This is a genomic window from Saccharothrix obliqua (assembly GCF_019375475.1).
Classification (GTDB): Bacteria; Actinomycetota; Actinomycetes; order Mycobacteriales; family Pseudonocardiaceae; genus Actinosynnema; species Actinosynnema obliqua.
The window spans coordinates 1-56,681 of sequence record NZ_JAHXGQ010000001.1 but is presented as its reverse complement, the minus strand read 5'-3'; the positions used below and the strand labels follow the sequence as shown (position 1 = coordinate 56,681).

Annotated in this window: 55 protein-coding genes (1 of these 55 running past the window's edge); 31 read left to right on the top strand and 24 right to left on the bottom strand. The window is 71.7% G+C overall.

Features of this window, described 5'->3' with window-relative positions; translation table 11 throughout:
• Nucleotides 1-401 carry the 3' portion of an SIMPL domain-containing protein gene (locus KZQ38_RS00275; RefSeq protein WP_219437182.1) on the top strand. The gene continues 220 nt to the left of window position 1, outside the view, so 401 of the gene's 621 nt are visible here — the last part of the coding sequence; its start codon lies off the left edge, out of view; it ends in the stop codon at nt 399-401.
• Here KZQ38_RS00275 and KZQ38_RS00270 read toward each other — a convergent pair.
• Nucleotides 398-949, bottom strand: coding sequence for a hypothetical protein (locus KZQ38_RS00270; RefSeq protein ID WP_219437180.1), 552 nt, complete (start codon nt 947-949; stop codon nt 398-400). The two genes, KZQ38_RS00275 and KZQ38_RS00270, sit on opposite strands and share 4 nt — an antisense overlap.
• A 256-nt stretch (nt 950-1,205) precedes the next feature.
• On the opposite strand from KZQ38_RS00270, the gene KZQ38_RS00265 reads away from it, so the two are divergent.
• A complete protein-coding gene (locus KZQ38_RS00265) occupies nt 1,206-2,516 on the top strand; it encodes a 3-oxoacyl-ACP reductase (RefSeq protein WP_219437178.1) in 1,311 nt (436 codons plus the stop codon).
• Between the two features lies 1 nt (nt 2,517).
• On the opposite strand, the gene KZQ38_RS00260 is transcribed toward KZQ38_RS00265, so the two are convergent.
• Entirely contained in the window at nt 2,518-3,192 is a 675-nt protein-coding gene (locus KZQ38_RS00260) for a TetR/AcrR family transcriptional regulator (protein ID WP_219437176.1), read from the bottom strand.
• A 107-nt stretch (nt 3,193-3,299) separates the two neighbouring features.
• Here KZQ38_RS00260 and KZQ38_RS00255 point away from each other — a divergent pair, with 107 nt between their 5' ends.
• Complete coding sequence (locus KZQ38_RS00255; RefSeq protein ID WP_219437174.1) at nt 3,300-4,511, top strand: acyl-CoA dehydrogenase family protein; 1,212 nt, start codon at nt 3,300-3,302, stop codon at nt 4,509-4,511.
• 359 nt (nt 4,512-4,870) lie between these two features.
• On the opposite strand, the gene KZQ38_RS00250 is transcribed toward KZQ38_RS00255, so the two are convergent.
• A complete protein-coding gene (locus KZQ38_RS00250; RefSeq protein ID WP_219437172.1) occupies nt 4,871-5,329 on the bottom strand; it encodes a hypothetical protein in 459 nt (152 codons plus the stop codon).
• A 647-nt stretch (nt 5,330-5,976) separates the two neighbouring features.
• On the opposite strand from KZQ38_RS00250, the gene KZQ38_RS00245 reads away from it, so the two are divergent.
• Nucleotides 5,977-6,345: a VOC family protein gene (locus tag KZQ38_RS00245; protein WP_219437170.1), complete on the top strand. Its 369-nt coding sequence runs from the start codon at nt 5,977-5,979 to the stop codon at nt 6,343-6,345.
• Here the strand turns inward: KZQ38_RS00245 and KZQ38_RS00240 are convergent.
• The 4 genes from KZQ38_RS00240 to pdhA form a co-directional block, all read right to left on the bottom strand.
• The gene (locus tag KZQ38_RS00240; RefSeq protein WP_219437168.1) at nt 6,342-7,247 is read right to left on the bottom strand and encodes a helix-turn-helix domain-containing protein; all 906 of its coding nucleotides are present in this window, start codon (nt 7,245-7,247) and stop codon (nt 6,342-6,344) included. The genes KZQ38_RS00245 and KZQ38_RS00240 overlap by 4 nt on opposite strands.
• Before the next feature lie 105 nt (nt 7,248-7,352).
• Nucleotides 7,353-8,681 carry a dihydrolipoamide acetyltransferase family protein gene (locus tag KZQ38_RS00235; protein ID WP_219437166.1) on the bottom strand — a complete coding sequence of 443 codons (1,329 nt, stop codon included), beginning with the start codon at nt 8,679-8,681 and terminating at the stop codon, nt 7,353-7,355.
• Nucleotides 8,682-8,695: 14 nt separating this feature from the next.
• The gene (locus KZQ38_RS00230; RefSeq protein ID WP_219437165.1) at nt 8,696-9,718 is read right to left on the bottom strand and encodes an alpha-ketoacid dehydrogenase subunit beta; all 1,023 of its coding nucleotides are present in this window, start codon (nt 9,716-9,718) and stop codon (nt 8,696-8,698) included.
• Nucleotides 9,718-10,911, bottom strand: coding sequence for a pyruvate dehydrogenase (acetyl-transferring) E1 component subunit alpha (gene pdhA / locus KZQ38_RS00225; RefSeq protein ID WP_219437163.1), 1,194 nt, complete (start codon nt 10,909-10,911; stop codon nt 9,718-9,720). Before pdhA ends, KZQ38_RS00230 begins: the two co-directional genes overlap by 1 nt.
• A 453-nt stretch (nt 10,912-11,364) precedes the next feature.
• Between pdhA and KZQ38_RS00220 the strand changes: the two genes are divergently transcribed.
• From KZQ38_RS00220 to KZQ38_RS00185, 8 genes are all read left to right on the top strand, one after another.
• On the top strand, nt 11,365-12,780 hold the full coding sequence (locus tag KZQ38_RS00220; protein WP_219437161.1) for a M20/M25/M40 family metallo-hydrolase: 1,416 nt from the start codon (nt 11,365-11,367) through the stop codon (nt 12,778-12,780).
• 116 nt (nt 12,781-12,896) lie between these two features.
• The gene (locus KZQ38_RS00215; protein ID WP_308258173.1) at nt 12,897-15,566 is read left to right on the top strand and encodes an MGH1-like glycoside hydrolase domain-containing protein; all 2,670 of its coding nucleotides are present in this window, start codon (nt 12,897-12,899) and stop codon (nt 15,564-15,566) included.
• 156 nt (nt 15,567-15,722) lie between these two features.
• On the top strand, nt 15,723-16,535 hold the full coding sequence (locus KZQ38_RS00210) for an ABC transporter substrate-binding protein (RefSeq protein ID WP_219437157.1): 813 nt from the start codon (nt 15,723-15,725) through the stop codon (nt 16,533-16,535).
• A gap of 76 nt (nt 16,536-16,611) precedes the next feature.
• The gene (locus KZQ38_RS00205) at nt 16,612-17,424 is read left to right on the top strand and encodes an amino acid ABC transporter permease (RefSeq protein WP_219437155.1); all 813 of its coding nucleotides are present in this window, start codon (nt 16,612-16,614) and stop codon (nt 17,422-17,424) included.
• A gap of 3 nt (nt 17,425-17,427) precedes the next feature.
• Complete coding sequence (locus tag KZQ38_RS00200; RefSeq protein WP_219437153.1) at nt 17,428-18,192, top strand: amino acid ABC transporter ATP-binding protein; 765 nt, start codon at nt 17,428-17,430, stop codon at nt 18,190-18,192.
• A 93-nt stretch (nt 18,193-18,285) separates the two neighbouring features.
• Nucleotides 18,286-20,430, top strand: a complete 2,145-nt coding sequence (locus KZQ38_RS00195; RefSeq protein WP_219437151.1) for a translocation/assembly module TamB domain-containing protein — start codon at nt 18,286-18,288, stop codon at nt 20,428-20,430.
• A gap of 124 nt (nt 20,431-20,554) precedes the next feature.
• The gene (locus KZQ38_RS00190; protein ID WP_219437149.1) at nt 20,555-21,769 is read left to right on the top strand and encodes a TolB family protein; all 1,215 of its coding nucleotides are present in this window, start codon (nt 20,555-20,557) and stop codon (nt 21,767-21,769) included.
• A gap of 265 nt (nt 21,770-22,034) precedes the next feature.
• Nucleotides 22,035-22,955: an ROK family protein gene (locus KZQ38_RS00185; RefSeq protein ID WP_219437147.1), complete on the top strand. Its 921-nt coding sequence runs from the start codon at nt 22,035-22,037 to the stop codon at nt 22,953-22,955.
• 46 nt (nt 22,956-23,001) lie between these two features.
• Here the strand turns inward: KZQ38_RS00185 and mctP are convergent, their stop codons facing one another.
• The 3 genes from mctP to KZQ38_RS00170 all read right to left on the bottom strand — a co-directional run bounded on the left by mctP (nt 23,002) and on the right by KZQ38_RS00170 (nt 25,714).
• Entirely contained in the window at nt 23,002-24,636 is a 1,635-nt protein-coding gene (gene mctP / locus KZQ38_RS00180; protein WP_219437145.1) for a monocarboxylate uptake permease MctP, read from the bottom strand.
• Complete coding sequence (locus KZQ38_RS00175; RefSeq protein WP_219437143.1) at nt 24,637-24,903, bottom strand: DUF3311 domain-containing protein; 267 nt, start codon at nt 24,901-24,903, stop codon at nt 24,637-24,639.
• Between the two features lie 118 nt (nt 24,904-25,021).
• Nucleotides 25,022-25,714, bottom strand: coding sequence for a GntR family transcriptional regulator (locus tag KZQ38_RS00170; protein ID WP_219437141.1), 693 nt, complete (start codon nt 25,712-25,714; stop codon nt 25,022-25,024).
• Nucleotides 25,715-25,833: 119 nt separating this feature from the next.
• On the opposite strand from KZQ38_RS00170, the gene KZQ38_RS00165 reads away from it, so the two are divergent.
• Together KZQ38_RS00165 and KZQ38_RS00160 are read left to right on the top strand one after the other, a co-directional pair.
• Nucleotides 25,834-27,063, top strand: a complete 1,230-nt coding sequence (locus KZQ38_RS00165) for a PA0049 C-terminal domain-containing protein (protein WP_308258172.1) — start codon at nt 25,834-25,836, stop codon at nt 27,061-27,063.
• Nucleotides 27,064-27,068: 5 nt separating this feature from the next.
• Nucleotides 27,069-27,896: a septum formation family protein gene (locus KZQ38_RS00160; protein ID WP_308258171.1), complete on the top strand. Its 828-nt coding sequence runs from the start codon at nt 27,069-27,071 to the stop codon at nt 27,894-27,896.
• 78 nt (nt 27,897-27,974) lie between these two features.
• On the opposite strand, the gene KZQ38_RS00155 is transcribed toward KZQ38_RS00160, so the two are convergent.
• The 3 genes from KZQ38_RS00155 to KZQ38_RS00145 form a co-directional block, all read right to left on the bottom strand.
• On the bottom strand, nt 27,975-28,433 hold the full coding sequence (locus KZQ38_RS00155) for a hypothetical protein (RefSeq protein WP_219437139.1): 459 nt from the start codon (nt 28,431-28,433) through the stop codon (nt 27,975-27,977).
• A gap of 99 nt (nt 28,434-28,532) precedes the next feature.
• Nucleotides 28,533-30,344 (bottom strand): phosphoenolpyruvate carboxykinase (GTP), encoded by a 1,812-nt coding sequence (locus tag KZQ38_RS00150; protein WP_219437137.1) that lies wholly within the window; start codon nt 30,342-30,344, stop codon nt 28,533-28,535.
• Between the two features lie 373 nt (nt 30,345-30,717).
• Nucleotides 30,718-30,942 carry a hypothetical protein gene (locus KZQ38_RS00145; RefSeq protein ID WP_219437135.1) on the bottom strand — a complete coding sequence of 75 codons (225 nt, stop codon included), beginning with the start codon at nt 30,940-30,942 and terminating at the stop codon, nt 30,718-30,720.
• 106 nt (nt 30,943-31,048) lie between these two features.
• On the opposite strand from KZQ38_RS00145, the gene KZQ38_RS00140 reads away from it, so the two are divergent.
• Genes KZQ38_RS00140 through KZQ38_RS00125 form a run of 4 tightly spaced genes read left to right on the top strand, consistent with a single transcriptional unit; the run spans nt 31,049 to nt 32,446 of the window.
• A complete protein-coding gene (locus KZQ38_RS00140) occupies nt 31,049-31,915 on the top strand; it encodes a helix-turn-helix domain-containing protein (protein WP_219437133.1) in 867 nt (288 codons plus the stop codon).
• Nucleotides 31,912-32,091 carry a DUF397 domain-containing protein gene (locus tag KZQ38_RS00135; RefSeq protein WP_219437131.1) on the top strand — a complete coding sequence of 60 codons (180 nt, stop codon included), beginning with the start codon at nt 31,912-31,914 and terminating at the stop codon, nt 32,089-32,091. The genes KZQ38_RS00140 and KZQ38_RS00135 overlap by 4 nt, the downstream gene beginning before the upstream one ends.
• Nucleotides 32,088-32,267 (top strand): DUF397 domain-containing protein, encoded by a 180-nt coding sequence (locus tag KZQ38_RS00130; protein WP_219437129.1) that lies wholly within the window; start codon nt 32,088-32,090, stop codon nt 32,265-32,267. The genes KZQ38_RS00135 and KZQ38_RS00130 overlap by 4 nt, the downstream gene beginning before the upstream one ends.
• A complete protein-coding gene (locus KZQ38_RS00125; protein WP_219437127.1) occupies nt 32,264-32,446 on the top strand; it encodes a DUF397 domain-containing protein in 183 nt (60 codons plus the stop codon). The genes KZQ38_RS00130 and KZQ38_RS00125 overlap by 4 nt, the downstream gene beginning before the upstream one ends.
• A gap of 48 nt (nt 32,447-32,494) precedes the next feature.
• Here the strand turns inward: KZQ38_RS00125 and KZQ38_RS00120 are convergent, their stop codons facing one another.
• The 4 genes from KZQ38_RS00120 to KZQ38_RS00105 form a co-directional block, all read right to left on the bottom strand.
• Complete coding sequence (locus KZQ38_RS00120) at nt 32,495-33,199, bottom strand: DUF6802 family protein (protein ID WP_219437125.1); 705 nt, start codon at nt 33,197-33,199, stop codon at nt 32,495-32,497.
• 127 nt (nt 33,200-33,326) lie between these two features.
• The gene (locus tag KZQ38_RS00115; RefSeq protein ID WP_219437123.1) at nt 33,327-35,141 is read right to left on the bottom strand and encodes a dynamin family protein; all 1,815 of its coding nucleotides are present in this window, start codon (nt 35,139-35,141) and stop codon (nt 33,327-33,329) included.
• Nucleotides 35,138-35,608, bottom strand: coding sequence for a nucleotide exchange factor GrpE (locus tag KZQ38_RS00110; protein ID WP_372452192.1), 471 nt, complete (start codon nt 35,606-35,608; stop codon nt 35,138-35,140). The genes KZQ38_RS00115 and KZQ38_RS00110 overlap by 4 nt, the downstream gene beginning before the upstream one ends.
• Nucleotides 35,500-37,017 (bottom strand): dynamin family protein, encoded by a 1,518-nt coding sequence (locus KZQ38_RS00105; RefSeq protein ID WP_219437119.1) that lies wholly within the window; start codon nt 37,015-37,017, stop codon nt 35,500-35,502. Before KZQ38_RS00105 ends, KZQ38_RS00110 begins: the two co-directional genes overlap by 109 nt.
• 85 nt (nt 37,018-37,102) lie before the next feature.
• On the opposite strand from KZQ38_RS00105, the gene KZQ38_RS00100 reads away from it, so the two are divergent.
• The 3 genes from KZQ38_RS00100 (at nt 37,103) to KZQ38_RS00090 (ending at nt 39,495) form a co-directional block, all read left to right on the top strand.
• Entirely contained in the window at nt 37,103-37,561 is a 459-nt protein-coding gene (locus KZQ38_RS00100) for a hypothetical protein (protein ID WP_219437117.1), read from the top strand.
• An 83-nt stretch (nt 37,562-37,644) separates the two neighbouring features.
• Nucleotides 37,645-38,829, top strand: a complete 1,185-nt coding sequence (locus KZQ38_RS00095; protein ID WP_443706230.1) for a sensor histidine kinase — start codon at nt 37,645-37,647, stop codon at nt 38,827-38,829.
• 9 nt (nt 38,830-38,838) lie between these two features.
• Nucleotides 38,839-39,495 (top strand): response regulator, encoded by a 657-nt coding sequence (locus KZQ38_RS00090; protein WP_219437115.1) that lies wholly within the window; start codon nt 38,839-38,841, stop codon nt 39,493-39,495.
• 18 nt (nt 39,496-39,513) lie between these two features.
• Here KZQ38_RS00090 and KZQ38_RS00085 read toward each other — a convergent pair whose 3' ends face one another.
• Both KZQ38_RS00085 and KZQ38_RS00080 read right to left on the bottom strand, forming a co-directional pair.
• Entirely contained in the window at nt 39,514-40,422 is a 909-nt protein-coding gene (locus KZQ38_RS00085) for an SDR family oxidoreductase (RefSeq protein ID WP_219437113.1), read from the bottom strand.
• The gene (locus KZQ38_RS00080; protein WP_219437112.1) at nt 40,423-40,992 is read right to left on the bottom strand and encodes a TetR/AcrR family transcriptional regulator; all 570 of its coding nucleotides are present in this window, start codon (nt 40,990-40,992) and stop codon (nt 40,423-40,425) included. It lies immediately after the preceding gene.
• A 49-nt stretch (nt 40,993-41,041) separates the two neighbouring features.
• Between KZQ38_RS00080 and KZQ38_RS00075 the strand changes: the two genes are divergently transcribed.
• Nucleotides 41,042-41,836 (top strand): HAD family hydrolase, encoded by a 795-nt coding sequence (locus KZQ38_RS00075; protein WP_308258170.1) that lies wholly within the window; start codon nt 41,042-41,044, stop codon nt 41,834-41,836.
• On the opposite strand, the gene KZQ38_RS00070 is transcribed toward KZQ38_RS00075, so the two are convergent.
• Nucleotides 41,837-42,271 carry a PPOX class F420-dependent oxidoreductase gene (locus tag KZQ38_RS00070; RefSeq protein ID WP_219437108.1) on the bottom strand — a complete coding sequence of 145 codons (435 nt, stop codon included), beginning with the start codon at nt 42,269-42,271 and terminating at the stop codon, nt 41,837-41,839.
• A gap of 212 nt (nt 42,272-42,483) precedes the next feature.
• Between KZQ38_RS00070 and KZQ38_RS00065 the strand changes: the two genes are divergently transcribed.
• The 3 genes from KZQ38_RS00065 to KZQ38_RS00055 all read left to right on the top strand — a co-directional run bounded on the left by KZQ38_RS00065 (nt 42,484) and on the right by KZQ38_RS00055 (nt 45,211).
• Entirely contained in the window at nt 42,484-43,398 is a 915-nt protein-coding gene (locus KZQ38_RS00065; protein WP_219437106.1) for an ABC transporter ATP-binding protein, read from the top strand.
• Nucleotide 43,399: 1 nt separating this feature from the next.
• On the top strand, nt 43,400-44,161 hold the full coding sequence (locus KZQ38_RS00060) for a hypothetical protein (RefSeq protein WP_219437104.1): 762 nt from the start codon (nt 43,400-43,402) through the stop codon (nt 44,159-44,161).
• A 144-nt stretch (nt 44,162-44,305) separates the two neighbouring features.
• A complete protein-coding gene (locus KZQ38_RS00055) occupies nt 44,306-45,211 on the top strand; it encodes an ABC transporter ATP-binding protein (protein ID WP_219437102.1) in 906 nt (301 codons plus the stop codon).
• Here the strand turns inward: KZQ38_RS00055 and KZQ38_RS00050 are convergent.
• A complete protein-coding gene (locus KZQ38_RS00050; protein ID WP_219437100.1) occupies nt 45,208-46,398 on the bottom strand; it encodes a S8 family serine peptidase in 1,191 nt (396 codons plus the stop codon). The genes KZQ38_RS00055 and KZQ38_RS00050 overlap by 4 nt on opposite strands.
• Before the next feature lie 236 nt (nt 46,399-46,634).
• On the opposite strand from KZQ38_RS00050, the gene KZQ38_RS00045 reads away from it, so the two are divergent.
• From KZQ38_RS00045 to KZQ38_RS00030, 4 genes are all read left to right on the top strand, one after another.
• Complete coding sequence (locus tag KZQ38_RS00045) at nt 46,635-47,219, top strand: hypothetical protein (RefSeq protein ID WP_219437098.1); 585 nt, start codon at nt 46,635-46,637, stop codon at nt 47,217-47,219.
• A gap of 39 nt (nt 47,220-47,258) precedes the next feature.
• Entirely contained in the window at nt 47,259-48,041 is a 783-nt protein-coding gene (trmB, locus tag KZQ38_RS00040; RefSeq protein ID WP_219439193.1) for a tRNA (guanosine(46)-N7)-methyltransferase TrmB, read from the top strand.
• A gap of 599 nt (nt 48,042-48,640) precedes the next feature.
• A complete protein-coding gene (locus tag KZQ38_RS00035; protein ID WP_219437096.1) occupies nt 48,641-49,807 on the top strand; it encodes a sensor histidine kinase in 1,167 nt (388 codons plus the stop codon).
• 24 nt (nt 49,808-49,831) lie between these two features.
• Entirely contained in the window at nt 49,832-51,133 is a 1,302-nt protein-coding gene (locus KZQ38_RS00030) for an amidohydrolase family protein (protein WP_219437094.1), read from the top strand.
• Here KZQ38_RS00030 and KZQ38_RS00025 read toward each other — a convergent pair.
• Nucleotides 51,130-51,807, bottom strand: coding sequence for an SDR family oxidoreductase (locus KZQ38_RS00025; protein WP_219437092.1), 678 nt, complete (start codon nt 51,805-51,807; stop codon nt 51,130-51,132). The two genes, KZQ38_RS00030 and KZQ38_RS00025, sit on opposite strands and share 4 nt — an antisense overlap.
• A gap of 55 nt (nt 51,808-51,862) precedes the next feature.
• On the opposite strand from KZQ38_RS00025, the gene KZQ38_RS00020 reads away from it, so the two are divergent.
• Nucleotides 51,863-52,471 (top strand): hypothetical protein, encoded by a 609-nt coding sequence (locus KZQ38_RS00020; RefSeq protein ID WP_219437090.1) that lies wholly within the window; start codon nt 51,863-51,865, stop codon nt 52,469-52,471.
• 39 nt (nt 52,472-52,510) lie between these two features.
• Here the strand turns inward: KZQ38_RS00020 and KZQ38_RS00015 are convergent, their stop codons facing one another.
• Both KZQ38_RS00015 and KZQ38_RS00010 read right to left on the bottom strand, forming a co-directional pair.
• Nucleotides 52,511-54,592, bottom strand: coding sequence for a PhoX family protein (locus KZQ38_RS00015; protein ID WP_219437088.1), 2,082 nt, complete (start codon nt 54,590-54,592; stop codon nt 52,511-52,513).
• Nucleotides 54,593-54,746: 154 nt separating this feature from the next.
• On the bottom strand, nt 54,747-55,910 hold the full coding sequence (locus tag KZQ38_RS00010; RefSeq protein ID WP_219437086.1) for an MFS transporter: 1,164 nt from the start codon (nt 55,908-55,910) through the stop codon (nt 54,747-54,749).
• A 65-nt stretch (nt 55,911-55,975) separates the two neighbouring features.
• On the opposite strand from KZQ38_RS00010, the gene KZQ38_RS00005 reads away from it, so the two are divergent.
• Nucleotides 55,976-56,617: an HAD family hydrolase gene (locus KZQ38_RS00005; protein WP_219437084.1), complete on the top strand. Its 642-nt coding sequence runs from the start codon at nt 55,976-55,978 to the stop codon at nt 56,615-56,617.
• Nucleotides 56,618-56,681: the final 64 nt, after the last annotated feature.

The following is a 56,681-nucleotide window of genomic DNA, read 5'->3' as shown; positions in this document are numbered from 1 at the left end:
CGGGCAGCCGCGCGTCCCAGCAGTACGTGCTGCGGGTGCACGACCTCGACCGGCTGGACGACCTGCTCTCCGCGCTCGTCGCGGCGGAGCCGACGTGGCTGAACGGGCCGAACTGGCAGCTCGCCACCGACACCGAGGCCGTCCGCGCGGCGCAGCGGGAGGCCGTGGCGGACGCCCGCCGACGTGCCGAGGGTTACGCGGAAGCGCTCGGCGCGCGCCTCGGCACGCTGCTGAAGCTGTCCGACGGCGACGGCGAGCCGTGGGAGCCCTCCGTCGGGCGCTCGGTCGCGGCATACGGCGGATCGGTGGGTGACGCTCCACGAATGGAGGAATTGAACCTGGAGGCACAGCAGATCGTGGTCACGGTCCGCTGCACCGCCGCCTGGTCGCTTCTCGATTAGGTGATTCCCACCGATTCCCACACGGTCACCGCGCCGTAAGTGGATTCGCCGGTCACCGCGATCACGTCGACCCGGAAGACCCGACCCGCGGGGGTCGTCCCGCACACGCGGCGCCCCGGCGCGAGACCCGTCACGTCCGACTCGCCGCGGGTCCGGGCGAGGGCGGCGCACTCGGCGCGGCCCGGCGCGGCGGCGGACGACACGGCCAGCTCGTAGCCGGCATCGCCGTGCAGGGTGGTCCGGTCGACCCGCCACACGTTGCGCCCCTGGGCGTACCGCGGCTGCGGCTGGTCCAGGTCGTAGTCGCCGAACGGCAGCGTGCCGCGGTAGCGGACCGGCGGCGCGACCCCCGTCGGCGCTTCCACGGCGGGCGTCGTCGTCGGTGCCGAGCGCTCGGACGGCACCGCCCGGTGCGCCGTCCCGACCACCGCGACCGGCGGCGCGGGCACGGGCCCGGGATCGCCCGACGCGACGTGCCCCGGTTCCGCTTTCGGGAACAGGCCGAGCACGCCGACCACCAGGCCGGCCAGTCCGACCAGGGCCGTCACCCGGTCGGGACCGCTGCGCCACCCACGCCGTTCCGAATTGATTTCACGAGTTTCCCCGGAATGGGCCGATTCACCCGTCGCCACGCGCACCCCTCCGATCGGGATTGCCGAGACCGGGAGCTTAATCGGCCATTCGAGTGGAAGCCGCGCGGGGTCTATTCGACCGCGGGAATCCGTGGAATGAGCGGACGGATTCAGCGGGCCGGCATGATGCCTACCCGTGGGTAGGCCCACTCGACAAGGGAGTGATGAGGACGTGGACCGCTACCGGTCGTTCGCCAGGTCCGGCCTCGGCCGGCGCGTCGTGGCCGGGCTCGGCCTCCCCGACCCGTACCCGCTGCGCAGGCACTCCGGCACCGGTCCCGCGCTCGACGGACCCGTGCGGCTGGGCGGTCGCGGACGGCTCGTGACGCCGGTCGGCGCGGCGCTGGGGTCCATCGGCCTCGACGTGACCGACGACAGCGACCGCTACGGGGCGCTGGTGTTCGACGCCACCGGTGTCGAGCGCACCGAGGACCTGCGCGAGCTGCACGCGTTCTTCCACCCCGTGATCCGCTCGCTCGCGCCGTGCGGCCGGGTGGTCGTGCTCGGCACGCCGCCCGCGTCCGCGCGGTCGCAGGTCGCGCAGCGCGCGCTGGAGGGCTTCACGCGCAGCGTCGGCAAGGAACTCAAGCGCGGCGGCACGGCGCAGCTCGTGCGGGTGGCCGAGGGCGCGGAGGGCAACGTCGAGTCGACGCTGCGGTTCCTGCTGTCCGGCCGGTCCGCGTACGTGTCGGGACAGGTCGTCCACATCGGCGCCGCGGCGGTCGAAGCGCCGGACGACTGGGCGAAACCGCTGATGGGCAAGACCGCTCTCGTCACGGGCGCGGCGCAGGGCATCGGTGCGGCCATCGCCGACGTGCTCAGCCGCGACGGCGCGCACGTCGTGTGCCTCGACGTGCCCGGCCAAGGCGACGCGTTGGCCGCCGTCGCGCACCGCGTGCACGGCTCGACGCTCCCGGCCGACATCACCGCTTCCCATGCACCGCAACGGATCGCGGACCACCTCGTGCGGCATCACGGCGGCGTGGACGTCGTCGTGCACAACGCGGGCATCACACGGGACCGCACGCTCGGACGCATGGACGAAGGCCGTTGGGACGCCGTGGTCGCCGTGAACCTCACCGGCCCGGAACGCCTCAACGAGGCGTTGTTCGCCGCGGATGCGTTGCGCCCCAACGGACGCATCATCGGCGTGTCGTCCATCGCCGGTATCGCGGGCAACGCCGGCCAGACCAACTACGCCACCACCAAGGCGGGCGTGATCGGCATGGTCGACGCGCTGTCCGCCCGTGTCGGGCACACGGGCACGACGGTGAACGCGGTCGCACCGGGGTTCATCGAGACGAAGATGACGGCCGCGGTGCCGTTGTTCATCCGGGAGGTCGGGCGACGCATGAACAGCCTCGCGCAGGGCGGGCTGCCGGTGGACGTGGCGGAGACCGTCGCGTGGTTCGCGCACCCGGCGTCGACGGGCGTGAACGGCAACGTGGTGCGCGTGTGCGGGCAAAGCCTGCTGGGGGCGTGAGCTACGGCGCCGCGGTGCGGCGGGACGGCGGGTGCCAGACGTTGCCCGCCACCAGGTCGCCGAAGCCCATCCAGACCAGGTTCATCAGGCGGGCGGCGACCACGCCGGCGGGTTCGTCGGGGTGGTCCAGCCACCAGTCGGCGAGCGATTCGCCCGCGCCGACCAGCGCGGCGGCCAGGGACTCGGCCTCCCGGTCGCCCGCGCGCGGCACGTTCGGGAACTCGGCGGAGTGCACCAGCAGCGCGGCCACCAGGTCGATCGCCCGGCCACGCAGGTCGACCAGCTCGCGGGCGAACGGGCCGCCCTGCGTCAACGCCTGGCGGTGCAGCACCTGCCAGCTCGCGCGGTTGCCGGCGACGAAGCCGAAGAACGCCCGCAGCCCGCTCCACAGCTGGACGTCCGGCGGCTGGTCGGCCTCCACGCCGTCCGCGATGGCCTCCATCAGGCGGTTCGCCTCACGCCGGATGCAGGTGGCGAACAGCTCCTCCTTGGAGCCGAGGTAGGCGTACAGCATGGGTTTGGAGATGCCCGCGACCTCGGAGATCTCGTCCATCGAGGCGGCGTGGAAACCCAGGCGCGAGAAGACGTCCACGGCGGCGTCCATGATCTGCCGCTCGCGCACCGCGCGCGGCAGCCGCTTGGCCCGGCCGGAGCGGACCGGTGGTTCTGCGTGCATGGCACCCCCTGGAGGTCGGGCCAAGGCTATCGCTTGCCAAGCTACCTACTCGTCAGTAGGTTCACCTGCGGAGGTGGCGCGTGACTGTTCGACACCCCGGAGGCGTGATGGGCTTTTCGCTGGAGCTGACCGAGGACCAGGCGCACCTGCGGGAGTGGGTGCACGGCTTCGCGGAGGACGTCGTCCGGCCCGCCGCGGCCGAGTGGGACGAGCGGGAGGAGACGCCGTGGCCGGTGATCCGGGAGGCCGCCAAGATCGGCTTGTACGGGTTCGAGGCGCTGGCGACGTGGTTCGCCGACCCGGTCGGGTTGTCGTTGCCGATCGCCACCGAGGAGTTGTTCTGGGGTGACGCGGGCATCGCGCTGGCGTTGATGGGCACCGGCCTGGCCGCGGCGGGCATCTTCGCGGCGGGCGAGCCGGAGCAGCTGGCCGAGTGGGTGCCCGAGTGCTTCGGCACGCCGGACGAGCCGAAGCTCGCGGCGTTCTGCGCGTCCGAACCGCAGGCGGGCTCCGACGTCGCCGGCTACCGCACCAGGGCCGTGCACGACGAGGCGACCGGTGTGTGGGTCATCACCGGGCAGAAGGCGTGGGCGACCAACGGCGGTATCGCGAACGTCCACGTGGTGACCGCCGTCGTCGACCCGGAACTCGGGGCACGCGGCCAGGCGGTCTTCGTCGTGCCGCCCGGCACGGCCGGCCTGTCGTCGCCGGGGAAGATCCGGAAGCACGGGATGCGTGCCTCGCACACGGCGGACGTGTTCCTCGACGGGGTGCGCGTGCCGGGGCGCTGCCTGCTCGGCGGGAAGGACCGGTTGGACGCCCGCCTGGCCCGCGCGCGGGAGGGCCGGGCGTCCGGCGGTCAGGCCGCGATGGCGACTTTCGAGAGCACCCGGCCCGTGGTCGGTGCGATGGCCGTCGGGGTCGCGCGGGCGGCGTACGAGTACGCGTTGGCGTACGCCAAGGAGCGCTCGGCGTTCGGCCGGAAGATCATCGAGAACCAGTCGATCGCGTTCGATCTGGCGAACGTGCGGACGGAACTGGACGCCGCCCGCCTGCTGGTCTGGCGAGCCGCCTGGATGGGCCGCAACAACGTGCCGTTCACGGCGGGTGAGGGGTCGATGTCCAAGCTCAAGGCGGGTGAGGTGGCGGTGTGGGCGACGGAGCGCGCGATCCACGTGTTGGGCGGGGCGGGGTACACCCGTGATCATCCGGTGGAGCGGATGCACCGGGACGCCAAGATCTTCACCATCTTCGAGGGGACGTCGGAGATCCAGCGGCTGGTGGTGGCACGGGCGATCTCGGGCATGCACATCCGGTGAGCTGACCGGTTCGGTCGCGGCGGGACGGTCTTCGGACGCCGGGGACCCCACTTCCGCGATTTTGCTGGTAACTCGCATTCCGCGCGCCCCTTGCCGAGCGAACGCGCTTGCCCGAGTCGAATAGCAGGTCACTGCAACGCTTTATCATGTAGTGCTCAACTGCAACCGATTCCCTCACTTCCCGGGGTAGGCATGGGGGCGTATGGCCACCTACGCCGAAGTCGTTCAGCCAGTAGGCGCACGGATGCTCAGACCCCGGCCTTCGACGACCTGCTTGCCGCGCCGACCGTGACGGTTCGGCTCGGCGCTTCGACTCGCGCGGAGCAAATGTGGGCCCGAACAGGTGCCGTGCGCTCCGATCAGCAGACGGGGACGGCGCTGTCGACATTCGTGAGATACGGTCCGTCCGGCGAATCACCGTTGAGGTACGAGTTCGCCGGGGAGTAATACTGTCGGTTCCACGGTGAACTCGCGATCAGGTACCACCAGCCGGGCTGCACACTGGGCGGCGCGTCAGGTTGGTGGAACCTGCAGACCACATCGACTCGTTGACCGGCGGGCACGTCGGGGCCGGCTCCTCTGAACGCCCTGGGGTCGCGAAACGTCTTCGCCGCACCACGACCAACATACTCGGGGAAAGTAACGTTGGACGTACAAGTCGCACAGGTGGGTAGCGGCATGTCGGTGTAGGAAGGACGAGCCGAGGATAAGGAAACCGCCGGTGACACGCCTGAGATCTTCTCGGCGAGGGAGAAACCGTCCGCGGTGAAGCTGACCAGCCCACCGAGGAAGGCCGCTATCGTCACACCCAGTGTCACCACAGCGATCTTGTTGGGCGTTGTTTGACGCGCCCACCAGCCCCGGCTTTCCCGCGACGCGGTGGCGCGACGGCGCTTCTTACGTGCCCCCTGGCTACGTCCCACAAGTTTTAGTGTGCCGGCCGGGCAGCGGGTCTGTGATTGCCCTATACGGGTGAATACAGGTCATTTGGCGTGATGCAGACCGCCGATTAGCGGCCTCGATGCGAGGGCTGCATATCCGCCCCCCGGGAGGATCGGAAAGCCCCACATCGCGGATACGCGCTACGTTGAGACCCCGCTGCGTCGGAGCCTTCACCTGACCAATCACTCCGGTCGGACTGCCGCCCCTACGGGCCGCGTCAGATCACTAGATGTGCAGGGGTCCGCCGACCAGTACGACACCGGCTCGCCAAGCCCACTCGGTGGCGGCCCTTGCGGTCTCATGAGACCGCTGTCGTGTTCCGTGCGCCGGCTAACGGGTTCCCGCACCGGTCAACGCGCGCAGGTGGTGCGACCTCTGCCTCAAGACCTCCACCACCTGCGAGCGACGTTGGAGATCCAGCGGCTGGTGGTGGCACGGGCGATCTCGGGCATGCACATCCGGTGAGGGCACCTGGTCCCCGAGCGGCGCGCGGGGTGGGGTGGGGATCGCTATCGTCGGGAGCATGATCGGGACGTTGCAGTGTGTCGTGCTGGACTGCCCGGAACCGCGGGTGCTGGCCGAGTTCTACCGGGGTGTGCTGGGTGGCGAGGTGGACCGCCCGGGCCAGGAGTGGTCGTTGGACGACGACTGGTCGACGCTCCACCACACCGCCGGTGTGCTCGCCTTCCAGCGGGTGGTGGAGTACGTCGCCCCGGAGTGGCCGGGGGCCGAGCGGCCCCAGCAGTTTCACCTCGACGTGGTGGTCGCGGACCTCGCCTTGGCCACCGACGAGGTCCTCCGGCTGGGCGCTTCGGTCCTCGACGACTCGCACGACGGGTGGACCGTTTTCGCCGACCCGGTGGGCCACCCGTTCTGCCTCGTGCGCTCCTAACGGCCGGCTTCGGCCAACCACGCGCGCTCGGCCGACGTGTCCGGCACCGCGGGCCACCCGTTGATGATCGCGATCAACGACCAGTAGCGCTCGGCCCGCGGGTCGCCGAACTCCGCCAACCACGCGGACATCTCCGGCCCGACCGGCGTGCCGATCGCCTCCGCCCACCGCTCGTTGATCTCGGCCACGACCCGCGCCCCCTCGGGCGTCCCGGGCGCGATGCCGGCGTCCAACGCCTCGCGCACGCGTGCCGTCATCTGCTTGAACGCCGCCAACTGCTCGGGCGACCCACCGCGGGACATGTCCTGCCCCTCGGCGCGCATTTCCTGGTGCCGCTCGGACATCCGCCGGATCGACGCCCGGAAGTCCTCGTCGCGCACCAGGTTCGCCAGCTCGACCCACGCCTCCAGCTGCTCGGCCGACGGGTCGTCGGGCAGCTCCACGCGCACCGACCGCATCCCGTCCCGGAACGCCGGGTCCAGGTCGAGATCCCCGAACACCTCGTCGAAGAAGTCGTCCAGGATCGCCTGGCGCTCCTCCTCGGACAGCTTCGCCAACTCGTGCACCGCTTCCACCTCCCCGTTCCGGGCCACGACGCGCAGCACCGCCCGGCGCAGCCGGAGCGTCCTCATCTGCGCGTCGATGGCCTCCACGTGAATCCGCGCCACCTCGGCGACGGACACCTCCCGTGCCAGCACGCGCTGCGCCGTGGACAGGTCCACGCCCAGGTCGCGCAACGTGCGCACGAGACGGAGACGCGCCAACCCCTCGACGTCGTAGGTGCGGAACCCGCCCGAGGTCCGGCCCGCCACGGGGACGATCCCGGAGTCCGAGTAGAACCGGATCGTCCGCGTGGACAACCCGGTCAACCGCGCCAGCTGGCCGATGGAGTAGTGCGTCACGGGGACCACCTTGGACTTTCCAGTCGCTGGAACTTCAAGTCGTTAAACAGCACGACGGGCCGGCCACCCCGCGGAGGAGGTGACCGGCCCGTCGCGTCGGAACCGTCAGTACGTCATCGCGACGGCGGGGTCGGCGAGCAGCGCGCCGACGTCCGCCAGGTACTGCGAACCCTGCTGCCCGTCGACGACGCGGTGGTCGAAGCTGAGCGCCAACTGGCACACCTTGCGCGGCACGACCTGGCCGTCGACCACCCACGGCATGTCGCGGATCGCGCCCAGCGCGAGGATCGCGGACTCACCGGGGTTGATGATCGGCGTCCCGGTGTCGACGCCGAAGACGCCGACGTTGGTGATCGTGATGGTGCCGTTGAGCATGTCCGCGGGCGTCGTCTTGCCGTCACGGGCGGTGGTGGCCAGTTCGTCCAGCGCGATGGCCAGTTCCCGCAACGACATCCGGTCCGCGTCGCGGACCTTCGGCACCACCAGGCCGCGTGGCGTGGCGGCGGCGATGCCGAGGTGCACGTACTCCTTGTAGACGATCTCGCCGGCCGCCGCGTCCCATGTCGCGTTCACGTCGGGCGTGCGGCGGGCGGCGAGGACGACGGCCTTCGCCGCGAACGCCAGCGGGGTGAGCTTGACGTCGCGGAACTCCGGCGTGTTCTTGAGCCGGGCGCGGAGTTCCATCATCGGGGTCACGTCGACCGTCAGGAACTCGGTGACGTGCGGTGCGGTGAACGCGCTGTCCACCATGGCCTGCGCGGTGGCCTTGCGGACGCCCTTGATCGGCACGCGTCGTTCCCGCGCGCCGGGCACCGGGGCGGCGGACACCGGGGCGGCGGCCGGCGCGGTCAACGCCTGTTCCACGTCCTCGCGGGTGATCACGCCACCCGGTCCGCTGCCCGCCAGGGCGCGCAGGTCCACGCCCAGGTCCTTGGCCAGCTTCCGGACCGGCGGCTTGGCCAGGGGCACGGTGGCGACCGGGGCCGTGACAACAGGGGCCGTGACGGTGACCGCGGGCGCGGCCGGCGCGGGCGCGGGACCGGCCGCCACGGGTGCCGGCGCGGGCGCGTCCCGGCGGGTGCGGCGCTTGGCCGGACCCGACTTCGGGCCGTAGCCGACGAGGTTCGCCACCCGGCCCTCGCCCTGGTCGGCGGCGGGCGCGGTGCCGTTCGTGCTCGACGTGCCCGCCGGGTCCACGTCGATGGTGATGATCGGCGTGCCGACCTCGACCGTCCGGCCCACCTCGGCCAGCAGCTCGGTCACCACCCCGTCCCACGGGCACGGCAGCTCGACCGCCGCCTTGGCGGTCTCGATCTCCACGATGATGTCGTTGACCTTGACCGCGTCACCGGGCGCGACGTGCCAGGTGAGGATCTCGGCCTCGGTCAGCCCCTCCGCCGTGTCGGGCAGGGGGAACTGCTTGTACTGCGGCATCTCCGGTGTTCCCCTTACCAGGCCAGCGAGCGGTCTACGGCGTGCAGCACCCGGTCGAGGTCGGGGAGGAACTCCTCCTCCAACTTCGACGGCGGGTACGGCGTGTCGAAACCGGTCACCCGGAGCACCGGCGCCTCCAGCGAGTAGAAGCACTCCTGCTGGACCTTGGCCGCGATCTCACCGGCGATGGACGACTCGCCGGGCGCCTCGGACACCACGACCAGGCGGCCGGTGCGGCGCACCGACTCGTAGACCGGCGCGAGGTCCAGCGGCGACAGCGCGCGCAGGTCGATGACCTCCAGCGAACGGCCTTCGTCCTCGGCCGCCGCGGCGGCGTCGAGGGACGTGCGGACCATCGGCCCGTACGCGACGACGGTGACGTCCGTGCCGGACCGCAGCACGCGCGACTGGAACAGCGGCGCGGGCGCGGCGGTGGTGTCGACCTGGCCCTTCTCGTAGTACCGGCGCTTGGGCTCGAAGAACAGCACCGGGTCGTCGGAGTCGATGGCCTGCTGGATCATCCAGTAGGCGTCGGCCGGGTTGGCGCAGGAGACGACCTTGAGGCCGGCGGTGTGCGCGAAGTACGACTCGGGCGACTCGGAGTGGTGCTCGACCGCGCCGATGCCGCCGCCGAACGGCACGCGGATCACCATCGGCAGCTTGAGCCTGCCCTGGGTGCGGTAGTGCAGCTTCGCGACCTGGCTCACCAACTGGTCGAAGCCGGGGAAGATGAAGCCCTCGAACTGGATCTCGCACACCGGCCGGTACCCGCGGATGGCGAGGCCGACGGCGGTGCCGATGATGCCGGACTCGGACAGCGGCGTGTCCAGCACGCGCTGCTCGCCGAAGTCCTTCTGGAGCCCGTCGGTGATGCGGAAGACACCGCCGAGCTTGCCGACGTCCTCGCCCATCACGAGGACCTTGGGGTTGGCCTCCATCGCGGCGCGCAGGCCGTTGTTGATCGCCTTCGCGATGGTCATCGTCTGCACGGCCGAGGGCTCGGCGGACGCGGATCGGTCCATCGTCGGAGCGGCCATCAGTGCTCACCTCCCGCGAAACCGGCGTGGTAGGCCAGGAACTCGTCGCGCTGGGCCTCCAGCACGGGGTTGCCCTCGGCGTAGACCTGGCTGAAGATCCGCCCGGCGGGCGGGGTTTCGAGGTTGACGCAGAACTCGCGCATCTCGACCGCGAGTTCCTCCGCGTCGGCCTCGACCGAGTCGAAGAACGCCTGGTCCGCCCACTGCTGCTTGACCAGGTGCACCTTGACCCGCTCGATCGGGTCCTTGAGCTTCCACATCTCCAGCTCGTCGGAGAGCCGGTAGCGGGACGGGTCGTCGGACGTCGTGTGCGCGTCCATGCGGTAGGTGAACGCCTCGATGAGGATCGGCCCGTTGCCCTGGCGGCACTCCTCCAGCGCCCAGCGGGACACGGCCAGCGTGGCGAGCACGTCGTTGCCGTCGACCCGGATGCCGGGGAAGCCGTAACCACGTGCCCGCTGGTAGAGCGGGAGGCGGGACTGGCGCTCGGTGGGCTCGGAGATGGCCCACTGGTTGTTCTGGCAGAAGAAGACGAGGGGCGCGTCGTACACGGCGGCCCAGACGAAGCCCTCGTGCACGTCGCCCTGGCTGGTCGCGCCGTCGCCGAAGAAGACCATGGTGGCCTCGCTGTCGGCGTCGCCCACCTTGCCGTCGAACTTCTGGCCCATGGCGTAGCCGGCGGCGTTGAGGACCTGGTTGCCGATGACGATCGTGTACGGGTGGAAGCGGTGCTCGACGGGGTCCCACGAACCGTTGTCGGTGCCCCGGAACATGCCCAGGATCTCCGTCGGCCGCACGCCGCGGCACCACGCCACGCCGTGCTCGCGGTAGCTGGGGAACGCCATGTCGTTGGGCTTGAGCGCGCGGCCCGCGCCGATCTGCGCGGCCTCCTGGCCGAGCAGCGGCACCCACAGGCCCAGTTCGCCCTTGCGCTGCAAGGCGTTGGCCTCGCGGTCGGCCCGGCGCACCAGGACCATGTCGCGGTAGAGGCCCCGCAGCTCCTCGCCCGAGATGTCGAGGTGGAAGTCCGGGTGCTCGACCCGCTCGCCCTCGGGGGTCAGGAGCTGCACCAGGTCGGCGCCGCCCTCGTCTGTCGCTCGCAAACCTGCGATCACCTGCTCCGCGGTCGGGGTCGCGGCGGTGGCCGGCGGGCTGTCCGGCCCCGGTTGCGTCCATTTCTCAGGGGACGACATTGCGCCTTACTCCTCGTCTACGAGGCCGCCAAGTCGCTCGTGACGACCATGCGCGGCGGCACCGCCAGTCGCCGCCGCCCCGGTGGGGGTGGCCGGTCGACCGTCGGCGCTGACGGTGTCTCTCATCCACATCCTGACACGCGTTCACCCGGGATGGTGAGACCCGTCCCACTTTGTAACCGTCCGGGCACGCGCCTGAGCAGGGACAACGGTAGGAGGGCCAATGTTCGGCAGTCCGAGTGAAGCGTTCGGGCAACGGACACGCGTGTCCCGGTTACCGTTCGTTAACGATGGGCGGTACGCCGTCGGGCACACCCGGTTGGGCGAAACGCGCGGGCCGTACCTCGCGGGTTGGCCCAACCCGCGTGCCGACCGACCGTGGACGTCCGACCATCGGGCGCTCAGCCGTTGTCCACGAACCGGTACGCGAACGCGCCGTGTAAGGATCGGGGGGTGGACCGTTCAGCGCTGACCAGTACCGTCCGAGGGCTCTGGGACGACGACATCCTCCCGAGCCTGTCCGACCTCGTCGCGGTGCCCGCGATCTCGCCCGTGTTCGACCCCGACTGGGCCGAGCACGGCCACCTGGCCGCCGCCATCGAGCACGTGCGCGCCTGGCTCGCCACGCGCGACCTGCCCGGCGTCGCCGTCGAGGTGGTCGAGCTGCCCGGCCGCACGCCCGTGCTGCTGGTCGACGTGCCCGCGGCCGGCGCGGAGTCGACCGACACCGTGCTGCTGTACGGGCACCTGGACAAGCAGCCGCCGGTGGCCAACTGGTCCGAGGGGCTGGGCCCGTGGACGCCGGTCGTGCGCGACGGCCGCCTGTACGGGCGCGGCGCGGCCGACGACGGCTACTCGGGTTACGCCGCGATCGCCGCCATCGAGGCCGTGCGCGCGGCGGGCGGGCAACACGCGCGGTGCGTCGTGCTGCTGGAGACCGGCGAGGAGTCGGGCAGCCCCGACCTGCCCGCGTACCTGGAGCACCTGCGGCCCCGCCTCGGCGACGTGTCGCTGGTGGTGTGCCTGGACTCCGGCGGCAGCGACTACGACCGCATGTGGCTGACCACCTCGCTGCGCGGGCTGGTGCAGGTCACCGCCACCGTGCGGGTGCTGGAGAGCGGGATGCACTCGGGCATGGCCAGCGGCATCGTGCCCAGCTCGTTCCGGATCGCCCGGCAGCTCCTGGACCGCCTGGAGGACTCCGCCACCGGCGAGGTGCTGGTGCGGGAGATGCACGTCGAGGTGCCCGCGAACCGGATCGCCGAGGTCGGCGACGCCGTGGCCGCCGCGCCGGGCGTGCAGGTGTCGTCGGCGCCGTGGGCGCCGGGCGTCCAGCCGGTCGCGACGGACGAGGTGGAGCTGGCCCTGAACGCCGGCTGGCGGCCCACGCTGTCGGTCATCGGCGCGGACGGCCTGCCCGCGCCCGAGGACGCGGGCAACGTGCTGCGGCCGTTCACCACCCTGGTGCTGAGCTTCCGGCTGCCGCCCACGGCCGACTCGAAGGCGTCCGTCGAGGCCGTCAAGCGGCTGCTGACCACGGACGTGCCGTACGGCGCGGTGGTGGAGCTGTCCCGGATCGAGGCGGCGGACGGCTGGAACGCGCCGGACCTCGCGCCGTGGCTGCGGGACACGCTCGACGTGGTCGGCGACGAGGTGTTCGGCGCGCCGTGGCGGACCGTGTCGCTGGGTGGCTCGATCCCGTTCATGGGCCTGCTGCACGAGGCGTACCCGCAGGCGCAGTTCCTGGTGACGGGCGCGGTCGGGCCGGACAGCAACTGCCACGTGCCGGACGAGTGGCTGCACCTGGCGCACGCGGCCCGCGTCACCGAGGCCGTGGCCGTCGTGTTGGACGCGCACACCCGGCGCTGACCCGGTCGGGTTGGCCGGGTACCGCCTCCGGGTGGGAATGGTCCGGTTACCGGCGTGTGGGGCTGCGCGAACCCGCCGGTAACCGGTCCACTGGATCGATGCCGCACACTGGCCGGGTGGACGAGCATCGACAGCAGGCGGAACGGGCGCGGTTGGCGGAGGCCGACGCGCCCACGTCGCCGTGGCGGCTGTGGGGGCCGTACCTCGCGGGACGCCAGTGGGGCACGGTGCGGGAGGACTACTCCGCGGCCGGTGACGCGTGGACGTCGTTCCCGTTCGAGCACGCGCGCTCACGGGCCTACCGGTGGGGCGAGGACGGCATCGCCGGCATCTGCGACGTGCACGGGTTCCTGAACCTCGGGCTCGCCCTGTGGAACGGCCGCGACCCGTTCCTCAAGGAGCGCTACTTCGGGCTGACCAACGACGAGGGCAACCACGGCGAGGACGTCAAAGAGCACTGGTGGGTGACCGACGGCACGCCGACGCACTCGTGGATGCGCGTGGTGTACCGGTACCCGCAGGCCGAGTTCCCGTACCGCGACCTGCGGGAGATGGCGGCGAGCGCGGGCCGCCAGGAACGCGAGCCGGAGCTGTCCGACACGGGCGTGCTGGACGACAACCGCTTCTTCGACGTCCAGGTGACCTACGCCAAGGCGTCGCCGACGGACATCTGCGTGGAGATCACGGCCACCAACCACGGCCCGGACCCGGCGCCGCTGCACCTGCTGCCGCACCTGTGGTTCCGCAACACGTGGTCGTGGGGCCGCGACGACCGCCGCCCGCGCCTCACCGCCGTCACGCGTGACGGGTGGCGGCGGATCACCGCGGACCACGGCGCGCTCGGCCGCTACACGCTGCACGTCGAGGGCACGCCGACGCTGCTGCTCACCGACAACGAGACCAACGAGGTCGAGCTGTTCGGCGCGGCGCGCAACCCGACCCGGCACACCAAGGACGGCATCGACCGGTACGTGGTCGGGCACGACTCCGGCGCGTGCCTGGTCGCCGGCCCGGACGACGAGCGCGGCCCCGGCACGAAGGCCGCCGCCTGGTACTCGTTCGACCCGGTCGAGCCGGGCGAGTCGGTGTCCGTGCGGCTGCGGCTGGTCGCGGGCGACGGCCACGTGGACGCGTTCGGCCCGACGTTCCGGACCACGCTGGACCAGCGGCTGGCGGAGGCCGACGAGTTCCACCGCACGGACCTGGACCCGGCGCGCGCCAAGGTGGTCCGCCGTGCGCTGGCCGGTCTGATGTGGACCAAGCAGCACTACCGGTTCCGCACCCGCGAGTGGCTGGACGGCGACCCGGCGCAACCCGCCGCGCCCAAGTCGCGCCGCCGCCCGCAGGCGCGCAACGCGCACTGGGGCCACTTCGACGTGGCCGACGTGATCTCCATGCCGGACGAGTGGGAGTACCCGTGGTTCGCGGCGTGGGACCTGGCGTTCCACACCGTGCCGTTCGCCCTGGTGGACCCGGCGTTCGCGAAGGAGCAGCTGCTCCTGCTGTGCCGCGAGTGGCTGATGCACCCGAACGGCCAGCTGCCCGCGTACGAGTGGGAGTTCGGCGACGTGAACCCGCCGGTGCACGCGTGGGCGGCGCTCCAGGTGTACCGCGTGGACCGGGACCGGAAGTTCCTGGCGAAGGTGTTCCACAAGCTGCTGCTGAACTTCTCGTGGTGGGTGAACCGGAAGGACGCCGACGGCAGCCACCTGTTCGAGGGCGGGTTCCTCGGCATGGACAACATCGGCCCGGTGAACCGGTCGGAGCCGATGCTCGGCCAGTGGCGGCTGGAGCAGTCCGACGCGACGTCGTGGATGGCGGCGTACAGCCTGCACCTGATGCAGATGGCGTTGGAACTGGCCCGGGACGACGACTCGTACGAGGACGTGGCCACGAAGTTCGTAGAGCACTTCCTGAGCATCGCGGAGGCGTCCACGCGGTTCGGCTCGGGCGGGCGCGGCATCTGGGACGAGGCGGACGGGTTCTGCTACGACGTGGTGTCGCGGCGGCTGCCGGACGGCGCGGTGCAGTCCCAGCCGGTGCGCGTGCGGTCGATGGTGGGCCTGATCCCGGTGCTGGCGTGCGCCGTGCTGGAGCCGTGGGTGTTCACGGAGCTGCCGGGGTTCGCGCGGCGGCTGGAGCACCTGCTGGAGCGGCGGCCGGAGCTGGCGCGGTTCCTGACCCGGCGGGACGGCCGGGTGCTGCTGTCCCTGCTGGACGAGGCGAAGCTGCGCCGCGTGCTGAGCCGGATGCTGGACGAGGGCGAGTTCCTGTCGCCGCACGGCATCCGCAGCCTGTCTGCGGCGCACCGGGAGGGCCTGGAGGTGCAGGTCGCGGACCAGGAGCACCGGATGGGCTACGAGCCGGGCGAGTCGCGGACGCCGATGTTCGGCGGCAACTCGAACTGGCGCGGACCGGTGTGGTTCCCGACGAACGCCCTGCTGGTGGCGGCCCTGCGCACGGTCGAGTCGTTCCACGGCGGGATGTTCCACGTGGAACTGCCGACCCGGTCCGGGCGGCACGTGACGGCCGGCCGGGCGGCGGACGAGCTGGTCCGGCGGCTGGCGGCGTTGTTCCTGCCGGACCACGACGGGCGGCGGCCCGCCGACGGCAAGCGGGTGGAGGCGACCGACTCGCCGTTGTGGCGGGAGCACATCACCTTCAGCGAATACTTCGACGGCGACACCGGCGAGGGCCTGGGCGCCACCCACCAGACCGGCTGGACTGCGCTGGTGGCGCACCTGCTGACCGACCGCCACCGGACCGGCCCCGGCAGTACGCCGTGATCTGCGTCCGACCGCCGGACGATTTGCGACGAGGTGACCGTTGTGACGCAAAATCGCCGCTCAGCTTCGGGCTGTAACACGCACGTGCTGTCCACCACGTCACCCAAGTGGCAGTATGCCGGGCACTCGACCGACACAGTTACGAGGAGTGACGCCGTGGCCCGTCGTACCAGGCACGCTGTGCTCGCCCTGCTGCCCGTCCTCGCGCTGGCCGCGACGGCGTGCGCGTCCAAGGTCGACACCGGATCGCAGGTCAACGGCTCCGGGATCAACCTGGTCCAGAGCGGCAAGCTCGTGACGTGCACCCACCTGTCCTACAAGCCGTTCCAGTACAGCGAGGGTGACCAGACGGTCGGTTTCGACGTCGACCTGGTCAACCTGGTCGCCAAGGAACTCGGCGTCAACCAGGAGATCTTCGACACGCCCTTCGAGACGATCACGTCGGGCGAGGTGTTCAACAGCAACAAGTGCGACCTCGCCGCCGCCGGCATGACGATCAAGCCCGAGCGCGCGGCCGTGATCGACTTCTCCGAGCCGTACTTCGACGCCGAGCAGGCGTTGCTGGTCAAGAAGGACTCGCCGGTCAAGGGCCTCGCCGACCTGCGCGGCCAGAAGGTCGGCGTGCAGCTGGAGACCACCGGCGAGATCTACGCCAACGAGAAGGCGGGCGAGTTCGGCTACACCGTCGTCCAGTTCGAGGACCTGCCGCTGATGGAGACCGCCGTGCGCACCGGCGCGGTGGCCGCGGCGATCAACGACAACGGCGTGCTCTACGACTACGTCAAGGAGTACCCGGACACCGCGGTGGCGACCGAGTTCGACACCAACGAGCAGTACGGCATCGGCCTGAAGAAGGGCAACACCGCCCTGAAGGCCAAGGTCGACGAGGTCTTCAAGAAGGCCAAGGACAGCGGCGAGTACGACAAGCTCTACGAGAAGTGGTTCGGCAAGAAGCCGGCGAAGAAGTGACCGGCTGACCCCGCGGGGCCGGTGCTGCCACGGCACCGGCCCCGTGCCTTGTCCCCACTCCCCGCGAGGAGTCCCCATGGCACTTTCCAAGCGACAACGCGCGAAGGTGTTCCGCCTCGCGCAGTACGCGCTGCTGGTCGTCGTGATCGTGGTCCTGGCGCTGGCCGCCGACTGGACCGAGGTCAAGCGCGCGTTCTTCAACCTGGACATCGCCGCGTCGATGTTCCCGAACGTCATCACCACGGCGTTGAAGAACACCATCGTCTACACGGCGCTGGGCTTCGCGTTCGGCCTCGTGCTGGGCCTGGTGCTGGCGCTGATGAAGCTGTCGTCGGTCCCGCCGTACCGGTGGATCGCGACCATCTACATCGAGTTCTTCCGCGGCATCCCGGCGCTGCTGGTGTTCATCGCGCTGGGCTTCGGCGTGCCGCTCGCGTTCGGTCTCCAGTTCGACATCTACTCCACGGTGATGCTCTCGCTGGGCATCGTCGGCGCGGCCTACATGGCGGAGACGATCCGCGCCGGCATCCAGGCGGTGCCCAAGGGCCAGATCGAGGCGGCGCGCTCGCTGGGCATGTCGCACGGCCGCACGCTGGCCACCGTCGTGATCCCCCAGGCGTTCCGGATCATCCTCCCGCCGCTGACCAACGAGCTGATCCTGCTCACCAAGGACTCGTCGCTGATCTACATCATCGGCCTGGCCCGCGAGCAGTACGAGCTGACCAAGTTCGGCCGCGAGACGCTGAGCCGGTCGCCGTCGCTGACCCCGATCCTCGTGGTCGGCCTGTGCTACCTGGTGATCACGATCCCGCTGGGCCACCTCTCGCGCCACCTGGAGCGGCGCACGGGCGGGCGGAAGATCCGCACGCCGGAATCGACGGGGGTGTAGGCGATGACCGACGACGTGGCCGTCCGGATCACCGGGCTGAAGAAGTCGTTCGGGTCGCTGGAGGTGCTCAAGGGCATCGACGCGACGGTGGGCCGGGGCGAGGTGGTGTGCGTCATCGGGCCGTCCGGCTCGGGCAAGTCGACGCTGCTGCGGTGCGTGAACCTCCTGGAGGAGCCCACCGGCGGGAAGATCGTCGTGGACGGCACCGAGCTGACCGACCCGGACGTCGACATCGACGCCGCCCGCGTCCGGATCGGCATGGTGTTCCAGGGCTTCAACCTGTTCTCCCACCTCAACGTGCTGAACAACCTGACGGTGGCGCAGCGCAAGGTGCTCAAGCGCTCGCCGCGGGAGGCGCAGGAGGTCGCGCTGCGCAACCTGGAGCGGGTCGGGTTGTCGGAGAAGGTCAACGCGATGCCCGCGGAGCTGTCCGGCGGGCAGCAGCAGCGGGTGGCGATCGCGCGGGCGCTGGCCATGGACCCGGCCGTGATGTTGTTCGACGAGCCGACCTCGGCGCTGGACCCGGAACTCGTGGGCGACGTGCTGGGCGTGATGCGGGAACTGGCCGACGAGGGCATGACGATGCTGGTCGTCACGCACGAGATGCAGTTCGCGCGCGAGGTGGCCGACCGGGTGTTGTTCATGGACGGCGGCTACGTGGTCGAGGAGGGCCCGGCGGCGCAGGTGATCGGCGAGCCGGCGCACGAGCGGACCAAGTCGTTCCTGGCGCGCGTGCTCGACCCGACGCACCAGCGACCGGCGAGCTGACCCGCTGCGTGTTCCCGAAGTGACGGCCGGTGGTCTGACCTATCGGGCGGAACCGCTTGCGGCGCGGGTGGGGCGGCGGTCATTGTCGATCACATGACGGAGCCGGGCGCGCGGGGACTGGACGTGTTCGACCCCAGTCCGCCGCGCACCCACCGGATGCCCGCCGCCGACGTGCTGCGTGGTCTGGGCGAGGCCGAGACCGGTCGGCTGCTGCCGCGGCGCAAGCCCAACGCGCCGCCGGTGATCCGGGTGGTGGACCGGTTCCTGACCGGTGTGCTCGACCTGCGCGCGGTCGAGCTGAACTACGTGCTGGAGTTCGTGCGCTGCCGGTTCGAGGAGCCGCCGGACCTGCGGCAGGGCCGGTTGGCCGGCGTCGAGTTCGCCGACTGCTGGCTGCCCGGCCTGCGGGCGCGCAACCTCAGCAGCACCAACGAGGTGTCGCTCGCGGGCAGCACGGTCGACGGCCAGGTGGACCTGACCGACGCCGACATCGCCGCGTCGTTGTCGTTGCGGGGCAGCGCTTTGCGCGTGCCGGGCGGGGTCGCCGTGCAGGCGGACCGGGTGAAGCTCGCGGGCGCGCTGCTCGCGCAGCGGGTGGCCGTGACCGGCGAGTTCCGCATGGCCAGCGCCCAGGTCGGCGGCTACTGCAACTTCACCGGCGCGTTGCTGGAGAACGCGGGCGCTTACTCGTTGCGCGGCACCAACGCGCACGTCGGCGGCAGCGTGTTGTTCAGCGCGGCGACGGTGCGGGGCACGTTGCTGCTGGCGAGCGCGCGCTTCGAGTCGGAGCTGACGTTGCGCGGTGCGACGGTGTCCGAGGGGCGGCGGGAGCAGGAGGCGGCGCTCGACCCGCACGCCGACCCGACGTCGTCGGTCGTGCTGGACCGGATCACCGTGGACGGCGACGTGCAGCTCGACCGCGGTTTCACCGGGTCCGGCACGGTGCGCATGGTGAACGCCGCGCTCGGCGGCACGTTGTCGTTGTCCGGCGGCCGGTTCGACGCGCGCACGCCGCCGGACGGCAACGACCCCACCGGCTACGGCCGGGCGCTGCACCTGGACGGCGCGCGGGTCGGCGGCGACGTGCTCGGCCGCCGTGCCCACGTGCGCGGGCAGGTGCGGATGGTGGACGTGCAGGTCAAGGGCAGCCTCACGTTCGACGGCGCCACCCTGGACAACCCGCGCGCGGACGCCGTGCTGGGCAACCGGTCCACCGTGGGCAGCAACCTGACGTTGCGCGAGGTGGAGGTCGCGGGCGGCATCGAGCTGCGTGGCGTGCGGATCGGGGCGAACCTCGACCTGCGCGGCAGCCGCATCACGTCGCCCGGCCGGTACCGGCACATGCCGGCGGGCAAGCCGTCGCTGGACGTCGGTGGTGGCGAGATCGGGCGGGACCTGATCTGCGCGCGGGGCGCCAAGGAGTTCGTGGCGCACGGCGGCGTGCGGGCGCGGCGGGCGCAGGTGGGCCGGATGGCGACGTTCGCGGGTGCGGTGCTGGGCGACAAGCTGGACAGCCACGCGTTGAACCTGCTCGGGATGCAGGTGCAGGAGCTGGTGCTGACGCCGGTCAGCCCGCCGCGTGGTGACGTGACGTTGCGCCAGGTGCGTTGCACTTCGTTGGAGGACAACGAGTCGTTCTGGTCGGCGACGGGGTGGATCGACCTGGAGGAGTTCCGGTACGACTCGTTGCGGCACCCGATCGACCTGCGTGACGACGACGAGGTGGAGCGCCGGCTGCGGTGGTTGCGGCAGGCGATGCGGCGCAGCTACCGGCCGGGGCCGTACGACCAGTTCGCGGAGATGCTGCGGGCGAGCGGCAACGACGAGCACGCGGCCACCGTGCTGGTGGAGAAGCAGCGGCTGCGGTACCGGGCGGTGGCCGAGGGCAGGCGCTGGCTCGGGCCGCTGGTGCTGCTGTGGAGCTGGTTGCAGCGCTCCATGGTCGGTTACGGGTACCGCCCCGCGCGTGCTCTCGCGTGGTTGGTGGTGTTGTGGTTGCTGGGGAGCATCTACTTCTACGTCGGCAAGCCGTTGGACGTGATCAACGCCGACGACCGGATGAAGTTCAACGCGTGGCTCTACACGATCGACCTGGTGGTGCCGATCGTGGACCTGGGCAACAAGAACCGGTGGCAGACCGAGGGCATCTCGCAGTGGATCATGGCGGCCCTCATCGTGATGGGCTGGATCCTGGCGACCACCGTCGCGGCGGGTCTCACCCGGATGCTGCGGCGGTAGCGCGTTCCCCGTCCCCGACCGGCCAGGAGTTCCCTTTCGGGCAGCCGAGTCCCTGTCACAATGCGGACATCGCCCGCCTCCCGAAAGGACGGCTATGGGTAACCCGAGGAAAACAACCGCCCTGTTGATCGCAGCCATCACCGGTATCGCCACCGCGGGGTTCGCCGCACAACCAGCCACCGCCTCGCCCCAAGAATCCGAAGCGGTTTCGCCGGCACGTTTCACGAGACTCGACACCGACGCCACCGGCAATCCCGAGTCGGCCGGTGGGGAGAAGTTCATCGAGTTGTCCGGCAACAGCCGGTACGCGTTGTTCGCGGTGCACTCCAACAGCAACATGGTGCCCGAGCAGTACCGCACCGACCGCGAACTGGGGTATTTACTGGTGCGCAAGGACGTGCGGACCGGCGAAATCATCCTGGTGAGCCGGAAGGAGGACGGCAGCCCCCTGCGTGCCGACTGGCGGTACTCCGCGATCGGGTGGGACGGCACGGCGTTCGCCTACTCCACCGGCGACAGCGGCCTGGACCCGGCGGATCGCGGCGCGTTGTTCCACCACGACCTGGAATCCGGTGTGCGGCGGATCGCGACCATGCCGGAGCGGTGGGTGTACGAGGTGGTCGACCTGTCGGCCGACGGCCGGTGGCTGACCTGGGCCGGTCTGGACGACGTGGGCAGCGACAACCAGATCAAGCGCCACGACCTGGTCACCGGCGAGACGAGCACGCTCATCGCATGTGACTACAACTGGGTGGACACGTGCTGGCGCTCCCACGGCCCGGCCGTGTCCGACGACGGCAACACGATGCTGTTCCGGTACCGGGAGAAGCGCGGAGCCCCCACTTCACTGACGGTGCTGGACGCCACCACGGGCACATTGACCGCGTTGCCGGAAAACGGCTCGACCTTCACCCTGAGCCCCGATGGGGCATGGGTCTTCTACGTGGTGCAGTCAGGACAATACCGATTCGAGCTGAAAAAGGTCTCCACCACCCCCGGCGCCGTGCCGGCAGTGCTGCGAACGTGGGAGGAGGACAGCACGACCTGGTACGTAGGCGTGTCGTCCGCCAACCCCACCGGCCGTCTGGTGGGCCACACCTGGTCGGACCGCAACCCGGACACGTTCGCCCAAACCCGCGCCCTGATCCACGACCGGGAAACCGGTGAGCAGATCACGCTCCCCGCACCCCGGCCGGGCGTCGCGTTCGCCCTTTCCCCGAATATCAGCCACGATTCCAAGCTGGCCGTGGTGGACGAACGCTGCCCGTGGGTGACCGACTGCGGCCCCCTCGGCACCTACGCCGTTTCCCTGCGAGGACTGCTCCCCGGTCACAACTGACCCACCGCATTCCCCGCGGCCGGCTCCCACCACCCGCACAGCGAGGGCCGCCGAGGCGCGAGGAGGTGACGGGGCCGTTGCCCGGAGCGCTGCGACGGCCCCGCCCTCCCACGACCCGCTTCACAGCCGGGGCGACCTCCGGGGTCTCGACCCGAGTCGACCCCGCCGCTCCAGGTCCAGGGCTGGTGCAGGGGCTGGGCTGGGCTGGGCTGGGCTGCGAGATTGTCGGGTCGGGGTGGTGCCGTGGTGACCTAGGCTGGCTGGCGTGACGGACCTGGTGCTGGCGCTGGATGTTGGCGGTACCAAGATCGCTGCTGGGCTGGTCGGCCGGGACGGCTCGGTGGTGCGGGATGCGCGAGTGGCCACGCCGACCGGCGATGACGCCGAGCACGTGTGGCAGGCCGTGGTCGACGTGGTGGGGCAGGTGCTCGACGGCGAGCCGGTCGAGGTGGTGGCCGGGGTGGGGGTGGCCTGTGCCGGCCCGGTCGACTCCGTCTCGGGCACGGCCGGCCCGATCAACCTCCCCGCCTGGCGCGACTTCCCGCTCCGCGAACGAATCCGCGGGTTGGTGCCCGGGGTGCCGGTGGAGGTGGCCGGGGACGCGGCGTGCATGGCGCTGGGCGAGCACTGGCTGGGAGCGGGCCGGGGTAGTCGGTTCATGGTGGGGCTCGTGGTGTCCACCGGGGTCGGGGGCGGGCTGGTGCTGGACGGCCGGCCGTTCGGCGGGCGCACCGGGAACGCCGGGCACGTCGGGCACGTCGTCGTCGAGCCGGACGGCGAGCCGTGTGCCTGCGGCGGACGCGGCTGTGCGGAGACCGTTGCCGGTGGCCCTCGGCTGGTGGCCTGGGCCCGGCGGCGGGGGTGGCAGGGGCCCGACCACGCCGATGCGGCGGATCTCGCCGCGGCGGCGTTGGCCGGGGAGGAGTTGCCCCGGGTCGCGTTCGAACGGGCCGGCCGGGCGGTGGGGCTGGCCATCGCGGCCACGGCTGCGGTCTGTGATCTCGACCTGGCCGTCGTGGGCGGCGGGGTCGCGCAGGCCGGGGATCTCTTGTTCGAGCCCGTTCGACGGACCTTGGCCGACCATTGTGGACTGTCCTACTTGGACGACCTGCGGGTCGAGCCCGCCCTGCTCGGTGGTCGGGCGGGGCTTGTCGGGGCCGCTGCGCTGGTACGGCAACCGGCTTAGCCGATCCGGCCCCCGGCCGGCCGTTGGAGCGGCCGGGGGCCGCGGATCAGTGCGTGGCGACCGGCTTGGCCCGGGGACTGTGCTCGTCGACGTGGTAGTCCTCGCCCGTGGTTTCGTCCGTGCCGTTGAACACCCGGAGCTGCCGGGCCACCAGCGTCACGACCACGGCCACCACGAGGTTCGCCACCACGGCGACGATCCCCACGTACACCTGCACCGCCGAGCCCGCGAACGGGTGCCAGCCGAGCAGGGACAGCTTGTCCAGCACCAACGCCGACCCGCCGAAGTGGGGCCGCTTGCCGTCCGCGCTCGGCAGGTCGTACAGCAGCCACAACCCCCACCCCATGCCGACGACCCACCCGGCGACCAGCCCGTACACGTGGAACCACCTGGTGTACAAGGCGATCGCGACCGCGGGCAGCGTCTGGAGGATCATCACGCCGCCGATCAGCTGCAAGTCGATCGAGAACTGGGGGTCGATGAACACGATGAACGCCACCGCGCCGAACTTCACCACCAACGACGCCACCTTGGCCTGCTTGGCCTCCTGCTTCGGCGTCGCGTCCTTCTTCAGGTACTCCTTGTAGATGTTGCGGGTCCACAGGTTCGCCGCCGCGATCGACATGATCGCCGCGGGCACCAGCGCCCCGATGCCGATGGCCGCGAACGCGATGCCCGCGAACCACGCCGGGAACTCGTTGCCGAACAGCACCGGGATGATGGTGTTGGTGTCCGGCCGCCCGGTGGCCTGGTTGGTGAGCGGCGTGACGCCGGCGCTGATGGCCACGAAGCCGATCATCGCGAGCAGCCCCAGCAGCAGCGAGTAGGCCGGCAGCGCGACCATGTTGCGCTTGATCACGTTGCGCCCGCGCGACGCGAGAATGCCCGTCAACGAGTGCGGGTACAGGAACAACGCCAGCGCCGAGCCCAACGCGAGCGTCGCGTACTGGAGCTGGTTGTTGCCGTTCAACAGGATGCCGTCGCCCTTGGCGGGCGTGGCGTCGTACTTGGCCTGCGCCGTGTCGAACACGGCGCCCCAACCGCCGAACTTGTTCGGCAGGTACACGACAGCCACCAGGATCACGATGTAGATCAACGTGTCCTTGACGAACGCGATGAGCGCGGGCGCACGCAGGCCCGACTGGTACGTGTAGAGCGCCAGGATCACGAACGCGATGAACAACGGCGCGTGCCCGAGCAGGCCGGAACCGTTGAGCCCCATGGTCCGCAGCACCGCTTCCAACCCCACGAGTTGCAGCGCGATGTACGGCATGGTCGCGACGATGCCGGTGAGCGCGATCAACAACGCCAACCAGTGCGAGCCGTACCGCCCGCGCACGAAGTCCGCCGGCGTGACGTACCCGTGCACGCGCGACACGGACCACATGCGCACCAACGGCAAGAAGACGATCGGGTACAGCAACACCGTGTACGGCAGGGCGAAGAACCCCGTGGCCCCCGCACCGAACACGAGCGCCGGCACCGCGACGAACGTGTACGCCGTGTAGAGGTCACCGCCGACGAGGAACCAGGTGATCCACGAGCCGAACTTGCGACCGCCCAGGCCCCACTCGTCCAGGTGATCGAGCGTGTCACCCGCCCGCCACCGCGCCGCGACGAAACCCAGCACCGTGACCAGCAGGAACAACGCGCTGAACACGACCAACTCGGTCCACTGCACCTACTTCACCCCCTCGTCCAGGTCGTCCACGCCGAGCAGGTCGGGTTTGTCCCGCACGACCGGCTCGTCGCGGGTCTTGACGTAGACGAGGCCGACGCAGAGCACGCCGACCGGCACCCAGGCGAACTGGTACCAGTAGAAGAACGGCAGCCCGAGCAGTCTCGGCCCGTCGAAGTTGAACCACGGCGTGACGAGCATGAACAGCGGGATGATCAGCAGCAGGTTCCAGTTGCTCCAGCGGAGGCCGGAATCTCGAGCAGACGGCATGTGAGCCCTCCGTGCGGCTCTGGTGACTGGGTGTCGCAGGATGCTAGGCCCGCCGGGGGAGTGCCGTCACTTGTTCCGGTGGGTGAATACCACGGCAAGTAGTCGAATCGTGACCGTCTCACTGCTCGCGCAGGCCGGCCACCAGGTGCTTCTCCGCCCGGTCGAAGTAGTCGGCCAGGCTCTCTTCGGCGTCCCGCACCGCGTCGCGCTCCAGGTGCCCCAGGATCTCGACGTTGAGCGGCAGGTAGTCCTTGTGGAACCGCTCCGGGTCGCCCATCACGTGGAACGCCAGGCGCACCTCGGCGAGCAGCCGCCGGGCCTCCTCGTCCAGCCTGCTGCTGCCCGCGAGACCGGTCAGGGCCTGGTGGAACTTGACGTTCGCGGTGCCCACGACGAGCCAGTCGCCCTGCGCGGCACCGGCCCGGCCGAGTGCCACGGCCTCCCGAACAGCGGCACGGGCCTTCTCGCCGGCGGCCGGCCAGCACCGCACCGCACCGCCTTCCACGACGCGACGCGCGGCGTACAGGTCCACGATGTCGCGCCAGTCGGGCTTCCGGACGAACACGCCGCGGCTGTACTCGTGCACCAGCAGGCGTTCGTGGGTGAGCAGGCGGAACGCCTCGCGCAGCGTGTTGCGGGACACCCGCAGCACCTCGCCGAGCGCCTTCTCGTTGAGCTGGCTGCCGGGTTTCACGACGCCGTCGAGGACGGTGGCGCGGAGCTTGTCGGCGACCCGCTCGGCGGTGCTGGACCGGTCGATGTCGCCGCGTTCCCGCGCCAGGGCCTGGAGCCAGTCGTCCCCGCTCGTCATGGGGACGAGTCTAGGACGCGCCCCGGGAATCGCCGGATCGTTCAACGATCCCGCGTTGTGAACGACGCGAGCCGGACGGCGGCTGCCCGGCCACGTGGCCGTGCCCGATCATCGACCGCGTGACTCCACGCGTGCTCGAACGGCTGCTCTGCGTGATCCCCCTGGCCGCGGGGCTGGCGGGCCTGCCGGGTCTCGCCGCCGCCCAACCCGCGCCGTGCTTCGACGTGACCGCACCGCTCACCGTCGAGGAGCAGCGGCTGGACGACGTGCTCGCACCCGGTCGGCCCGCGGTCGGGCCCGAGCTGGTGCGGCTGGGCGGCCTGGCCGGCGTGGTCGAGCGCTTCACCGAACGGCTGTGCCGCACCGAGCGCGGGCGCGCGGACGTCGTCACGCGGGCCGGGCAGGAGCTGTGGCGGACGGCCGTCGAGCGCCGCTCCGCCGACGACCGCCCGCTGTACTGGGCACGGCTCCAGGCGACCAAGGCGCTCCGCCAGTGGCGTCCACGCACCGGGCTGACCGACGTCGAACGCGCGCACCTGCTGCGCCGGCTCGACCACGCCGCGCGCGGCCTGGACGACATCCGGTTCGCCGACGGCGTGCGACGCGTCGCGGTGACCGGGTTCGACCCGTTCCAGCTCGACGGCACGGCCGTGCGGCGGTCCAACCCGTCGGGCGCGGCGGCGTTGCTGCTGGACGGGCAGGTGCTGGACACGCCACGTGGCCGCGTCGTGGTGGAAGCCGCCGTGCTGCCCGTGTTGTGGGGCGCGTTCGACCAGGGCGTCGTGGAGCGCTTCTACGGCACCGCGCTCGCCGCGCGGTCGTCCGCCGTCGTCACGGTCAGCCAGGGCAGGCCGGGCCGGTTCGACGTGGAGCGGTGGGCCGGTCGCTGGCGGGGTGGTTCGCCGGACAACAACGGCATCGGCGTGCGTGGTCCGGTGCCCGCCGCGCCGGGTTGGCCGCAGCCGGCGTTGGAGTTCATCGAGACCACGCTGCCCGCGCAACGCATGGTGGACGTGGGCGGCCCGTACCCCGTGTTGTTCAACCGGGAGTTCTGCGAGTGGCCGTTGGGCACGCCACCCGGCGAGGGCACGCCGAGCTGCCGCACGGACGAGCCGACGCCCGGTGCCGCGGCGGCGGCCGGCAGCGGCGGCAACTACCTGTCGAACGAGTCGATGTACCGCGCGAACCGGCTCCGGCTGGGCCTCGGCGCGGACCGCGTGCTCGGCGGCCACCTGCACACACCCGTGCTCGGGCTGCCCGCCGGGCCCACCGACCTGACCGACCGGGTGTTCGAGGAGGACCGGCGGCGGATCGCTGATCAGGTGGTGGCACTGGTCGCAGTAGTCTGACGTCCGTGCGGCGCTGGGCGGTGGTCGGGTTGCTCGCGCTGTCGCTCGCCTCCGGCTGCACGGCGCAGGTCCCCGGCTCTCCGGACGGCGCCGTGGTGCGGCCGTCGCTCACGCCGAGCCCGCGCGAGCTGCCGCGGGCCGGTCAGTGCGCGGACGCCGCGCTCGCCGTCGTGGACTGCGCCCGGCCGCACGAGGCCGAGGTGGTGGCGGTCGAGGAGTTCACCGGCCTGGGCGCGGACTACCCGGGCGAGCGCGACCTGCGCCGCCAGGCGCTGCCCGCGTGCCGCGCGGCGGTCGCCGGGTACGTCGGCAGCACCGACCACGACGCCACCCGCCTCCAGGCGCAGGCGCGGTGGCCGAGCCGCGACGGGTGGGCCAGGGGCGACCGGTGGCGGCTGTGCGCGGTGGTCGAGGTGGCGCCGGACGGGCAGCGGCGGCAGCGCACCGGCCAGGTCCGGGACCTGCTCAAGGCCGCCGGGTTCGCCCAGGTCCAGTTGTGCGCGCAGGGCTCGCCCGCCAAGGACGCCGACCCGAAGATCAGCGCGTGCGACGGGCCGCACGTCGCGGAGGCCGTGCCCGGCGTCCTGGACGTGGGCGAGCCGACCGACCCGACGCCGTCCCGCGAACAGGTGAACGAGAAGGCGGCGACGCACTGCGCCACGGCCGTCGCCGGGTACGTGGGCGCGGAGCGGTCCGACGTGTTCGCCTCGTGGCGGTCGTTCGGCAGCCAGGCGTGGTCCGAGGGGTACACGACGGTCGTCTGCTACGCCGAGGCGACGCGGCCGTTCACCGGCCGGCTGTGGGGTCTGGGCACGCGGAACCTGCCGGCGTGAGCACACCCCGTGTGGTTCGCACGGGTACCACGTCAAGTCCACAGCCTGTGCACAGCTTCATCCACAACCTGTGGACAACTAGCGCCGCCGGAGGGCGAGCACGACCAGCGCGACGCCCAGCCCGACCGGCACGCCGCTGTCGAACACCGGCCTGAGCACCGGCAAGAGCGGCAACGACCCCACTTCACGCACCACCGCGGCGGTCAGCACGAGCAGTCCACCGGCCAGCGGTGCGGCTGGGGACAGCCGTCCCAGGGTGAGCGCGGCCACCAGCAGTCCCGCCAGTCCCAGCACCACCAGGCCCAGCGGCCGGGCGTCGGCCAACCGCTCGACGCCCCAACCACCCGCGAACACCGCGGCGGCCGTGCCGAGGAGCCCGACGACGACGCCGAGCGCGTGCCACCACGGCGACGGCCGGGCGGGCGGGTCGGCGGGTCCGACCGGGTAGTAGCGCACGATCCCGGTCTGCGGTCCGACGCGCACCTCGCGGTGGCCGTCGAAGTGCAGTCCCCCGAGGAAGTCGTCCTGCTGGGTCACCCCTCCTTGGTACCTGCCCTCCCCGATCGTGTTCACGCCGGGTGATGGAAAAGGGACCCGGCGGACGACGCCGTCCACCGGGTCCCTCGGCTCAGGGGGTCAGCCCAGGCGCTGCTTCAGGGCCTCCAGCTCGTCCCGCAGCGAGGTCGGCACCTTGTCGCCGATCTTGGCGAACCACTCCTCGATCATCGGGATCTCGGCACGCCACTCGTCGGCGTCGAACGCCAGCGCGGCGGCCACGTCCTCGTGCGACGCGTCGAGGCCGGACAGGTCCAGCTCGTCGGCGGTCGGGACGTGGCCGATCGGCGTCTCCACCGCGGCGGCCTTGCCCTCGATGCGCTCGATGGCCCACTTCAGCACGCGCGAGTTCTCGCCGAACCCGGGCCACAGGAAGCGCTTGTCCTCACCGCGGCGGAACCAGTTGACGTAGAACACCTTCGGCAGCTTGTCGGCGTCGGCGGACTTGCCGGTGTCGATCCAGTGCTGGAAGTAGTCACCGGCGTGGTAGCCGATGAACGGCAGCATCGCCATCGGGTCGCGACGCACCACGCCGACCTGGCCGACGGCGGCGGCGGTCGTCTCGCTGGACAGCGTCGCGCCCATGAACACGCCGTGCTGCCAGTCGCGGGACTGGGTGATCAGCGGGATCGTGGTGGCGCGGCGACCGCCGAAGAAGATCGCCGAGATCGGCACGCCCTTCGGGTCCTCCCACTCGGGCGCCTTGATGTCGCACTGGGCGATCGGGGTGCAGTAGCGGGAGTTCGGGTGCGAGGACAGCTCCTCGCTGTCCGGCGTCCAGTCCTGCTTCTTCCACGAGGTGAGGTGCGCGGGCGGCTCGCCCATGCCCTCCCACCACACGTCGCCGTCGTCGGTGAGCGCGACGTTCGTGAAGAGGGAGTTGCCCTTCTCGATGGTGCGCATGGCGTTCGGGTTGGTGTGGTAGTCCGTGCCGGGCGCGACGCCGAAGAAGCCGTTCTCCGGGTTCACCGCGTACAGGCGGCCGTCCTCGCCGAAGCGCATCCACGCGATGTCGTCGCCGAGCGTCTCGACCTTCCAGCCGGGGATGGTCGGCTCCAGCATGGCGAGGTTGGTCTTGCCGCAGGCGCTCGGGAACGCCGCCGCGATGTAGTATTTCTTGTTCTCCGGCGAGGTGAGCTTGAGGATGAGCATGTGCTCGGCGAGCCAGCCCTCGTCACGCGCCATCACCGAGGCGATGCGCAGCGAGTAGCACTTCTTGCCCAGCAGGGCGTTGCCGCCGTATCCCGAGCCGTAAGACCAGATGGTCCGCTCTTCGGGGAACTGGGTGATGTACTTGGTTTCGTTGCAGGGCCACGGAACGTCGGCCTGACCCGGCTCCAGCGGCGCGCCCAGCGAGTGCAGCGCCTTGACGAACTCGCCGTCCGCGCCGAATCGGTCGAGTGCCTTCGTGCCCATGCGGGTCATGATGTGCATCGAGACCACGACGTACTCGGAGTCGGTGATCTCAACGCCCAGCATCGGCTTCTCGGCGTCCAGCGGGCCCATGCAGAACGGGATCACGTACATCGTCCGACCGCGCATGGAGCCGCGGTACAGGTCGGTCATGATCCCCTTCATCTCGCCGGGGTCCATCCAGTTGTTCGTGGGGCCGGCGTCCGCCTCGTCCACGGAGCAGATGAAGGTGCGCTCCTCCACGCGGGCCACGTCGGAGGGGTCCGAGGCCGCCCAGAACGAGTTGGGTTTCTTGCGGAGCGGCACGAAGGTGCCGGCGTCGACGAGCTTGGCCGTGAGCCGGTTCCACTCGTCCTGGGAACCGTCCGCCCAGACGACCTCGTCCGGACAGGTCAGCTCGGCCACCTCGCGCACCCAGGAGAGCAGCCGGGCGTGGTTGGTCGGTGCCTGGTCGAGACCGGGAATGGTCACTGCCGTCATCTCGTCTCGTCTCCTAGCTGAGCGCCGGCCCACGGTGGACGCCGTTGTCCGGGTGGGACGCCTCCGGGGAATAGCTCCGCCCGCCCCGTGCGGGGCGTGCGGGTCATGGGATAGACGGAGGTTAGCCGGGTTAATCGCCGGTAACGCACACCTGTCCTGTCGGCTCCCTCACAAAACCGATTCTGGAATCGATTCAGCACCCGATCATCACAAACCCCTCGTGTGACGTGGGCTTTAGTTCGGGGAATGCAAGGGTGGCGCCGTGCGGCGACCACCACACGGTGAGGTGACGACTGCGTTGCGGTGTGGGAGCGCTCTCATCGCTGGGTGCGGATATTGCGCGGGAAATGTCCGGATTCGGTGTGACGTGGCTCTAGTCGATCGGGGCGAGATCCGCTCGCGCACGGGCGGCGGCTTCGGCGAGCGAGGTGGCGAAGTCCGCGATCAGGTCGCCGTCGAGGCCGAGGTAGAAGTTGTCGTCCGGCCCGAACACCTCCACCACGCCGCGGGACACCTCGATGGAGCAGATCGTCAGGTCGCCGCGCGCGGTCGTGCAGCGGAGCAACCACTCGCGCCGTTCGGGCACCTCGTTCGCCATGCCGGCCTCCCTACCTGGTTGTATGTGATCGGATACGGGGCGTTAGGTCTCAGACTTTAGACTTCATGAAGACCTTGAGCGATAACCCGATGGAGTGGAGTGATCAATGGGCACCGCCCGGCCGACTATTGAGCGGCTGCAACTCGGCTTGGCCCTGACCCGCCTCCGCACCAGGGCGAACCGGTCGCAGGGCGAGGCGGCGCAAGCCATCGGCCGCACCGGTGGGCGACTGAGCCAGGTCGAGAACGGCAAGGGCGGCCTCGGTCCGGACGAGCTGGTCAAGTTGCTCGACTTCTACGGTGCGCGCGGGCCGGAGCGGGAAACCGTCCTGGCGCTCGGCGCGGCGGCGCGGCGGCGCGCTCCCCGGCGCGCGTACGTGGACAACCTGCCCGAGCCGTTCCAGCGGTTGAGCGAACTCCAGGCCGCGGCGCGGGTGATCAACTGGTACGAGTGCGGCGTGGTGCCCGGACTCGTCCAGTCACCCGACTACGTCCGCGCGATCATGGCGTTGTCCAACTCGATCCACTGGGCCGACTCGGAGGAGGAGACCAGCGAGCGGATCGCCTTCCGGCAGGAGCACCAGCGGCGGGTGCTGGAAGCCGGTGATGCCAAGGAGATCAGCGTCGTCTTCACCGAGGATGCGCTGGACCACGTCATCGGTGGGGCGTCGGTGATGCGCGGGCAGGTGCTGCACCTGCTCCAACTGGCCGAGCGGCACCCGAACCTCGCCATCCGGATCATCGCGAACGGGACCGCGGACAACCCCGCGCTCGGCGGAGGACTTGTGGTGCTGGACTTCCCGCACGCCACCCCGGTCACTTTCGCGTCGGTTCTGCACGGGCCCGCGACCTTCTACGATCAGCCGGAGGACATCGAAGCGATGCGGCGTTTGTTCAGGCGGCTCGAAGAGCTGGCGTTGAGCCACGAGGAGACCCGCGCGCTGCTGGTCGACCGGATCAAGGAGAGTCGATGACGCACGACACCGGGTGGTTCAAGAGCAGCCGCAGCTCCGGTGGCAGCAACGCGTGTGTTGAAGTTCGGTTCGCCGACGACGTCGTTCGGGTCCGCGACTCCAAGAACCCTGACGGACCCGCGTTCAGCTTCCGCGCCGACGCATGGGCTGCATTCCTGTCACGAGTCGGGCGATGACCCGCGACACCGGGTGGTTCAAGAGCAGCCGCAGCTCCGGTGGCAGCAACGGGTGCGTTGAGCTGCGGTTCACCGACGACGTCGTCCGGGTCCGCGACTCCAAGAACCCCCACGGACCGACGTTCGACTTCCGACCCGACGCGTGGGCCGCCTTCCTCGCACGGGTCGGGCGATGACCCGCGACACCGGGTGGTTCAAGAGCAGCCGCAGCGCCGCGACCAGTGATGCGTGTGTCGAGGTGCGGTGCGCCGACGACACCGTCCAGGTCCGCGACTCCAAGGACCCGCACGGGGCGGTCTTCTCGTTCAGCCGCGGAGCCTGGCGGGCGTTCCTCGGCACGCGGAACGACCGCTAGGAGGGTCGAACCGTCCTGGTCCGGTGGCCGGACCAGGACTCGACCGGATCAGTTCGGGCTGATCCACTGGCCGGTCACGGAGTCGATGCGCACGACGCCCGAGACCATCACCCGTTCCTCCGCGGGCGCGGTGGACCAGACCTCGTCGCTGTCCAGGCCGTTCTTCGCTTCGGGCACGTACTTGCCCGTGCTGTCGATCCGCCCGTGCTCCACCTCGGTCCACTCGTCGGCACCGGTGTGCTTGGACACCGTCACCTCACCTTCGGCGGTGATCTCGGTGGCGATGTCGGCCGTCCCGTCGCCGTCGACGTCGGTGAACAGCCAGGTGTCGCCCTCGTCGTCCTTCACGACCGCGGTGTCCGCGCGGCCGTCGCCGTCGGTGTCCTCGGTGGCCACGCCGACGTTCTGGTCCGGCCCGCCCTCGATGTCGACGGTGATGGTCTTGCCGCTGTTGGCGTTGGTCTGCCGCGTGTGGTCGTCGGACGGCGACACGGCGATCCACTCACCGGTCCGCTCGTCGAACCTGGCCTGCGCGACCAGTTCGCCGTCCTCGTCGAACGTGCTCATCAAATCCGCGTCGCCGTCGCCGTCCGTGTCGCTGAACGCGAGGTGGCCGCCGTCGTCGGTCTCGACCACGGCGCTCTCGTCGACGCCGTCGCCGTCGAGGTCGTAGGTCGCCTCGGCGGTGTACTCCTCGTCCTCGACGGTGACCTTCAGCTCGCCGTCTGCCGCGCCCGTCTCGTCGATGTACACCGGATCCCCACCTTCCTGCGCTTCGGTGCCGGTACGACTCACGTTATGCCGTTTAGGTTCCGCTATGGAACCCACGTCACCCTTCGTCAGGACTCGAACACGCAGGTAGTTGCCCGGTCAAGCACCCTCAGCGGTCGCGCAGGGCGCGGATGCGGCCCAGCAGGTCGTCCACCTTGCCGCGCCCCGCCTTCAGCTCCGCCAACTGCCGGGTCACGGCCCCGAGCGCCTTCGCCCGCTCGCCCGCCTCCATCCGCAACGCCCGGTCGACCTCGCGCAGCTCGGCCTCGATCGCCTCGACGCGCCGCCCCAACGCCTCGTCCAGCGCCAGCGACAACTGCTGCTCCGCCTCGATCAACTGCTCCGCGACCAGTTGGTCCACAGTGGACCGCGCGTCGGCGATGGCGTCCGACAGCCACTGCTTGAGGTGCTGCTTGTCCGCCGAGTGCTTGCGCGTCCTGGCCATCCACCACCCCGCGCCCAACCCGAGCACGATGGTCACCGGCAGCACGACCGGGTTCAACGCGGCGACTCCGAGGCCCGCCAACGGCATCGCGGCCAACCGGCCCGCGCCCAGACCGCCGGACACGCCCATGAACACCAGCAGCTTGTCCTCCGCCGTCGGCAGGCGCTTCTCCGGCGGGCGCAACACGATCGGCGGCGTGGCACCGCGGGCGAACTGGCCCCGGATCACGGCCAACTCCTCCGGCGCGAACAAATCCGCGAGCGCGGCGTCCGCCACGCGGGTCAGCCGCTCACCGAGTCCCGCGCTGATCCGGCCGGACACCACCTGCAACGCCACGTCGACCTCACGCGGCAGGCCCGCCAACCGCTCCCGGGACGCGCCGTCGATGGCCGAGCGGAACCACGTCTGGACATCACGCATCCGCCGGCTGACCTCGTGGCCGCCCTCGACCCGCGCCCGCTGCACCTCGCCGCGCAACCGCACCTGCCAGCTGCGCGTGCTCGACCGGCGCTGCGAGTTCAGCTCGTCCCGCCGGGCGCGCAACGCCTCGGCCTCCTCCTCGCCGGACGACAACGCCCGCTGGTCGGCCTCGCCGCGCGCGACCAGCTCGTCCAGCACGGTCGCCAAGGCGCGCAACGAGTTCGCCTCGCCGAGCATCGCCGCGCGACCGACCACCAGCTCCTGCAACGCGGACTGCAACTCGGCCACGCCGGAGCGCTCGCGCAACATCGCCGCCGCGTCCGGGTTCGGCGCGCGGGACGCCAGCTCGAACATCCGCGACGACACCGGGTGGAACGTCGCGCCGGCGAACCGCGGCGCGTGCTCGGCCAGCAGCGCCCGGTCCGCCTCCAGCACCGTCCGCCAGCCGCGGTACTGGTCCACCTTGGTCAACGCGAACACCACGGTCTCGACGCGTTCGCCCACGGAGCGCAGGAATTCCAGCTCGCCGCGGGTGAACGGCGCGGACGCGTCGACGACGAACAACAACGCGGTCGCCGTGGCCGCCGCCTCCGCCGCCAGCTCGCCGTGCACCGACTCCAACCCGCCGACACCGGGCGTGTCGACCACGGAAAGCCGCTCCAGCAACGGGATCGGCGCGTCCACCTCGACGTACCGCGGCGGCAGGACGCCGGCCGGCAGGTCGTGCGCGGCGGACACCCAGTTCACCAGCTCCGACCGGTCGAACGGCACCGGCGACACCGAACCCGCGTAGCAGGCACGTGCCGACCACTCCGGTCCGTGCCGGAACACCAGGTACGTGGCGGTGGCCACCTCGGCGTCGACCGGCGACAGGCCCGGCGTGGCGAGCAACGCGTTCACGAGGGAACTCTTGCCCCGGTTGGTCTCGCCGACAACCACCACGGACGCCGGACCCGTCCGCCGCTCCGCCACGAACGCCGCCGCACGCGGGTCGATCTCGCGGACCAGCGCGGTGAGCCGCTCGCGGGTCTGCCGGACGAGCTGGGGCAACGTGCTCATCGCGCCGTGTACACCGTCACGATCGGCGCGCGCAGCGTCCGCCCCCGGTCGACGAACCCGACCACCTCGGTCTCCGCGACCACGCCGTCCAACGACACGTCGTCGGTCGGCACGGTGCCGCCCGCCTCGTGCACGGCCGGGTCGAACCGCTCGCCGTCCGGCCGCAACGCGGTCACGCCGATGCCGGCCAGGCCCTCCTCCAACCGTTCCACGACGCCCGAGCTGCGGGCCCGGTCCAGCGCGTACAGGCACAACCGCACCAACGCGCCGCGCTCGGCGAGCGCCTGGTCGAGCAACCCGCTCGCGATGGTCTCCACGTCCGGCTCCGACGCGTCCGGCGCGAATTCCGTTCCACCTGTCATCGCCGCCCCCGAAGTTGTTGCCAGATCAGGAAGTACGCCCGGTGCACCACGTGCGCCACCCGGCTCTGCGCGGGTGTCGCGCCGAACGACGCGAACGACCGCCACCAGCCCGCGCGCTCCAGCGCGTGCGCCACCAGCTCCTGGTGCGGCCTGCCGCGCAGGCCGAGCTGGTCGGCGACGTCCGGCGAGGCGCCGAACCGCAGCACCTCCTCGGCCAGGTCCGGCGGCAGCGCCACCGCGCCCGAGGCCACCAGCGTCAGCGCCTCCAGCAGCCGGAGCTGGTGCGCCTCCGGCTTGGCCAGCAGCACCTCGATCGCGTCGTGCACGCGTTGCCGCTCGCCCGGGTCGCCGGACGCGGCGGCCAGCGCCGTCACCGACGCCAGCGCCGCGGCGGCCTTGATGCCGTCCGCGCGGGACCGGAACACGGCGTTGAGCTTGCCGCGCACGCCCGCCAGGCCGGACGCGTCGAGCAGCACGCGGCGCAGCGCGCCGGCCGTGAGCGCGGGCTCGGCGTCGAGCGCGGTGAGCGCGCGGCGGATGCCGTACAGGTCGAGCTTCTCCAGCAGCCGGGCGCGCACGCCGACCGGCACGCCGCAGTCCCAGGTGGTGAACAGGTCGGCCGAGATCAGCATGGTCTCGCGGGTGCCCTCGTCCAGCTCGGCCAGCTCGCGCAGCGCGTCCGCGTCGGCCGAGGTGAACCCGCCGGTCTCCACCGACTCCGCGACCAGGCCGATCACCGGCACCACGTCGGCCACCCGCGGCTTGAGGGTGTGCGCCTGGCGACGCGCGAGCAGTTCCGCCGCACGCCACGTGTCGCCGTCCGCGCCCTCGACGGTCTCGGCGGCGATGGTGTCCGCCTTGTTCAGCACGGCGATCGCGTTCACCGGGCCCGCCTCGCGGCTCGCGGTGGCGGCGGTGAACGCGGCCAGCGCCTGCTGGTCGTCCTGCCGCACGCCCTGGGTCACCACGTACAACACGGCCTCGGCGCCCGCGACCGCGCTGCGCGACACGGGGTCCAGCTCGTTGCCGAGCAACGCCTCGGTCCGGGCGACGGACGCGGCGTCCAGCGAGCCCAGGCCGGGTGTGTCGATCACGGTCAGGTCCCGCAGCACGGCGTTGGTCAGGTACGCCTCGACGTGGGACACCTCGTCCACGGCCACGCCGAGGTCGGCGGGTATGCCGCCGGTGGAGTCGAAGGGCAGCACCTGCTTGCGGCCGTCGGTGAACACCACCTCGACGCGGTCCACCGTGCCGTACTGGAAGCGGGTGACCAGGCGGGTGCACTCGCCCACGTCGGTGGGCGCGACGCGGCGGCCGATCAACGCGTTGACCAAGGTCGACTTGCCCGACTTGATGCGCCCGGCCACGGCGACCTGGAGCGGCGCGGACAGCCGGCGCAGCACCTCCTGGAACCCCGCGGCGGTGTTCGGCGACACCTGCGCCAGCAACCCGCCGCACAGGTTCGCGACGGCGGCCGACAGCGGGCCCGCCCACTGCTGCGCCGGTGCGGTCACGCGGAGATCGTGCCACGCCGGGCCCACCTGCCGTTTGCGGATCGACCACGCAGGGTATTCCTCGCGCTGAGAGGGAGGTCACGTCATGGAAGAGGGATATGCCGTATTCCTGCTGCTCGGCGTGGTACTGGTACTCATCGACGGCCAGCTGATCTACCGCAGCGGCCGGGCCTACATGAACCGGGCGTACGGGGACCCGGTGGCGGCCCGGTCCATGACCACGCTCGCCACCGTGTTGTTCCACCTGGTGGTGCTGGGCCTGCTCGCGCTGGTGTCGATCATCTCCGTGGACACCGGCGACCCGGCGAAGGACGTCGTGGTCAAGCTCGGCATCGTCCTGCTGCTGCTGGCACTCGTGCACGCGGTGACCATGATGATCCTCGGCCGCATCCGGGACCGGCAGATCCAGCAGCAGTACGCGGACGAGATGGCGCGGGAGCACCAGCAGTTCGAGGAGGAGCACCACGTGCCGTCGCAGTCGCCGCGCGTCGAGCCGGTGCGACCGGCCGAGACCGATCCGCCGCAGATCAAGACGACCAGGTGAACCAGCGTCATCCCCCTGGAGAACTAGGCGAGGTCAACCCCTGGCGCGACGCGCTCGGGCAGCACGCTGAATAGCCTGGTCGCGTGCGTCGGCTGAGCCTCTGGATGCGAGCGCACCCGGTGTTCGGGGATTCCCTGATCGCCGGGTTCCTCGCGATGTTCGACCTGCTGGCGATGGTCGCCGCGACGGACATGGTGCGTGCCTCGACGCTGTTCTTCGTCGGGATGCTGCTGGTCGTGCCGGTGGTGTTCCGCCGCAAGTACCCCCGGGCCAGCAGCTACACGATCCTCGGCGCCGGTGTCATCCAGCTCTTCACGCACGGCGGCCTCGACGGCGGCTACCCCCTGCGGCCGGCGGACTTCGCGCTGGCCGTGGCCCTCTACACGATGGTGGCGTTCGTCGGCAGGCGGCCCGCGATGGTCTACGCGGGCTGGCTGGCCCTCGGCACGGTGGTGTGGGCCGCGTGGCGCATACAGGCGACCACGGAGTCCGTGTTCTTCGTGTTCGTCATCGCGGTCATCTTCGGGTTCAGCTGGGCGCTCGGCGAGTTCGTCGGCGCGCGCCGCGCCTACCACTCGGAGCTGGAGCAGCGGCTCAAGCTGCTGGAGACCGAGCGCGACCAGCAGGCGCGGATCGCGGTCGGCGAGGAGCGGTCGCGCATCGCGCGCGAGCTGCACGACGTGGTGGCGCACGCGGTGTCGGTGATGGTCGTGCAGGCCGACGGCGCGGGGTACGCGATCCGGTCGAACCCGGAACTCGCCGAGGCGGCCGTGCGGACCATCGCGGACACCGGCCGGCAGGCGTTGACCGAGCTGCGGCGGCTGCTCGGCGTGCTGCGGTCGGAGGACCAGTCGGGCACCCAGTGGGCGCCGCAGCCGGGCGCGGCCGACCTGGCGGAGCTGACCGAGAACCTGCGTACCGCGGGGCTGCCGGTGCGGCTGGAGACGTCGGGGTCGCTCGACGCCCTGCCCGCGGGGCTCGGGCTCGGCGTCTACCGGATCGTGCAGGAGGCGTTGACCAACACGCTCAAGCACGCGGGCTCGGGTGCGTCGGCCACCGTGCGGATCGCACGGCTCGACGACCGGGTGGAGCTGGAGATCGCCGACGACGGTTTCGGCACGCCGCACGACCTGGTGGCGGTGTCCGGCGGCAACGGGTTGATCGGGATGCGCGAGCGGGCGGGCGTGCTGGGCGGGTCGCTGGAGGCCGGGCCGAACCCGGGCGGCGGCTGGCGGGTCCGGGCCGTGCTGCCGCTGGCGCCGTCATAGGGTGGTTGTGTGATCCGAGTGCTGTTGGTGGACGACCAGGAACTCATGCGGATGGGTTTCCGGATGGTGCTCGGCGCCCAGGAGGACGTCGACGTGGTGGGCGAGGCCGGTGACGGCCTGGACGCCGTGCACATGGCCGCCTCGCTGCGGCCCGACGTGGTGTTGATGGACGTCCGGATGCCGGTACTGGACGGGGTCGAGGCGACCAAGCGGATCACCGCGGAGGGCACGGCGAAGGTCCTGGTGATGACCACCTTCGACATGGACGAGTACGCGCTGTCCGCGTTGCGCAACGGCGCGTCCGGGTTCCTGCTGAAGGACACGCCGCCGGGCGACCTGGTGTCGGCGCTGCGCGCGGTGGCGTCCGGGGACGCGGTCGTGTCGCCGTCGGTGACCAAGCGGCTGCTGAGCCGGTTCCTCGGCGACGGCGGCGGCGAGCTGCGGGACGCGACCGTGCTCGACGCGCTCACCGAGCGGGAGCGCGAGGTGCTGGTGCTGATCGCCAAGGGCCTGTCGAACACGGAGATCGCGCGCAAGCTGTTCCTGTCCGAGGCGACGGTGAAGACGCACGTCGGGCGCATCCTGGCCAAGCTGGACCTGCGGGACCGGGTGCAGGCCGTGGTGCTCGCCTACGAGACCGGCCTGGTCCGGCCCGGCGACGTCTGATCGCCGGGCCGGCGGGCGTCACCGGTACCGGGCGACGTCCACGGTGGTCGGGTCGACCTCGGGCCGCACGACGTCCGCGTAGTAGCGGCCCCAGTCCGGCCGCGAGCCGTCCACGTCGGTGAACCCGTACTCCCGCATGAGCGTCCACGACGCGAGCGACCGGCCGGTGAACCGGTTCCGGTCCGGGTCCGCCGCGAGCGCCGCCACCGCGCGACCGACGTACCGGGGCGTCTCGGACATCGCGTAGTGCGGTTCCCGCGCGATCGCGTCGCGCCAGTTCTCCTCGGTCACGCCGAAGTGCTCCAGCATCTGCTCGGACCGCAGGAAGCCGGGCGTGACGGCGACCGACGTGGCGCCGTGCTTGCCCAGGTCCTGGGCGAGCACCTGGCCGAACCGCCGGATGGTGGCCTTCACCGCGTCGTAGGCGAGCATCCCCGAGTACGGCGTCTCTTCGTCGCCGTCGGTCACCTCGACCAGCAACCCGCCGGGCCGCGCGATCAGCAGCGGGACCAGCCGGTGCAACGCCACCAGGTGCGCCTGCACGCTGTTCCGCCACATCCGGAGCTGCTTCTCCAGGTCCTGCTCCCAGAACGGGACGAACTCGACGTCCGACTCACCACCCCACACGTCGTCCACCAGGACGTCCAGCCGCCCGTCCGCCTCGGCCTCGATGCGCGCCCGGAACGCGTCCACGTCGGCGGGCACGGTGAAATCACACCGCACCGGGATGCCCCGGCCGCCCGCCGCGTCGACCAGCTCGGCGGTCTCCTCGATGGTCTCCGGCCTGCCGATCGGCGACCTCCCCGCCCGCGTCGACCGGCCGCCGACGAACACGGTCGCGCCCGCCGCACCCAGCTCCACCGCGATGGCCCGACCCGCACCCCTGGTCGCACCCGTGACCGCGGCCACCTTGCCCCGCAACGACATTCAGTTCCCCTTCCACGCGTCCAGCACGGCGTCCACGTCCTGGGCCAGCCGGTCCGCCAGCTCGCCGCGCGGCCGGACCGACCAGTCCATCGACACGCCGAAGAGCAGCGACGTGAGCACCCGCGCCGCGCGTTCCGGTCCCGGCGCGCGCGGCAGCGGCGCGCGCCGGACCAGGTCGAGCACCACGCGCCCGGTGGCCTCGTGCAGGTCGGCGAGCAGGGCGCGCAGGTCCGGGTCGATCAGGTCCACGCCGAGCTGGGCGAGGTGGTTGCCCGCCTCGACCGGGTCGGTGAGGTCCGCGAACCAGGTCAGCAGCGCCGCGCGCAGGCCGGCGAACGGCTCCAGCCCCTCGGCGGCGGCCCGCATCCGGTGCTCGATGTGCGTGGTCTCCTGCCTGGTCAACGCCTGGAGGAGGCCGTTCTTGGAGCCGAACCGCTGGGCCACCGTGCCCACCGACGCACCGGCTTCGGCGGCCACCTCCGCGACCGTGAACCCGGGTCCCCGGCGGCCGATGACCGCCGCCGCGGCGGCGAGCAGGCGCTCGTCGGTGATGCTCTTCGGTCGTGCCACGTGGTTATTGAACCATGGTTCATTAATGTCGTCCATTAGGGTGAGACCAGTGAACTGGAGACCACGCCTCGTCGCCCTGGACATCGACGGCACCATCACCCGGGAGGGTCACGAGGAGGTGGCCCCGGCCGTGCGCGCGGCCATCGGCCGGGCCGTCGCGGACGGCGCGCACGTGGTCCTGTCCACCGGTCGCAGCCTGATCGGCACCCGCCCCGTCGTGGACGACCTGGGGCTGCGCGACACCACCGCCATCTGCTCCAACGGCGCGGTCTGGTGGGACACCGCTACCCGCGCGGTCGTCCGCAAGCTGGAGTTCGACCCCGCGCCGACCGTCGCCGCGCTGCGCGAGCTGTTCCCCGGCGCGGTGTTCGCCACCGAGGTCACCGGGCACGGCAACCTGGCCCACGGCCGGTTCCCGGACGGCGACCTGTGGGGCGTGGTGCGCGAGGTGCCGCTCGCCGAGCTGACCGCCGAGCCCACCTCGCGGCTGGTCATGCGGTGGATCGACCGCACGCCGGACGAGGTCCGGCTGCGCATGGCCGACGTCGAGCTGCCCGGCGTCGCGTGGACCGTCGACAACCGCGAGCCGTGGGTGACCGCGGTGCCGGCGGGCGTCACCAAGGGCTCCGCGCTGGAGGACCTGCGGCAGCGGCTCGGGGTGGCCGCGCGGAACACGCTCGCCGTCGGCGACGGGCACAACGACGTGGAAATGCTCCGGTGGGCGGCGCACGGCGTCGCGATGGGCCAGGCGCCCGCCACCGTGCGTGCCGCCGCGGACGCCGTGACCGGGACCGTGCTGGAGGACGGCGCGGCGGCCGTGCTGGACCGGTACTTCGCCGCCTGACTACTCGGCGACGCCCTCCTTCGCCACGACCCGCGCGTCCCGGACCCGGACCACGACCTCACCGGGACCGCCGTTGCGCTCGGCGTACTCGTTGGCCCGCGCCGCGCCCATGTACCGGCCGCCGATGCGGCCCGCCCAGTAGCGGACCTGCTCGGGGTCGTCGTCGACTTCCGCGCGACCGGTGATCGTGACGAACGCGAACGGGGGCCGTTCGTCGTCCAGGCACAGCGAGATCCGGCCGTCGCGGGTGATCGACCGGCCCTTGACCGAGTCCAGGTGGGTGGTGAAGACGACGGTGCTGCCGTCCAGGTCGAGCCACACGGGCGAGACGTGCGGCGAGCCGTCCTTGCGCACGACGGCGAGCTTGCCGGTCCGGGGCGGGGTGGCGGTGACGAACTCGCGCCACCAGTTCTCCGGCGCGTCGGTGTTGGCCATGCCGCCACCGTAGGACCCGCGGCACCTCGGGGGTCCCCGGGCACGGCCTAAGGGTGCGACTCAGGGTGATCACGGATTACGGCAACCGAGGTATCAGCCACGATAAGACTGAAGTCGCACGGACAAGACAACTACAGAACGATGTGGTCGACCCCTGGCGACCGGCAGAGTGAGCGCCGAGATCGGGGGATGTGCCGTCCAGGGGAGAAACCATGATCGAGGCGATCGGCCTCACCAAGCGCTACGGGAACACGGTGGCGGTGGACAACCTGTCGTTCACCGTCGCGCCGGGCCGCGTCACCGGGTTCCTCGGCCCGAACGGCGCGGGCAAGTCGACCACCATGCGGATGATCCTCGGCCTCGACCGGCCGTCGTCGGGCAAGGTGCTGATCGACGGCAAGCCGTACGGCTCGCTCGACCGCCCGCTGCGCACCGTGGGCGCGTTGCTCGACGCCAAGTGGGTCCACCCGAACCGCTCCGCGAAGGCCCACCTCCAGTGGCTGGCCAAGACCAACGGGCTGCCGTCCCGCCGCGTGGACGAGGTGCTCGACCTGGTCGGCCTGACCAAGGTCGCCAAGCGCCGCGCGGGCGGGTTCTCGCTCGGCATGTCGCAGCGCCTGGGCATCGCGGGCGCGTTGCTGGGCGACCCCAAGGTGTTGTTGTTCGACGAGCCGGTCAACGGCCTGGACCCGGAGGGCATCCTCTGGATCCGCCAGTTCATGCAGGGCCTCGCCGCCGAGGGGCGCACCGTGCTGGTGTCCAGCCACCTGCTGTCCGAGATGGCCCTCACCGCCACCGACCTGGTGGTCATCGGCCGGGGACGGCTGATCTCCCAGTCCTCCACCACCGAGTTCGTGGAGCGGTCGACCGAGAACACCGTCCGGGTGCGCAGCCCGCACGCCGACAAGCTGGGCGCGTTGCTGGTCGACAAGGGCTTCACGGTCCGCGAGGACACCGACACGTCGCTCACCGTCTCGGGTGCCACGAGTGACCAGATCGGTGACATCGCGGCGTCCGCCGGCGTGGTGCTGCACGAGCTGAGCCCGCAGCGCGGTTCGCTCGAAGAGGCGTTCATGCAGCTCACCGGCGATTCTGTCGAGTACCACGCGGCCGAGACGGGAAAGTGACATGACGCTGCTCGCAGTCGAACGGATCAAGCTCTTCACCACCCGCTCGCCGTGGTGGTGCATGTTGCTCGCGCTCTTCCTGACCATCGGCCTGACGGCGGTCATCGCGGCGAACTGGAACAACGCCCCGATGCCGGTGCTCGGCGCCGTCTACACGCACACGTTCGGCCTGTACGTGATCATGGTGATGGCCGCCCTGGCGGTCACCACCGAGTACCGGTTCGGGACGATCAAGGCCACGTTCCTCGCGGTGCCCGACCGCGTCTCGCCGCTGATCGCGAAGGCGGTCGTGGTGGCGTTGCTGGCCGGCCTGGTCGGCGAGGCCGTCGGGTTCGGCTCGTGGGCCGCGAGCTGGCTGCTCGCGGACGACAACTCGCAGCTCGCGCTGACCACCGCGAACGACTGGCGGCACGTCGCGGGCGTCGGCCTGGTGTACGCGGCGGGCGCGGTCCTGGCGCTCGGCGTCGGCGCGCTGGTCCGCCAGACCGCGGGCGCGGTGTCCATCGTGCTGGTGTTCGCGCTGGTGCTGGAGAGCGTCGTCGGCCTCATCCCGAACATCGGTGACGACATCCAGAAGTGGATGCCGTTCACCGTGGCGAGCAAGTTCATCTTCGGCGACCCGGACGCCAGCGGTATGCCGGACGGCGCGGGCCCGCCCGTCGTCGGCGAGCTGTCGCCGTGGGGTTCGTTCGGGTACTTCGCGGCCATCTCGCTCGCCGTGTTCATCATCTCGCTGGTCGTGGTGAAGAAGCGGGACGCCTGAGAGCCGGGGGGGAGCACGTTCCGGAGCGGCCGGAATCGGGGCCGGCCGCTCCGGGCGACACGGGGGCCCGGGCCATCTCACGGGGGAGGTGGCCCGGGTCCCCGTCGGCTACGTTCGGGTACGTCGGATCGGACAGGAGCAGTCATGATCGAAGCGACCGGACTGACCAAGCACTACGGCGCGACGAAGGCCGTGGAAGACCTGTCGTTCACGGTCTCGCCGGGCCGCGTGACCGGGTTCCTCGGCCCGAACGGCGCGGGCAAGTCGACCACCATGCGGATGATCCTCGGCCTCGACCGGCCGACGTCGGGCACGGTGTTGATCGACGGCAAGAACTACCTCGACCTGCACCGCCCGCTGGACCGGGTCGGCGCGTTGCTCGACGCCAAGTGGGTGCACCCCAACCGCTCCGCCCGCGCCCACCTCCAGTGGCTCGCCCGCTCCAACGGCATCCCGGACCGGCGCGTGGACGAGGTGCTCGACCTGGTGGGCCTCACCCGGGTCGCCAAGCGCCGCGCGGGCGGGTTCTCGCTCGGCATGTCGCAGCGCCTGGGCATCGCGGGCACCCTGCTCGGCGACCCGGACGTGCTGTTGTTCGACGAGCCGGTCAACGGCCTGGACCCGGAGGGCATCCTCTGGATCCGCCAGTTCATGCACCGGCTGGCCGACGAGGGCCGCACCGTCTTCGTGTCCAGCCACCTGCTGTCGGAGATGGCGCAGACCGCGCAGGACCTGATCGTCATCGGCCGCGGCAGGCTGATCGCGCAGACCAGCACGCGGCAGTTCATCGAGGACGCCGCCGAGGACACCGTGAAGGTGCGCTCGCCGCAGCTCGACCGGCTGCGGGAACTGCTCGCCGAGCACGGCCGGGTGAGCGAGAGCGCCACCGACGCGGCGCTGGTCGTGCACGGCGTCGAGGCGTCCGCGATCGGCGAGCTGGCCGCCCGGCACGGCATCACGCTGCACGAGCTGAGCCCCCAGCTGGGATCGCTGGAGGAGGCGTTCATGCAGCTCACCAAGGAGTCCGTGGAGTACCACGCGCACGACTAGCGCGGCCGCCAGAAGTCGTCGCCCGGCGGTGGCAGCTCGGTGACCCGCGGTTCGGTGCGGCGGCGTCGGCCCAGCGGCACGGCCACGGCCGTGACGGCGGCGGCCACCAGCAGCAGCCCACCCAGTGCGACGGCCGTGCGCGTGTCGCCGGACGCGTCCGGTCCGGGTGGCGCGGCGCGGGTGTCGTCCGCCGGTGGTGGCGGCGTGGTGGTCGGGAGCGGCGGTGGCGCGAGCGGGTTGCGGTCCACGGCGGGCAGGTCGGCGGTGAGCGCCGCGACCGGGTCGACCTGGCCGTAGCCGGAGGTGTCGTCGACGCCGGGCGGGCCGAGGTCGGTGGCCGTGGCGATCAGCCGGTGCACCACGTTCCCGGCGTCCAGGCCGGGGTGGCGGGAGCGGACCAGGGCCGCCACGCCGGACACCAGGGCGGTGGCCGCGGACGTGCCGTCGACCGCCGCGTACCCGGTGGCCGACACGGCGACCGGCACGGCGGTCACGATCTCCCGCGCGGGTGCGGCGAGCACCGTCTCCGGTCCGGTATTCGAGGAAGACCAAAGGGCATTCCCCTGTTCGGTCCCGGACACCGCGATCACCCCGCGGATGTTCGCGGGCGCGCCGACGTGGTGTTCTCCCGCATTCCCCGTCCCGGCGACCACGACGATGTCGTGCTCGAATGCGTAGTTGACGGCACGCAACAGATCAGGAGTGAGCGTGGCGGCCGAAGTGAGCGACAGGTTGATCACGTCGGCGCCCTGGTCCACCGCCCAGGTAATCCCGGCGGCCACCGCGCCCATGCTGAACCGACCGTCCTCGGAACCGAGGGAAACGGGCAGCACCCGCGCGCCGGGCGCGATGCCGAGCGCGCCGCCCGCCACGCCCCGGCCGGCGATCAACGCGGCCATGGCGGTGCCGTGGCCGTCCGCGTCCTCGGTGCCGTCGGTGCCCCGCGCGTTCGCGAACCCGGTGCCCGGCAACACCGCTCCGGCCAGGTCAGGGCCGGTGTCGTCGACACCGGAGTCGACCACGGCCACCACCACGCCCTCGCCCGTCGCGAGTTCGTGCGCACGGCCCACGCCCAACGCGCCCAGGTGCCACTGCTGCTCCTGGATCGTCTGGGCGAGTGCCGCGCCGGGCGTCACGCCGGCCAGCAAAAGCGCGGCCACGACGACCGCGATCCCCCGTCCGCCCATCCCCCTAATTCCCCCCTTGTGGTCGAGGTCACAATTGTTCAAGTATTTTGATGTTCCACTGGCGCGGCGCGCGGCAATCGGAGTAAGACCTTCGTCAAGGCCACGTGAACTCCGGCACAGCGACCTGACCGGGCCGGCTGGACCTGGTCAGCTGGAAAGCACCGAATCGTGAGGCGGCAACAAGTCGCACACGAATTTGGAGAACCCCCGTCCAGGAACCCCCCGGAGGTGAACCCGTGACGGTGCTCGATCCGGACCTGAACGCCGGCTCCTCGGCGTCCGAGTCGAAGGAACTGCCCCGGCAACGCGATCACGCCCTTCGCGTCGAACCGATGATGGCGCTGGAATGGTCCCACGCCATCGAACCCGCGGGCGGCGGCGTCGGCATCGCCGCCACGCCCGCGCAGAGCCGTCGAGCCTGGATCCACCGGGCCGACGAGCAGCAGGTGCTCGTGCTCTACCGGGCCGTCGGCGGCGACGCGCCCGCGCCCTGGTGGCTCCGCGCGCTCGACCGCGGTGAGCTGCCCTCCCGCGCGGCGGGCTTCGCGGTGGAGGACGAGGTCACCGCGCTGCTGGTCGCGCGACCCGGCTGGGTGTTCGTGCCCTGGGCCGCCGACGGCGAGGTCGGCTACTGGGAGTTCGTGCCGTCGGAGAGCGGCGTGTACGGCCCCGCCGAGCCGACCACCGTGCAGTTCACCGACCGGCACCCCGGTTGGGTGGACCTGATCCCCGCGCACCGGGGCCCCGGCCCCCGTCAACCGGTCCCGCTCACCACCGCCGAGCTGCGTGAGCGGATCGACGACCTGGAGCGCATCGGCTGACGGCGCCACCCGGCCGACCGCTTAGGCTGTGCGCCTGTGATGACGTCCAGCCAACGCCCGCCGCACCACCGCTCCATCGTCAGCTACGTGCAACGCGGTGAGCGGATGACCGTCGGGCAGCAGCGGGCGTGGGACCGCCACTGGGAGCGCTTGGGCCGCGAGGTCAAGGCGCTCCCGGCCGGTCCCGTGGACTTCGCGGGCTGGTTCGAGCGGGACGCGCCCGTGCTGCTGGAGATCGGGTCCGGCATGGGTGAGACCACGGCACGCCTGGTCGCCGCCGCGCCCGAGCTGAACTACGTGGCCGTCGAGGTCTACAAGCCCGGTCTGGCGCAGTTGCTGATGCGTGCCGAGGCGTTGGAGGCGACGAACCTGCGCGTGTTGCGCGGTGACGCCGTGGATTTGTTGACCGAGCACGTCGCGCCCGGCTCGTTGGCCGGTGTGCGGATCTTCTTCCCCGACCCGTGGCCCAAGAAGAAGCACCACAAGCGGCGGCTCGTGCAGCCGGACTTCGTGCGACTGGTCGCTTCGCGGCTGCGGACGGGCGGCACGCTGCACATGGCCACGGACTGGGAGCAGTACGCGGAGCAGATGCTGGAGGTCTGCTCGGCGGAACCGCTGTTGCGCAACCGCCACGAGAAGTGGGCGCCGCGGCCCGACTGGCGGCCGGTGACGAAGTTCGAGCAGCGGGCGGTCGAGGAGGGCCGGATCAGCCACGACCTCGTGTTCGAGCGGGTTGAGGTGTCGCCGGGTGAGGCGTCGGACGCGGCGGCGGACGCGGCGTCACCTGGCGAAGTGCCGCCGGGCGCGGCGACAGACGGCTGAGGCGACGGACGGCCGAGCGGGCGCGCGGCCGAGCGGGTCGGGGTGCCGCCGGGCGAGGTGCCGCCGGGCGCGGCGACCGCTATCTATCAGGCAGGCTTCCTGAAAGTTACGGGAGCCGGCGGCTATCAGGCAGGCTTCCTGAAAGTTGGGGGCTGCCGGCTCGGCGGGTCCTCGCCGTGGTTCCGGTCACGCCGCCAGGCCGCGCTCCACCCCCACCGGGCGCGGTCCGCGTGGTTGGCGGTGTATTCCGCCGAAACCACCGGCCGCATTCCGGGTCACCGTCGCGACACACCTCGCGAGGCCCCTCGCGACATCCTCCCGGGGCGCCCCGGTCAACGCTGGGAATCGACCAGCACACCCGCGAGCGCCATCAGGACCAGCACCAACAGGCCGAGCACGACGCCCGCCCATGTCACCAACGAACCCAACATCACGTTCCTCCGTTCCCCGAGCACAACTCCAGAGTCACCCCCTCAAAGCTCATTCGGCATCGGCCGGCGGGGTATTTTCCGAGGCGTTCGGGTCAGTCCCCCGGATGACGACCCGCGCGACCCCGGTCGGACGCGGGCACCGGCCGCGAGGACATACCGTGACGTCCCGTGGAGAGCACTAACCTCGGCTGGCGGACCCTCGCGCGCCGCCAGTGGCCGCTGGCGTGCGCCCTGCTCTTCTTCATCGGCACGGAGGCGCTCGCCGTCATCCAGTGGTGGCAGCTGCCCGGCGCGCTGGTGCTGGCCGGCCTCGCGGTGCTCGCGCCGCGCCGCCCGTTCGACGCGGCCCTGTGCGCGGCGACCGCCCTGCTCGCCGGGTCGGCCCTGCTGCGACTCGTGGACGAAGCACCGACGGTACCCCTGGTGTCCGGGTTGACGCTGTCCGAAGGCGCGGCCGTGATGGCGTTGGTGGCGGTCGTGGTGCGGCAGGCACCGGTGTGGCGCGCGGTGCTCGGCGCGACGATCCTGGTGGGTGCGGCCGGTGTCACGCAGCTCATCCGGCCCTCCTACTGGGAGCGGTACTACGCGGACCTGAACTACGCCGGGCCGTCGCTCGGGCAGCAGCTGTTCGGCGGCGCGGTGCTGCTGGTGCTGTCCGTCGGCACCGGCCTGTACTTCCGCGCCCGGGACCGGGAGCGGGCCACGCTGGTGCGCTCGGAGGTCGCCGCGGCGCAGCACGCCGAGCGGATGGCGCTGGCACGCGAGCTGCACGACGTGGTGGCGCACTACGTGACCGGGATAGTGGTGCACGCGCAGGCGGCGCAGGCCGTGCCGGGCGCGGCGCAGGAGGTGCTGCCGGTGATCGCCCGCAGCGGCAACGAGGCGTTGACCGCGATGCGCCGCCTGGTCGGCACGCTGCGCGGCTCGGAGACCGACGCGCCCGCCGCGACCAGCGACCTGGCGGACGACGTGCGGCAGGTGGTCGCGCAGTCCGGCCAGCCGGTGCGGCTGCACCTGGACCTGCCGACCGGCGTGCCGCCCGCGCTGGGCCGCTCGGTGCTGCGGCTGGTGCAGGAGTCCCTGACCAACGCGCGCAAGCACGCCGAGGGCGTGTCCGCCGTGGACGTCTCGGTGGCGGTGGTGGCGGAATCCGTGCGGGTCGTGGTCGCCGACGACGGTCGACCGCCGAAGGCCGCGCCGGTCGGCGGGTCGGGCGGGTTCGGCCTGGTCGGGATGCGCGAGCGGGTGGAGCTGCTGGGCGGCACGTTCACCGCGGGCCGCCGACCCGCGGGTGGCTGGGAGGTCCGCGCCGAACTACCGCTGGGCGAGCGCTGACGGCTCGTGCGGCAGGATCGCGGCATGTCCTTGCGCCTGCACGCCCCCGTTGTCCTGCCCTGCGACCCGTCCTGCACCGTGCTGCGGGACGCGGTCGTCGACGTCGTGGACGGCCGCGTCGCGCACGTCGGGCCGGCCGCCGACGCGCCCGCGTTCGACGGCGAGGTCCGCGAGCTGACCGGCATCCTGCTGCCGGGCCTGGTGAACGCGCACGCCCACAGCCCGATGGTGGTCCTGCGCGGCCTCGGCGGCGACCTGCCGCTGCTGCGCTGGCTGCGTGAGGCGATGTGGCCGGCCGAGGCGCGGATGGTCCCGGCCGACATCGGCGCGGGGATGCTGCTCGGCGCGGTCGAGATGCTGCGCAACGGCGTGACCACCAGCGCCGAGATGTACTTCCACGGCCCGGAGCTGGCCGACGCCGTGCTGCGTGCCGGTTCCCGCGTGGTGTTCGGCGCGGCGATCATGGACCTGCCGGGTATGCCGTGGCGGCCGATGACCGAGGAGATCACCCGCTGGATCGACGCGGACGGCCTCCGGTTCGGGCCGCACGAGCGGGTCGAGCTGTCCTACGGGCCGCACTCGGCGTACCTGCTCTCGCCGGAGGCCCTGGCCGAGATCGCGGGCGCGGCGCGGGACCGGGGCGCGCTGGTCCAGCTGCACGTCGCCGAGTCGCCCGAGGAGGACGAGCAGCAGCGCGCGGAGCACGGCTCGGTGCCCAAGCTGCTGGAGCGGGCGGGTGTGCTGGGTGGCCGGGTGCTGTCCGCGCACTCCGTGCACCTGTCGCCGGAGGACATCGACGTGTACGCCCGGCACCGGGTCGGCGTGGCGCACTGCCCCGGCTCCAACACCAAGCTGGCGTCGGGCATCGCGCCGCTGCGGGCGTACCTGGACGCGGGCGTGCCCATCGGGCTGGGCACGGACGGTCCCGCGTCCAACGACGACCTGGACCTGTTCGAGGAGGCCCGGCTGGCGGCGTTGCTGGCCCGCGTCTCCACCATGGACGCCACCGCCGTCCGCGCGGCCGACGCGCTGCTGCTGGCCACCCGCGGCGGCGCGGCGGCGCTGGGCCGCGACGACCTCGGCGCGCTGGAGCCCGGTCGGTGGGGCGACGTCGTGCACGTCGGCGTGGACGACCCGGCGTTCGCGACCGGACTGGACGCACCCGACGACCAGCTCCTGGCGAACCTGGTGTGGGCCACCGGCACGCGGCGCGTCACCGACGTGTGGGTCGCGGGCGAGCACGTCGTGGCGGACGGCGAGACCACCCGCGTGGACCGGCGGGAGGCCCAGGCGGGTGTCGCGGCGGTGGCCCGCCGGCTGCGTTAACGCTCCCGCGGCCGGACCACGACGTCGGTGACGTGCGCGTCCTCGTCGGCCTGCACGGCGGCGAGGACGGCCCGCGCCACCGACTCGGGGGTCAGGTACCGCTCCGGCTCGTACTCGCCGGACTCCTGCGCGCGGACACCGCGCTGCATGTCGGTGGCCGTGCGGCCGGGGTGCACGGACGTGACGCGCAGGGCGGGCTCCTCGGCGCGCAGCACGTCGCCGAAGGCGCGCAGCGCGAACTTGGTCGCCGCGTAGACGCCCCAGTCGGGGTTGGCCCGCAGGCCGGCGCCGGAGTTGATCAGCACCACGTGCCCGCCGGCCCGCCGCAGCAGCGGCAGCGCCAGCCGGGTCAGCTCGGCCACCGCCACCAGGTTCACGTCGAACGCGCGTCGCCAGGCGGCGGCCGGTGTGTCGGCGAGCCGGCCGAGGTCCGCGACGCCCGCGCTGTGCACCAGCACGTCCAGCCGGTCCAGCCCGCGCACCGCCTCGGCGAGCGCGGCGTCGTCGGTCAGCTCCACCGCGAACGGCCGCGCGCCGGGCACGTCGGCCGCGGCGAGCGCCGCCGCGTCCCGGCCGCCGAGCAGCACGTCGTGGGTGGGCGCGAGGAGGCGCGCGGTGGCGAGGCCGATGCCCCGCGATGCGCCCGTGATCAGTGCGACGGGTCGATCGGTCATGACACGGACCTTAAGATGGTGGCTCCGACCTCGTCGTGTGGGTGAGGTGTTGGCGATGTCCGATTTCGACCGCTACTTCGACCAGGCCCGTGCCGAGGCGCGGCACGTCGTGACGCCGGCCCGGCCCGAACCCCTCGACCACGTCCACCGCGTGCTGACGCGCGTGGCGGAGGTCGTGCCGGAGGCCGTCGCCCGCCTGCGTGCCGAGCACGTGCCCCAAGACCGCCCGGACGGGTGGTCGCTGCCGGGTGTGGCGGCTGTCCTGGCCGACGTGCCGGTGGGCCGGTACACCGCGACCGGCGGCGTGCTCCGGCGGCGGTGGCGGCTGGTGCCGACCACGCCGGTGTTCGCGACGCTGAGCCCGCACGGGTTGCTGCTGGGCGACGACCACCACGCCGGGTCCGGTGACCGCGTGGACCGGCTGCGGGCACGGGCGGAGGCGGTGGCCGAGCGGGCACGCGTCACGGACATCACCGTGTTCACCGCCGGTGTGGTCGAGGACGCGCACGGCCTGCCGGACACGCTGGTGCTGGACGGGTCGAGCGACGAGCTGCACGTGTGCGCCGGGGTGGCCGGCGAACGGCCGGTCGCGCTGCCGTTCGCCGAGCACTGCGCGCGGGCCGTGTTCCGGCTGGTGACCGCCTGGCGGGCCCGCGAGCGGTGAGAGCCGGGCGGCACTCGACCGCCCGGCTCCCCCCTCGGGTCAGCCGCAGATGCGGCCCTTGTCCTTCTTCCACGCCACCACGACGGCCGGGCGCGGCTGGCTCGTGCCGCCGTCCGGCCAGTGCGACAGCGGGTTGTTCGCGGACGCGCCGTCGACCTCGCCCGGGTGCTGGACGCTGACCAGCACGAAGTCGTCCTGCACCACCGGGCCGCAGGTCTCCGCGCCCTTCGGCACGGTGAGGAACTGCTTCACCCGGCCCCGGTAGCGGCCCTCGACCGGGACGGCGAACAGGCCGTCGTTGGACTTCAGCGCGTTGCCGTCGGTGGAGATCCACAGGTTGCCCCGGCTGTCGAACGCCACGTTGTCCGGGCACGAGATGGGCGACACCTGGGACTTGTCGTAGCCGCCGAAGTACGTGTCGGGCGAGTTCGGGTCGCCGCACACGAGCAGCAGCTTCCAGGAGAAGGCGAGCGCGGTGTTGTCGCCGCGGCGCTCCTCGATCTCCAGCACGTGGCCGTGCTTGTTGTTGACGCGCGGGTTGATCTCGGTCGCGCCCTCCTTGCCGGCCTTGCCGCGGTCGGTGTTGTTGGTGAGCGCGGCGTAGATGCGCCGGTTGCGCGGGTTCGGCTCCACGTCCTCGGGGCGGTCCATCTTGGTGGCGCCCACCTTGTCGGCGGCCTGCCGGGTGAAGACGTAGACCTCCTCGGCGGTGAAGCCGTCGACGAACGACCGGTTGCCGGACGCGAGCGGGATCCACTGGCCCGAGCCGTCGAACTCGCCGTCGGCCGGGAGCCTGCCGGAGCCGTCGATCTCGGCGGCCGGGCTGTCGCCGGTGAACTTCGCGACGTACAGCGTGCCCTGGTCGAGCAGCTTCTTGTTGTGCTCGCGGGCGTGACGGCTGTTGCCCGGCTTGTAGCGCCCGTCGGAGACGAACTTGTACATGTAGTCGAAGCGCTCGTCGTCGCCCATGTACGCGACCACGCGACCGTCGCGGGCGATGATCACGTTGGCGCCCTCGTGCTTGAAGCGGCCGAGCGCGGTGTGCTTGACGGGCGTGGAGTCCGGGTCGAGCGGGTCGATCTCGACCACCCAGCCGAACCGGTTGACCTCGTTGGGCTCCTGGGCCACGTCGAAGCGCTTGTCGAACCGCTCCCACTTGCGCGTGGTCGCGCCGCCGCCGAGGCCGTAGCGGGCGAGCCGCGCCTTCACGACCGGGTCGGTGACGCCGCCCGCGTTGGCGAAATACTGGTTGAAGTTCTCCTCGCCGGACAGGATCGTGCCCCACGGCGTGACGCCGCCGGCGCAGTTGTTCAGCGTGCCGAGCACCCTGGTGCCGCTCGGGTCGGCGGAGGTCTTGAGGTAGCGGGAGCCCGCGGCCGGCCCGGTCACCGCGAACTCGGTCCGCACCGTGATGCGGCGGTTGTAGTGGCGGTCCACCCTGGGCACCAGCCGGCCGCTGCGGCGGTCGCGCTCGACCAGCACGACGGACAGGCCGTGGGCGGCCCAGGCGATCTCGGTCTGCTCGCGGGTCGGGTTGTCGGCGTCCCAGTCCCGGAACAGGAACTCCTCGGTCGTGTACTCGTGGTTGCTCACCATGAGCCAGCGGTTCCAGTGGTTCAGCGGGACCAGGCCGCAGAAGTCGTTGTTGAAGCCGAACTGCTTGGCCTGCGCGGCGGCCGTCTGGCGGTCGAAGTCGAACTCCGGCGCGCCCGGCAGCACCGGGTCGCCCCACCGGATCACGACGGCCGACTCGTAGCCCTCGGGCGTGACCACGCGGTCCTCGGTGTTGGGCGCGACGGGCGTGAAGTTGAGGCCGTCCCGCCGCCGCCCGCCGCCGAGGTCGCGGTCCGCCTCGACCTCGGGCGCGGCGACCGCGCTGCCCGTGCCGACCAGCCCGGCGCCCGCGCCGGCGACGGCGAGCACCGCGCCCGCCTTCAGCAGGCCGCGGCGGCGGACGACCTCACCGACGACGTCGCCGAAGTACGAGTTGCCGGACGTGTTGGGCGCTTCGTGCGCACATGCGTCGCCACAGCGGTACTTGCAGGTGATCGCCGACCGCCCGAGGGGGTGGTTGGGCAGCAGCGGCAGCAGGCGCCGGCCCCGATCGGTGGATGAGGACACGCGGACCTCCGAGATCGCTCAGTGGGAACTGGGCGACCGTAGGTCGGCCAACGCACTTCCAGCGGACAGCGAGGTGAACGCCAGGCGAACACCTCGACCGCCCGCGGCGGCGAACCCCCTGGTCACCGCACGTCCCGGGGAACGGCTGGGCCGATCAGCCCACCACGTCCTCGCCGACCAGCACGGCCTCGGCGGTGACCGGGGCCTGCCGGGTGCGGCCGACGGCGAGCAGCCCGGCGGCGAGCACGCAGCACACCGCGGCGACCACGAAGGGCTGCGCGAGGTGGCTGACGAACGTCGCGGCGAGCGCGCCGCCGAGCCACCGCAGGAAGTTGTAACCGGCGCTGGCCACCGGCCGGGGCGCGTCGCTGACGCTCATCGCGGTGCCGGTGAACAGCGTGTTCAGCAGCCCGCTCACCAGGCCGCTGACGATCACCGCGACCACCAGCAACGGCTTGCTGGGCACGGCCATGACCAGCATGAGCACCGCGAACGCCAGGACGGCCGCGATGGTGGCGCGGCGCTCGCCGAACCGGTTGCCCAGCCGCGGCGCGAGCCACACGCTCGCCACCGCGACGCACACGCCCCAGCCGAAGAAGATCAGGCCGATCTCGACCGCGCCCCAGCCGAGCACGAACGGCGACCACGCGAGGACGGCGAAGAACGCGGCGGTGTAGAGCGCGGAGCCGAGGGAGGTGCGCAGCAGGCCGGGGTGGCGCAACGCCTTGAGCGGGTCGAGCAGGCCGATGCGACGCCGGGGCCCGTCGTCGTCGGCCAGGAACACCGAGCAGAGCACGAGCGCGACGGCCATCAGCACGGCCGTGCCGACGAACGGGCCGCGCCACGAGATGCTGCCGAGCAACGCGCCGAGCAGCGGGCCGACGGACAGGCCGAGGCCGAGCGCCGCCTCGTACAGCAGGATCGCCTTGTGCTGCCCGCCGGACGCCGCGCCGACGATGACGCTGAGCGCGGTGGCGATGAAGAAGGCGTTGCCCAGGCCCCAGACCGCGCGCAGCGCGACGAGCTGGCCGATGGTCGCCGCGAGCGAGCAGAGGACGGTCGCGACGACGATCAGGGCGAGACCGGCGACCAGGGTGCGCTTCGCGCCGAAGCGCGCGCTCGCCGCGCCGGTGACGAGCATGGCGAGGACCTGGACGCCGAGGTAGGAGGAGAACAGCAGGGTGACTTGTGATGGCGTGGCGTGCAGGCCCTCCGCGATGGACAACAGGATCGGGTCCACGAGGCCGATGCCCATGAACGCGATCACCGCGGCGAACGCCGTGACCCACACCTGACGGGGTTGGTCGAGGAAATTCACTTAGCTACCCTAACAGAAATTAGTTAGGGTAGCTAAGTAAGTGCGCTCACACTACCGTGCTGGTCATGGACGCGGTGGTGTTCGACCTGGACGGCGTGCTCGTCGACTCCGAGACGACGTGGGACGAGGTGCGGCGGGCGTTCGCCGCCCGGCACGGTGGTACCTGGCGCGACGACTCGACCCGGGCCGTGCAGGGCATGAGCACGCCCGAGTGGGCGGCGTACCTGGTGGAGGCGGTGGGCGTGCGGCTGCCGCCGGCGGAGGTCGCGGCCGGCGTGGTCGGCGAGATGGCCCGCCGCTACGACGCCGGCCCGCCCGTGCTGCCCGGCGCGGTGGCCGCCGTGCGGGCGATCGCCGCCCACCGGCCGGTCGCGATCGCCAGCTCGTCGCCGCCGGTGCTGATCACGTCGTTCCTCACCGCCACCGGCCTGGCGCCACTGGTGCCGGTCGCGGTGTCCAGCGAGGAGGCGGGTGCGGGCAAACCCGCGCCGGACGTGTACCTGCGCGCGGCGGAACTGCTCGGCGTCACGCCGTCCCGGTGCGCGGCCGTGGAGGACTCGACCAACGGCCTGCGTGCCGCGCTGGCCGCGGGGATGACCGTCTACGCCGTGCCGAACCCGCACTTCCCGCCGGACCCGGCGGTGCTGGCGCGGGCCACCGCGCTGCGGTCGGTCGCGGAGCTGCCCGCCGCGCTGGGCCTGGCCTGAACACGGCGGAACCCCTCGCGCCGACCGCGGCACGAGGGGTTCCGACCGGGATCAGCGCTCGACG

Coding starts and splice junctions, on each gene's coding strand:
- KZQ38_RS00175 (WP_219437143.1), bottom strand. CDS start 24,903: ATGCCGTCTGCTCGAGATTCCGGCCTCCGCTGGAGCAACTGGAACCTG.
- KZQ38_RS00140 (WP_219437133.1), top strand. CDS start 31,049: ATGGGCACCGCCCGGCCGACTATTGAGCGGCTGCAACTCGGCTTGGCC.
- pdhA (WP_219437163.1), bottom strand. CDS start 10,911: ATGTCGTCCCCTGAGAAATGGACGCAACCGGGGCCGGACAGCCCGCCG.
- KZQ38_RS00150 (WP_219437137.1), bottom strand. CDS start 30,344: ATGACGGCAGTGACCATTCCCGGTCTCGACCAGGCACCGACCAACCAC.
- KZQ38_RS00135 (WP_219437131.1), top strand. CDS start 31,912: ATGACGCACGACACCGGGTGGTTCAAGAGCAGCCGCAGCTCCGGTGGC.
- KZQ38_RS00060 (WP_219437104.1), top strand. CDS start 43,400: ATGACGCTGCTCGCAGTCGAACGGATCAAGCTCTTCACCACCCGCTCG.
- KZQ38_RS00020 (WP_219437090.1), top strand. CDS start 51,863: ATGTCCGATTTCGACCGCTACTTCGACCAGGCCCGTGCCGAGGCGCGG.
- KZQ38_RS00005 (WP_219437084.1), top strand. CDS start 55,976: ATGGACGCGGTGGTGTTCGACCTGGACGGCGTGCTCGTCGACTCCGAG.
- KZQ38_RS00030 (WP_219437094.1), top strand. CDS start 49,832: ATGTCCTTGCGCCTGCACGCCCCCGTTGTCCTGCCCTGCGACCCGTCC.
- KZQ38_RS00130 (WP_219437129.1), top strand. CDS start 32,088: ATGACCCGCGACACCGGGTGGTTCAAGAGCAGCCGCAGCTCCGGTGGC.
- KZQ38_RS00070 (WP_219437108.1), bottom strand. CDS start 42,271: ATGGCCAACACCGACGCGCCGGAGAACTGGTGGCGCGAGTTCGTCACC.
- KZQ38_RS00145 (WP_219437135.1), bottom strand. CDS start 30,942: ATGGCGAACGAGGTGCCCGAACGGCGCGAGTGGTTGCTCCGCTGCACG.
- KZQ38_RS00230 (WP_219437165.1), bottom strand. CDS start 9,718: ATGGCCGCTCCGACGATGGACCGATCCGCGTCCGCCGAGCCCTCGGCC.
- KZQ38_RS00025 (WP_219437092.1), bottom strand. CDS start 51,807: ATGACCGATCGACCCGTCGCACTGATCACGGGCGCATCGCGGGGCATC.
- KZQ38_RS00205 (WP_219437155.1), top strand. CDS start 16,612: ATGGCACTTTCCAAGCGACAACGCGCGAAGGTGTTCCGCCTCGCGCAG.
- KZQ38_RS00255 (WP_219437174.1), top strand. CDS start 3,300: ATGGGCTTTTCGCTGGAGCTGACCGAGGACCAGGCGCACCTGCGGGAG.
- KZQ38_RS00170 (WP_219437141.1), bottom strand. CDS start 25,714: ATGACGAGCGGGGACGACTGGCTCCAGGCCCTGGCGCGGGAACGCGGC.
- KZQ38_RS00055 (WP_219437102.1), top strand. CDS start 44,306: ATGATCGAAGCGACCGGACTGACCAAGCACTACGGCGCGACGAAGGCC.
- KZQ38_RS00050 (WP_219437100.1), bottom strand. CDS start 46,398: ATGGGCGGACGGGGGATCGCGGTCGTCGTGGCCGCGCTTTTGCTGGCC.
- KZQ38_RS00115 (WP_219437123.1), bottom strand. CDS start 35,141: ATGAGCACGTTGCCCCAGCTCGTCCGGCAGACCCGCGAGCGGCTCACC.
- KZQ38_RS00125 (WP_219437127.1), top strand. CDS start 32,264: ATGACCCGCGACACCGGGTGGTTCAAGAGCAGCCGCAGCGCCGCGACC.
- KZQ38_RS00235 (WP_219437166.1), bottom strand. CDS start 8,681: ATGCCGCAGTACAAGCAGTTCCCCCTGCCCGACACGGCGGAGGGGCTG.
- KZQ38_RS00245 (WP_219437170.1), top strand. CDS start 5,977: ATGATCGGGACGTTGCAGTGTGTCGTGCTGGACTGCCCGGAACCGCGG.
- trmB (WP_219439193.1), top strand. CDS start 47,259: ATGACGTCCAGCCAACGCCCGCCGCACCACCGCTCCATCGTCAGCTAC.
- KZQ38_RS00100 (WP_219437117.1), top strand. CDS start 37,103: ATGGAAGAGGGATATGCCGTATTCCTGCTGCTCGGCGTGGTACTGGTA.
- KZQ38_RS00260 (WP_219437176.1), bottom strand. CDS start 3,192: ATGCACGCAGAACCACCGGTCCGCTCCGGCCGGGCCAAGCGGCTGCCG.
- KZQ38_RS00065 (WP_219437106.1), top strand. CDS start 42,484: ATGATCGAGGCGATCGGCCTCACCAAGCGCTACGGGAACACGGTGGCG.
- KZQ38_RS00200 (WP_219437153.1), top strand. CDS start 17,428: ATGACCGACGACGTGGCCGTCCGGATCACCGGGCTGAAGAAGTCGTTC.
- KZQ38_RS00195 (WP_219437151.1), top strand. CDS start 18,286: ATGACGGAGCCGGGCGCGCGGGGACTGGACGTGTTCGACCCCAGTCCG.
- KZQ38_RS00085 (WP_219437113.1), bottom strand. CDS start 40,422: ATGTCGTTGCGGGGCAAGGTGGCCGCGGTCACGGGTGCGACCAGGGGT.